This window comes from Pseudomonas sp. NPDC089392 (assembly GCF_044749595.1).
Taxonomy (GTDB): Bacteria; Pseudomonadota; Gammaproteobacteria; order Pseudomonadales; family Pseudomonadaceae; genus Aquipseudomonas.
Genome location: NZ_JBIVIF010000044.1, coordinates 1 through 54,890, shown reverse-complemented (window position 1 = coordinate 54,890; position 54,890 = coordinate 1). Strand labels below are relative to the sequence as shown.

Annotated in this window: 47 protein-coding genes; 21 read left to right on the top strand and 26 right to left on the bottom strand. The window is 63.9% G+C overall.

Annotation, left to right across the window (positions count from 1 at the left end):
• The first annotated feature begins 288 nt into the window (after positions 1 to 288).
• Together rhtA and ACIP1G_RS26525 are read left to right on the top strand one after the other, a co-directional pair.
• Positions 289 to 1,176 carry a threonine/homoserine exporter RhtA gene (rhtA, locus tag ACIP1G_RS26530; RefSeq protein WP_400742413.1) on the top strand — a complete coding sequence of 296 codons (888 nt, stop codon included), beginning with the start codon at positions 289 to 291 and terminating at the stop codon, positions 1,174 to 1,176.
• 190 nt (positions 1,177 to 1,366) lie between these two features.
• On the top strand, positions 1,367 to 1,648 hold the full coding sequence (locus tag ACIP1G_RS26525; RefSeq protein WP_400742411.1) for a hypothetical protein: 282 nt from the start codon (positions 1,367 to 1,369) through the stop codon (positions 1,646 to 1,648).
• Between the two features lie 38 nt (positions 1,649 to 1,686).
• Here ACIP1G_RS26525 and ACIP1G_RS26520 read toward each other — a convergent pair whose 3' ends face one another.
• A complete protein-coding gene (locus ACIP1G_RS26520) occupies positions 1,687 to 3,495 on the bottom strand; it encodes an aminopeptidase P family protein (protein WP_400742408.1) in 1,809 nt (602 codons plus the stop codon).
• Positions 3,496 to 3,681: 186 nt separating this feature from the next.
• Here ACIP1G_RS26520 and ACIP1G_RS26515 point away from each other — a divergent pair, with 186 nt between their 5' ends.
• On the top strand, positions 3,682 to 4,800 hold the full coding sequence (locus ACIP1G_RS26515; protein WP_400742406.1) for a DUF3182 family protein: 1,119 nt from the start codon (positions 3,682 to 3,684) through the stop codon (positions 4,798 to 4,800).
• Entirely contained in the window at positions 4,784 to 5,554 is a 771-nt protein-coding gene (locus ACIP1G_RS26510; RefSeq protein WP_400742403.1) for an alpha/beta hydrolase family protein, read from the top strand. Before ACIP1G_RS26515 ends, ACIP1G_RS26510 begins: the two co-directional genes overlap by 17 nt.
• Here ACIP1G_RS26510 and ACIP1G_RS26505 read toward each other — a convergent pair.
• Together ACIP1G_RS26505 and ACIP1G_RS26500 are read right to left on the bottom strand one after the other, a co-directional pair.
• Positions 5,533 to 5,913, bottom strand: a complete 381-nt coding sequence (locus ACIP1G_RS26505) for an antibiotic biosynthesis monooxygenase (RefSeq protein WP_400742401.1) — start codon at positions 5,911 to 5,913, stop codon at positions 5,533 to 5,535. The genes ACIP1G_RS26510 and ACIP1G_RS26505 overlap by 22 nt on opposite strands.
• 101 nt (positions 5,914 to 6,014) lie before the next feature.
• On the bottom strand, positions 6,015 to 6,998 hold the full coding sequence (locus ACIP1G_RS26500; protein WP_400742398.1) for a GlxA family transcriptional regulator: 984 nt from the start codon (positions 6,996 to 6,998) through the stop codon (positions 6,015 to 6,017).
• A gap of 82 nt (positions 6,999 to 7,080) precedes the next feature.
• On the opposite strand from ACIP1G_RS26500, the gene ACIP1G_RS26495 reads away from it, so the two are divergent.
• The gene (locus ACIP1G_RS26495) at positions 7,081 to 7,629 is read left to right on the top strand and encodes a cysteine hydrolase family protein (protein WP_400742395.1); all 549 of its coding nucleotides are present in this window, start codon (positions 7,081 to 7,083) and stop codon (positions 7,627 to 7,629) included.
• Between the two features lie 133 nt (positions 7,630 to 7,762).
• Here ACIP1G_RS26495 and ACIP1G_RS26490 read toward each other — a convergent pair whose 3' ends face one another.
• A complete protein-coding gene (locus tag ACIP1G_RS26490; RefSeq protein ID WP_400742392.1) occupies positions 7,763 to 8,326 on the bottom strand; it encodes a helix-turn-helix domain-containing protein in 564 nt (187 codons plus the stop codon).
• Between the two features lie 83 nt (positions 8,327 to 8,409).
• On the opposite strand from ACIP1G_RS26490, the gene ACIP1G_RS26485 reads away from it, so the two are divergent.
• The 7 genes from ACIP1G_RS26485 (at position 8,410) to ACIP1G_RS26455 (ending at position 15,568) form a co-directional block, all read left to right on the top strand.
• A complete protein-coding gene (locus tag ACIP1G_RS26485; RefSeq protein ID WP_400742389.1) occupies positions 8,410 to 9,360 on the top strand; it encodes a DMT family transporter in 951 nt (316 codons plus the stop codon).
• A 150-nt stretch (positions 9,361 to 9,510) separates the two neighbouring features.
• On the top strand, positions 9,511 to 12,426 hold the full coding sequence (locus ACIP1G_RS26480) for a monovalent cation/H+ antiporter subunit A (protein WP_400742386.1): 2,916 nt from the start codon (positions 9,511 to 9,513) through the stop codon (positions 12,424 to 12,426).
• Positions 12,426 to 12,770 carry a Na+/H+ antiporter subunit C gene (locus ACIP1G_RS26475; protein WP_012315281.1) on the top strand — a complete coding sequence of 115 codons (345 nt, stop codon included), beginning with the start codon at positions 12,426 to 12,428 and terminating at the stop codon, positions 12,768 to 12,770. The genes ACIP1G_RS26480 and ACIP1G_RS26475 overlap by 1 nt, the downstream gene beginning before the upstream one ends.
• Complete coding sequence (locus tag ACIP1G_RS26470; protein ID WP_400742383.1) at positions 12,767 to 14,446, top strand: monovalent cation/H+ antiporter subunit D; 1,680 nt, start codon at positions 12,767 to 12,769, stop codon at positions 14,444 to 14,446. Before ACIP1G_RS26475 ends, ACIP1G_RS26470 begins: the two co-directional genes overlap by 4 nt.
• Positions 14,443 to 14,931 carry a Na+/H+ antiporter subunit E gene (locus ACIP1G_RS26465; RefSeq protein ID WP_400742380.1) on the top strand — a complete coding sequence of 163 codons (489 nt, stop codon included), beginning with the start codon at positions 14,443 to 14,445 and terminating at the stop codon, positions 14,929 to 14,931. The genes ACIP1G_RS26470 and ACIP1G_RS26465 overlap by 4 nt, the downstream gene beginning before the upstream one ends.
• Positions 14,928 to 15,206, top strand: a complete 279-nt coding sequence (locus ACIP1G_RS26460) for a K+/H+ antiporter subunit F (RefSeq protein ID WP_003250109.1) — start codon at positions 14,928 to 14,930, stop codon at positions 15,204 to 15,206. Before ACIP1G_RS26465 ends, ACIP1G_RS26460 begins: the two co-directional genes overlap by 4 nt.
• A complete protein-coding gene (locus ACIP1G_RS26455; RefSeq protein ID WP_400742377.1) occupies positions 15,203 to 15,568 on the top strand; it encodes a Na+/H+ antiporter subunit G in 366 nt (121 codons plus the stop codon). The genes ACIP1G_RS26460 and ACIP1G_RS26455 overlap by 4 nt, the downstream gene beginning before the upstream one ends.
• A gap of 12 nt (positions 15,569 to 15,580) precedes the next feature.
• On the opposite strand, the gene ACIP1G_RS26450 is transcribed toward ACIP1G_RS26455, so the two are convergent.
• From ACIP1G_RS26450 to ACIP1G_RS26390, 13 genes are all read right to left on the bottom strand, one after another.
• Positions 15,581 to 15,793, bottom strand: a complete 213-nt coding sequence (locus ACIP1G_RS26450; protein WP_400742374.1) for a hypothetical protein — start codon at positions 15,791 to 15,793, stop codon at positions 15,581 to 15,583.
• Positions 15,790 to 16,260 (bottom strand): hypothetical protein, encoded by a 471-nt coding sequence (locus ACIP1G_RS26445; RefSeq protein ID WP_060500527.1) that lies wholly within the window; start codon positions 16,258 to 16,260, stop codon positions 15,790 to 15,792. The genes ACIP1G_RS26450 and ACIP1G_RS26445 overlap by 4 nt, the downstream gene beginning before the upstream one ends.
• Before the next feature lie 347 nt (positions 16,261 to 16,607).
• Complete coding sequence (locus ACIP1G_RS26440; RefSeq protein ID WP_400742372.1) at positions 16,608 to 16,802, bottom strand: hypothetical protein; 195 nt, start codon at positions 16,800 to 16,802, stop codon at positions 16,608 to 16,610.
• A 180-nt stretch (positions 16,803 to 16,982) separates the two neighbouring features.
• Positions 16,983 to 17,387 (bottom strand): TraR/DksA family transcriptional regulator, encoded by a 405-nt coding sequence (locus ACIP1G_RS26435; RefSeq protein ID WP_400742369.1) that lies wholly within the window; start codon positions 17,385 to 17,387, stop codon positions 16,983 to 16,985.
• A 525-nt stretch (positions 17,388 to 17,912) separates the two neighbouring features.
• Positions 17,913 to 18,686: an enoyl-CoA hydratase gene (locus tag ACIP1G_RS26430; protein ID WP_400742366.1), complete on the bottom strand. Its 774-nt coding sequence runs from the start codon at positions 18,684 to 18,686 to the stop codon at positions 17,913 to 17,915.
• Between the two features lie 13 nt (positions 18,687 to 18,699).
• On the bottom strand, positions 18,700 to 19,827 hold the full coding sequence (locus ACIP1G_RS26425) for an acyl-CoA dehydrogenase (protein WP_400742364.1): 1,128 nt from the start codon (positions 19,825 to 19,827) through the stop codon (positions 18,700 to 18,702).
• 8 nt (positions 19,828 to 19,835) lie between these two features.
• Entirely contained in the window at positions 19,836 to 21,029 is a 1,194-nt protein-coding gene (locus ACIP1G_RS26420) for an acetyl-CoA C-acyltransferase (RefSeq protein ID WP_400742361.1), read from the bottom strand.
• An 11-nt stretch (positions 21,030 to 21,040) separates the two neighbouring features.
• Positions 21,041 to 21,808: an SDR family NAD(P)-dependent oxidoreductase gene (locus ACIP1G_RS26415; protein WP_400742359.1), complete on the bottom strand. Its 768-nt coding sequence runs from the start codon at positions 21,806 to 21,808 to the stop codon at positions 21,041 to 21,043.
• A 13-nt stretch (positions 21,809 to 21,821) separates the two neighbouring features.
• Positions 21,822 to 23,471, bottom strand: a complete 1,650-nt coding sequence (locus ACIP1G_RS26410; RefSeq protein ID WP_400742356.1) for an acyl-CoA synthetase — start codon at positions 23,469 to 23,471, stop codon at positions 21,822 to 21,824.
• 123 nt (positions 23,472 to 23,594) lie between these two features.
• The gene (locus ACIP1G_RS26405; protein WP_400742353.1) at positions 23,595 to 28,025 is read right to left on the bottom strand and encodes an NEL-type E3 ubiquitin ligase domain-containing protein; all 4,431 of its coding nucleotides are present in this window, start codon (positions 28,023 to 28,025) and stop codon (positions 23,595 to 23,597) included.
• A gap of 52 nt (positions 28,026 to 28,077) precedes the next feature.
• A complete protein-coding gene (locus ACIP1G_RS26400) occupies positions 28,078 to 32,586 on the bottom strand; it encodes an NEL-type E3 ubiquitin ligase domain-containing protein (RefSeq protein ID WP_400742352.1) in 4,509 nt (1,502 codons plus the stop codon).
• A 78-nt stretch (positions 32,587 to 32,664) separates the two neighbouring features.
• Positions 32,665 to 33,687: an AraC family transcriptional regulator gene (locus tag ACIP1G_RS26395; protein ID WP_400742349.1), complete on the bottom strand. Its 1,023-nt coding sequence runs from the start codon at positions 33,685 to 33,687 to the stop codon at positions 32,665 to 32,667.
• A 57-nt stretch (positions 33,688 to 33,744) separates the two neighbouring features.
• Positions 33,745 to 34,608 (bottom strand): LysR substrate-binding domain-containing protein, encoded by an 864-nt coding sequence (locus ACIP1G_RS26390; RefSeq protein ID WP_400742346.1) that lies wholly within the window; start codon positions 34,606 to 34,608, stop codon positions 33,745 to 33,747.
• A 112-nt stretch (positions 34,609 to 34,720) separates the two neighbouring features.
• Here ACIP1G_RS26390 and ACIP1G_RS26385 point away from each other — a divergent pair, with 112 nt between their 5' ends.
• The gene (locus ACIP1G_RS26385; protein ID WP_400742343.1) at positions 34,721 to 35,827 is read left to right on the top strand and encodes a 2-aminoethylphosphonate--pyruvate transaminase; all 1,107 of its coding nucleotides are present in this window, start codon (positions 34,721 to 34,723) and stop codon (positions 35,825 to 35,827) included.
• A 34-nt stretch (positions 35,828 to 35,861) separates the two neighbouring features.
• Positions 35,862 to 36,689, top strand: a complete 828-nt coding sequence (gene phnX, locus ACIP1G_RS26380; protein ID WP_400742340.1) for a phosphonoacetaldehyde hydrolase — start codon at positions 35,862 to 35,864, stop codon at positions 36,687 to 36,689.
• Between the two features lie 162 nt (positions 36,690 to 36,851).
• Here phnX and ACIP1G_RS26375 read toward each other — a convergent pair whose 3' ends face one another.
• The gene (locus ACIP1G_RS26375; protein WP_400742337.1) at positions 36,852 to 37,916 is read right to left on the bottom strand and encodes an AI-2E family transporter; all 1,065 of its coding nucleotides are present in this window, start codon (positions 37,914 to 37,916) and stop codon (positions 36,852 to 36,854) included.
• A 135-nt stretch (positions 37,917 to 38,051) separates the two neighbouring features.
• Here ACIP1G_RS26375 and yegQ point away from each other — a divergent pair, with 135 nt between their 5' ends.
• The 6 genes from yegQ (at position 38,052) to ACIP1G_RS26345 (ending at position 43,990) form a co-directional block, all read left to right on the top strand.
• On the top strand, positions 38,052 to 39,386 hold the full coding sequence (yegQ, locus tag ACIP1G_RS26370) for a tRNA 5-hydroxyuridine modification protein YegQ (protein WP_400742334.1): 1,335 nt from the start codon (positions 38,052 to 38,054) through the stop codon (positions 39,384 to 39,386).
• 81 nt (positions 39,387 to 39,467) lie between these two features.
• Entirely contained in the window at positions 39,468 to 41,165 is a 1,698-nt protein-coding gene (locus tag ACIP1G_RS26365) for a copper resistance system multicopper oxidase (protein WP_400742418.1), read from the top strand.
• On the top strand, positions 41,158 to 42,036 hold the full coding sequence (locus ACIP1G_RS26360; protein ID WP_400742332.1) for a copper resistance protein B: 879 nt from the start codon (positions 41,158 to 41,160) through the stop codon (positions 42,034 to 42,036). The genes ACIP1G_RS26365 and ACIP1G_RS26360 overlap by 8 nt, the downstream gene beginning before the upstream one ends.
• A gap of 14 nt (positions 42,037 to 42,050) precedes the next feature.
• Positions 42,051 to 42,479, top strand: a complete 429-nt coding sequence (locus tag ACIP1G_RS26355) for a DUF411 domain-containing protein (protein WP_400742329.1) — start codon at positions 42,051 to 42,053, stop codon at positions 42,477 to 42,479.
• Positions 42,479 to 42,916, top strand: coding sequence for a YqaA family protein (locus tag ACIP1G_RS26350; RefSeq protein ID WP_346645225.1), 438 nt, complete (start codon positions 42,479 to 42,481; stop codon positions 42,914 to 42,916). Before ACIP1G_RS26355 ends, ACIP1G_RS26350 begins: the two co-directional genes overlap by 1 nt.
• A 75-nt stretch (positions 42,917 to 42,991) precedes the next feature.
• A complete protein-coding gene (locus tag ACIP1G_RS26345; protein WP_400742328.1) occupies positions 42,992 to 43,990 on the top strand; it encodes an alpha/beta fold hydrolase in 999 nt (332 codons plus the stop codon).
• A gap of 117 nt (positions 43,991 to 44,107) precedes the next feature.
• On the opposite strand, the gene ACIP1G_RS26340 is transcribed toward ACIP1G_RS26345, so the two are convergent.
• The 6 genes from ACIP1G_RS26340 to ACIP1G_RS26315 all read right to left on the bottom strand — a co-directional run bounded on the left by ACIP1G_RS26340 (position 44,108) and on the right by ACIP1G_RS26315 (position 49,801).
• Positions 44,108 to 44,689 carry a DinB family protein gene (locus tag ACIP1G_RS26340; protein ID WP_400742325.1) on the bottom strand — a complete coding sequence of 194 codons (582 nt, stop codon included), beginning with the start codon at positions 44,687 to 44,689 and terminating at the stop codon, positions 44,108 to 44,110.
• A gap of 15 nt (positions 44,690 to 44,704) precedes the next feature.
• On the bottom strand, positions 44,705 to 45,811 hold the full coding sequence (zapE, locus tag ACIP1G_RS26335) for a cell division protein ZapE (protein WP_400742323.1): 1,107 nt from the start codon (positions 45,809 to 45,811) through the stop codon (positions 44,705 to 44,707).
• Positions 45,812 to 45,964: 153 nt separating this feature from the next.
• Positions 45,965 to 47,116 carry a PQQ-dependent sugar dehydrogenase gene (locus tag ACIP1G_RS26330; protein WP_400742320.1) on the bottom strand — a complete coding sequence of 384 codons (1,152 nt, stop codon included), beginning with the start codon at positions 47,114 to 47,116 and terminating at the stop codon, positions 45,965 to 45,967.
• 22 nt (positions 47,117 to 47,138) lie between these two features.
• Positions 47,139 to 47,456, bottom strand: a complete 318-nt coding sequence (locus ACIP1G_RS26325; protein ID WP_400742318.1) for a hypothetical protein — start codon at positions 47,454 to 47,456, stop codon at positions 47,139 to 47,141.
• A 274-nt stretch (positions 47,457 to 47,730) separates the two neighbouring features.
• Positions 47,731 to 48,696 (bottom strand): agmatinase, encoded by a 966-nt coding sequence (gene speB, locus ACIP1G_RS26320; RefSeq protein ID WP_400742315.1) that lies wholly within the window; start codon positions 48,694 to 48,696, stop codon positions 47,731 to 47,733.
• A 25-nt stretch (positions 48,697 to 48,721) separates the two neighbouring features.
• Positions 48,722 to 49,801 carry an extracellular solute-binding protein gene (locus tag ACIP1G_RS26315; RefSeq protein WP_400742312.1) on the bottom strand — a complete coding sequence of 360 codons (1,080 nt, stop codon included), beginning with the start codon at positions 49,799 to 49,801 and terminating at the stop codon, positions 48,722 to 48,724.
• Positions 49,802 to 49,903: 102 nt separating this feature from the next.
• Here ACIP1G_RS26315 and ACIP1G_RS26310 point away from each other — a divergent pair, with 102 nt between their 5' ends.
• The gene (locus tag ACIP1G_RS26310) at positions 49,904 to 50,794 is read left to right on the top strand and encodes a LysR family transcriptional regulator (protein ID WP_400742310.1); all 891 of its coding nucleotides are present in this window, start codon (positions 49,904 to 49,906) and stop codon (positions 50,792 to 50,794) included.
• A 116-nt stretch (positions 50,795 to 50,910) separates the two neighbouring features.
• On the opposite strand, the gene ACIP1G_RS26305 is transcribed toward ACIP1G_RS26310, so the two are convergent.
• Together ACIP1G_RS26305 and ACIP1G_RS26300 are read right to left on the bottom strand one after the other, a co-directional pair.
• Complete coding sequence (locus ACIP1G_RS26305; RefSeq protein ID WP_400742416.1) at positions 50,911 to 53,337, bottom strand: TonB-dependent receptor; 2,427 nt, start codon at positions 53,335 to 53,337, stop codon at positions 50,911 to 50,913.
• A gap of 226 nt (positions 53,338 to 53,563) precedes the next feature.
• The gene (locus ACIP1G_RS26300; protein ID WP_400742307.1) at positions 53,564 to 54,688 is read right to left on the bottom strand and encodes a sigma-70 family RNA polymerase sigma factor; all 1,125 of its coding nucleotides are present in this window, start codon (positions 54,686 to 54,688) and stop codon (positions 53,564 to 53,566) included.
• Between the last annotated feature and the right edge of the window lie 202 nt (positions 54,689 to 54,890).

Genomic DNA, 54,890 nt, shown 5'->3' with positions numbered 1-54,890 from the left:
TGGCCCGAAACAAACGTAGGAGCGGCTTTAGCCGCGAAGCGCCGCGCGGGCGGCGCTCGATCTCACAGGCGCTGAAGGTGTTGTGGCGGACACTTGTCAAAGCCAACACCATCTATAGACAGGCCCATCGCCGCCCTGACGCCCAGCGAAGCAACAGCAACAGCAACAGCAACAACTAACTCCCAAAACTCCATAAACAAAACTCCAGCCAGGTACCTTGCCCCCCACCCCACAATTGCGCACTATATTGCGCACCACCCCACCCAGCCCAAGGATCGCCGCCCAGAAATGAACACCCAGCCCCGCAGCCTGGCCGCTACCCTCTTCCCGATCGGCCTGCTGCTAATCGCCATGGCATCGATCCAGTCCGGTGCCTCCTTGGCCAAAAGCATGTTTCCCATCATCGGCGCACAAGGCACCACCACCCTGCGCCTGATCTTCGCCAGCATCATCATGCTGCTGATCCTGCGCCCATGGCGGGTACGCATGACCGCCAACACCCTGCGCAACGTCGTCATCTATGGCATGGCGCTGGGCGGCATGAACTTCCTCTTCTATATGGCTCTGCAAACAGTGCCTATCGGCATCGCCGTGGCCCTGGAGTTCACCGGCCCGCTGGCCGTGGCGATTTTCTCCTCGCGCCGGCCGATCGACTTCCTGTGGATTGCCCTGGCCATCGTCGGCCTGCTGCTGTTGCTGCCTGCCGGCCACGGCGGGCAGGCACTTGACCCACTGGGCGCCGCCTATGCCCTGGGTGCCGGGGTGTGCTGGGCCCTGTACATCCTGTTCGGCCAGCGCGCCGGGGCCGAGCATGGCATCCAGAGTGCAGCGCTCGGCGTTGTGGTCGCCGCCCTGTTCGTCGCCCCCATCGGTATCGCCCACGCCGGTAGCGCACTGCTTACGCCCGCCTTGATCCCCATTGCCCTGGGCGTCGCAGTACTCTCCACTGCCCTGCCCTACAGCCTGGAAATGGTTGCCCTCACCCGCATCCCGGCGCGCACCTTCGGCACCCTGATGAGCATCGAACCGGCGTTCGGCGCAATGTCCGGCCTGCTGTTCCTTGGTGAGGTACTGACCACCACCCAATGGCTGGCGATTCTGGCGATCATTACCGCGTCGGTTGGCACCACCTTGTCCATGCGCAAGGAGGCCAGCCCGGTCGTCGCAGCGGACTGATATGAGAAATATTTTCATTTGAGACGGGATTAATGATTGTAGCGGCCCGTCTCGCTGATTAAGCTGTCACAGAATCATCATCATTACGCTATCTACTGGACCCGCACACGGACGCAGGGGAAAATTCAGGAAGAACAAAGCGATAACGACGGGGCCTGACAGCTGATTCGCCCTGCATTTAAGGACAGGAATGAAACGTATTTTGCTCATCCTGGCCATCTTGGCTATTGCTGGATGTGCCGCCACGGCCAAGACTGAGGTCAAAAGGGGAAAGAAAGGCCTGCATATCAATTGCTCCGGCCTTTCCTCCTCGTGGGAGAATTGCTACAGCAAGGCGCAGAGCTCATGCAGCACCCGCGGCTATCGGGTCATCGCACGCTCGGGCGATAAGGATGAAGAACCCGGTGATTACTTGTTCGGAATCAATCCGGCGGGCTACACCAGCCGTAGCATGATCATCATCTGCAAGTAGAAAAAGGGCAGCTCGCAAGCTGCCCTTTTCATTTGCCCTTACAGCGGCGCAGTGCGCGCCGCCAACCAGGCCAGCGCTTCGCCCTTGAGCAATGGTGCCAGGCGCTCGCGCACCGTGGCGTGATACGCGTTCAACCAGTCCTGCTCTTCCCTGGCCAGCAGCTCGGGCAGCAGGCAACGGGTATCGATAGGGCACAGCGTCAGGGTCTCGAAGTTCAGGAAGTCACCGAAGGCACTCTTGCCCGCCTCGCGGTTGACCACCAGATTCTCGATACGCACCCCCCACTGCCCCGGGCGGTACGTGCCCGGCTCGATCGAACTGATCATGCCCACCTGCATTGCAGTCTGCGGTGCGGGCACCGCCTGGTAGGCGATCACTTGCGGCCCCTCGTGCACGTTCATGAAGTAGCCCACCCCATGCCCGGTACCGTGACCATAGTCGACCTGATCAGCCCAGATCGGCGCCCGGGCAATGGCATCGAGCAGCGGCGACAGCACCCCACGCGGGAACGTGGTGCGCGACAGGGCGATCATGCCCTTGAGTACCCGGGTGCAGTCCTGCTTCTGCTGGAGGCTGGGGTTGCCCACTGGCACCATTCGGGTGATGTCCGTAGTGCCGCCCAGGTACTGCCCGCCCGAGTCGATCAGTAGCAACCCGTCACCTTCGATGAGCGCATGCGACTGTTCGGTGGCACGGTAATGCGGCATCGCCCCGTTGCCATTAAAGGCGGCGATGGTCGAGAAACTCAGCGACACGAAATCCGGGCGGCGGGCACGCGCGGCACTAAGCTGCTCGTCGACCGTCAACTCGGTTATTGGCGCCTTACCCAAAGTGGCCTCGAACCAGGCAAAGAACTCGCACAAAGCCGCACCGTCCTGCTCCATGACCTGTCGGATATGCACCAGGTCGTCGTCACCTTTGCACGACTTGCTCAGGGTAGTAGGGTTGAGCCCCTCGACCAGCACCACCTCTGCTGGCAGGTTACCCAGCAGGCCGCAGGTGACCCTGGCCGGATCCACCAGCAGCCGGCTCCCGGCCGGAACAGCACCCAGCGCTTTGCCTGCTTCGCTATAGTCGCGCACCTCGATGCCGTCGGCCGCCAGTACCTGGCGCAGGTGCGCGTCCACCTTGTCCTGGCCGACGAACAGGATGGCCTGCTGCTGACTGATCAAGGCAAAGGCCAGGAAAACCGGGTTGTAGGACACATCACTACCGCGCAGGTTGAACAGCCAGGCAATGTCATCGAGGGTAGCGATGAAGTGCCAATCGGCGCCCTTGCACTGCATATCCTGGCGCAGTGTGGCGAGCTTTTCTGCCCGGCTCACCGTGGCGTGTGGCGACAAGTGCTGGTACACCGGATTAGCGGGCAGCGCCGGGCGCTCGTCCCAGACTTGGCCCAGCAAGTCCTTGTCGGTGACCAGCCGCGCCCCACGCGCCTTCAGCCGCTCGCCCAGCTGGCGCGCCGAGGCCTGCGCCATGACCGCACCATCCACCGCGACGCTGCCGTCAGGCTCGACGTGTTCGCCCAGCCATTCCAGCGCACCGGGCTTGCCCGGCAATAGCTTCATCAGCTGGATACCGCTGCCGGCCAGCTCGTGATCCGCCTGCTCCCAGTAGCGGCTATCGACCCACAACCCGGCAAAGCCGGGGGTGAGCACCAGCGTACCGACCGAGCCGTGAAACCCTGACAGCCACTGGCGCCCCTGCCAGTAACCGGGCAGATATTCGGAAAGATGAGGGTCGGCTGAAGGCACCAGCAAGGCATCGATGCCCGCTGCAGCCATGGCCTGGCGCACGCGCGCCAGGCGCTGTGGCACGCTTTGCTCAGGGGTGGTCTGGACGTTCATGCGCTCTCCTGCGGCTACATCACGGTTGATCCAATGTGCCGATAATGGAACAGCCGTCAGAGCCCTGCAATCGTCAGTGCGCGAACAGGACGCTTCCTACAGCAAGGCCGGCACCACCGATCAAGTCCCGCTGAACTTCCGCAAGGTACCGGCTTCACACTCAGTACATTCATTGCACACAGGCAAATGACCATGCCCAGTGCCTGCGACCCGAAAACCGCCGTGGTGCTGCTCGACACCCGCGAGCACACGCCCGAGCACGAGCATGCCGTGCACCTCAAGCTTGCCGATGGCCTGGCCCGCCTGCTGGGCTGCCCGCATGTACAGGCCTGGCAGCTGCCCGGCGCCGCCGCTGGCTACTATTACCTGCCGACCGAAACCCTGATCGACCCCAAGCGCCATGCCGCATTGGGCATTCACAGCGAACAGGACCTGTTTGGCGGCCTGGTGTCGTACCCCTACATGGCCACCAAGGCAATCTCCCACCCGTTGCCGGCCGGTGGCAGCTTTCCGCCGGGCTGGACCGATGCTTTCGCCCAGCAGGCGAGCGACGCCCTGCTGCGCGGCTACACCGTGTTCAGCAAGGCCGATGCGCGCAGCGCCGCACAGCTGCTACTGCTGGAAGGCCCCCTGCGAATCAAGCCGGTACTGGCCTGCGCAGGCCGCGGGCAACAGGTGATCACTGCGGCGGATGAGCTGGAACCCCTGCTGGCGGACATGGATGACCAGCAGTTAGCCCTGTGGGGGTTGGTCCTGGAAGAAGACCTGAGTGACGTAGAAACCTTCAGCGTCGGCCAGGTCCGCGTCGCTGGCCTGACCTGCAGCTATCACGGCACCCAGCAACTGACCCACGACCATCAGGGCACCGAGGTATACGGCGGCTCCGACCTGGTGGTGGTACGTGGCGATTACCAGGCCCTGCTGCAACTGCCTATGGAAGACCACCTGCGCCTGGCCATCAACCAGGCCATGGCCTACGAGCAGGCGGCCGAGCAGCACTTCCCCGGATTCATCGCCTCGCGGCGCAACTATGACATCGCCCGCGGCCAGACCCCTCAGGGCCACCTGCGCAGCGGTGTGCTCGAACAATCCTGGCGTTTGGGCGGTGCCAGCAGTGCCGAGCTGCTGGCCTTGCAGGCTTTTGCCGACGACCCGGCACTGCAACGGGTGCGTGCCTCCACCCATGAGGTGTTCGGCACACCCGACCTGCCCACTGACGCCACCCTCTTCTACCAAGGAAACGACAGTGAACTCGGACAACTCAGCAAATTTGCGCGGATTCGCGAACATGGCCATTCAGAGTGAGACCGTTGAACTGCAGGTCGAGAACGACAGCATCGCCGGCACCTTGGTCAGCCCTGGCAGCAAGATGCCGGGCATCCTTTTCGTCCACGGCTGGGGCGGCAGCCAGCAGCGCGACCTGGCCCGTGCCCGGCTCATCACCGGGCTGGGCTGCGTGTGCATGACCTTCGACTTGCGCGGCCATGAAAAAACCGAAAGCCAACGCCTGACCGTCACCCGCCAACAGAACCTGCAGGACCTGCTGGTGGCCTACGACCGGCTGCTCAGTCATCCAGCGGTGGACAGCAGTGCCATTGCCATCATCGGCAGCAGTTATGGCGGTTACCTGGCCACCTTGCTGACCCGCGAGCGGCCGGTCAAATGGCTGGCCCTGCGGGTGCCCGCCATGTACTGGGACGATGAATGGGATACCCCCAAGCAAACCCTCGACCGGCAACGGCTGAACGCCTACCGCCAGCGCTCGCTCGGCCCGGCGGACAACCGCGCGCTGGCAGCCTGCGCCGAGTTCGGGGGCGATGTGCTGCTGGTGGAGTCGGAGCAGGACGACTACGTGCCGCACAGCACACTGATGAGCTACCGTTCGGCATTCATCAGCGCCCATTCACTTACCCATCGTATCGTCGACGGTGCCGACCACGCGTTATCCAGCGAAGAGAGCCAGAAGGCCTACAGTTCGATCCTGGCGGCATGGATCAGCGAAATGGTGGTCGGCGCCCGCCTGGACCGCTACCCGCACTATGCGCCGTGGTACGCCTGAGGTTCACCAACCTGGCAATGCAGGCCGCCATCGGCAACGCGCACCAGGCTGCGCAGGGTCTGGTAGGCGGCAAAGTTGACGCCACGCGCCTGATGCCGGGCAAGCAAGTCCAGGAACGGCTCCTCGACGAAATGCACGGCTGCCGCCGCCCAGGCCTGACGTGACTGCCATTGCAGGTACTGCAGCACCCGGCTGCCATCATCGCTGGCCTGGATGCTGACACCCTGCAGCCCTTCACAGCGCGTCGCCAGTTCCTCGCTGCGCGCTACCAGCGCCTGGGCCAATGCTTGCTGGCACATGCTGGGCACTTCATATTCGATCATCTGGGTGAACCACAGGGCATGAGGTAACGCCGTCATCAACGGTCTCCTGGCTACGGACGCATGCAGCGCGATGCCGAGCAGGGTAAAACCTCGAGTTAAGTCAAGGTCAAGTGGTTTTTCCACCCTGCATGCGCCCGCTAACCAGATACCGCGAAGCGCCGCCGATAATCACTGGGGGTCAGGCCGGTGATGCGCTGGAATACCTTGCGAAACGCGCCAGGGTCCTGGTAACCGACACCCCAGGCAATCTGCTCGACATTGCGCCGGGTGAATTCCAGCAAGCGGCACGCCCGCCCCACCCTCACTTGCTGGCAGTACTCGGTCGGGCGCAGCCCCGTGGCCGCACGAAAGCGCCGCAGGAAGGTGCGCGCTTCCAGCCCTGCGCACGCCGCCATGGCAGCAAGGTCGGCATCCTGCCCGCCATTGCCCTGCAACCAGTGCTGCACTTTCAGCACCGCCTCGTCGCCATGGTCCAGCCGCGGGTTGAACAAGGCCCCAGGCAAGGGTGCCGTGACCGGTTCGACCGCCAGGTAACGAGCGGTCTCCCGCGCCACCGTCGCCCCCAGAAAACGCTCCAGCAGGCGCAAGCCCAGGTCGGTCCAGGCCATCAACCCGGCCGAGGTCACGATGTCACCGTCGTCCAGCAATGGTTGCTGGGCCTCTACCCGTACATTGGGAAAGCGCTGGGCAAGCGAATGCACGTAGTTCCAGTGGGTGCAGGCCGGGCGCCCGTCCAGCAGGCCGCTGGCGGCAATGAAGAACACCCCGATGCACACCGATGCCAGCACCGTGCCGCTGCCGTGCAGCTGGCACAACGACGTGCGGTGGCGGTCAAGCAGTTCGGTTTGCGGGGCCGATTCCAGACTTGGCGGAATGATCAATACCCGCAGGGCAGCGTCGACCGCGGCAGGGCTATCAGGGGCAGGCTGCAATTGCCCTGCTTCATCTGCCTGCCAGAAACTGACGCGAACCTGCGGCAGCTCGACGGCCCCCAGCTCGGCAGCAACCCGGCTGGCCACAAGGAACAGGTCGGCCAGGCCATGCACGGCAGCGCGCTGCACGCCGGGGTACAGCAGCAGGCCGATGTCGAGGATGGCCGGGGTGTCAGTTTTTGCCCGCATAGTGTCGTTCGCGCCAATCCTCAGGTCAGTGCACACAGCCTATAACTAACGTCATCCAACGACTACTGCCACAGGAGGCAGCATGAACAAGCAGGCACTGATCATCATCGACATCCAGAACGACTACTTCCCGGGCGGCAAGTGGACCCTCGACGGCGCCGACCAGGCTGCCGACAACGCTGCCCGGCTGTTGGCGGCCGCACGCCAACGGGGCGACCTGGTGGTGCATGTGCGGCATGAGTTCGACAGCGCCGATGCGCCGTTCTTCGCCCCCGGCTCGCAGGGCGCGGCCATCCACAGCAAGGTCGAACCAGCGGCGGGCGAGCCGGTGGTACTCAAGCACAAGGTCAACGCCTTCCTCGGTACTGACCTTGAGCACACGCTGGACCGGCATGGCGTCGAAGCCCTGACCATCGTCGGCAGCATGAGCCACATGTGCATCGACGCCGCCACCCGTGCGGCGGCCGACCTGGGCTATGAGGTGACCGTGGCGCACGATGCCTGCGCGACCCTGCCACTGGAGTTCGACGGCAAGCAGGTGCCGGCGGCGCAGGTGCATGATTCGGCGATGGCAGCGTTGGCGTTTGCCTATGCCAAGGTGGTGAAGACTGATGAGTTGCTGGATCACTGATAGGGGTGGAGATTTTGGGGGCGCTTTGCGCCCCTTTCGCGACGCAAGGCCGCTCCTACAAGGGAACGCGTACCTCCTGTAGGAGCGGCCTTGCGTCGCGATGGGCTGCGCAGCAGCCCCAAAACCTGCAACCTCAAATCACCACATTACGCACGAAGCGCACCGCCACTAAGCCATCATTGCGATAGGCATACCGGCAATTGCTGGGAAACACATGAAACTGCCCCACCTGCAGGCGATGCTCAATATCTTCGATGATCAGCGTCAGTTGCCCTTCAGCCACATAGATCTGCTCACTCCAACCCTCGGCATCGGCCTCGCTGGAATAGCACTCGCCCGGTGCCAGGGTCCACTCCCACAACTCCACCTCGCGCCGCGCCGGGCTGGTGCCGAGCAACACTGCCCTGCTTTGCAGGTGTTCACCGGCCCAGGCCAGCTCTTCGATACGCCCGGGGTCGCGCTGGTCAGGTGCCTGGATCAGGGTACTGAAAGCCACGCCCAAGGCTTCGGCGATCAGGTCCAGGGTGGTCAGGCTGACATTCTTTTCACCCGCCTCGATCGCCACCAGCATGCGGCGGCTGACCCCGGAACGCTCGGCCAGCGCTGTCTGGCTCATGCCAGAAGCGTTGCGCAGGCTGCGTACATTGAGGCTGACATGTTGCAGCACCGATGCCCGGTGCGAAGAATCTTTGTGCACTATATTGCTCACTGGTCGTTGCTGCGCAGTATACTGCCCACTTTGCGGCGATTGTGCGCCGCCCCCTTCGAGTACGCAAGACCATGAACCAGCCCAGCAGCAAGCCGACCCCCGCCATTACCTTTCGCCTGAGCAAGGCCGAACTGGTGCTGGTGTTCATCACCATGTTGTGGGGCGGCACCTTCCTGCTGGTGCATAACGTGATGACAGTCAGCGGCCCGATGTTCTTTGTCGGCCTGCGCTTTGCCGCAGCCGCCCTGTTCGTGGGCGTGGTCTCGGCGCGGGCATTGCCCGGGCTGACCTTTACCGAACTGAAAGCCGGCATGCTGATCGGCGTGTCGATCATGCTTGGCTACGGCTTGCAGACCATGGGCCTGCAAACCATCAGCAGCAGCCAGTCGGCGTTCATCACCGCGCTGTACGTACCGTTCGTGCCGCTGCTGCAATGGCTGGTACTGGGGCGGCGGCCAGGCCTGATGCCCAGCCTCGGCATCTGCCTGGCGTTTGTCGGCCTGATGCTGCTGGCCGGGCCAGAAGGCGGCAGCCTGCACTTCAGCGAGGGCGAACTGGTCACCTTGGTCAGTGCCGTGGCCATTGCCGCCGAAATCATCCTGATCAGCCGCTACGCCGGCCAGGTCGATGTGCGCCGGGTCACCGTGGTGCAACTGGCGACCGCGTCGTTGCTGGCGTTCCTGATGATCGTGCCAACCCAGGAGCGCATTCCCGACTTTTCCTGGCTGCTGCTGGCCAGCGCCGTGGGCCTGGGCGCGATGAGCGCGGTGATCCAGGTGGCAATGAACTGGGCACAGAAGTCGGTCTCACCCACCCGCGCCACCCTCATTTATGCCGGCGAACCGGTGTGGGCCGGCATCGTCGGGCGCATCGCCGGCGAACGCCTGCCGGGCGTGGCACTGCTTGGCGGCCTGCTGATCGTGGTTGCGGTGGTGGTCAGCGAACTCAAGGTGCGGCGCTCGCGCGAAGCCGTCGAAGCGGGCGATGGGCAGGATCAAGGCGAACGCCAGGCCGGGCTGTAAAGCGGGTAACAGCGGCTATGCTTTGTAAAGAACTGTTATAAAAAAAACGCTTGTCACAGCCTGTTTGTAGGATTCTGCGACAGCTTGCGTGTTGGTGATCATCACCTCGGCACGTATGATTCTTTGCAAACTTCTCCAGAATAGGCCGCTATGTCATTGATAGTGCTATTGCTTCTGCCGTTCGTGGGCAGTTGCCTGGCAGCCGTGCTGCCGCACAACGCACGTAACGCCGAGTCCATTCTTGCCGGGCTCGTAGCCCTGGTCGGTACCGTCCAGGTAGCACTGCTGTACCCTCAGGTTGCCCACGGTGGGGTAATTCGCGAAGAGTTCCTGTGGCTGCCCAGCCTGGGCTTGAACCTGGTGCTACGCATGGATGGCTTCGCCTGGCTGTTCTCGCTGCTGGTACTGGGCATCGGCACACTGGTGTCGCTGTATGCGCGCTACTACATGTCGCCGCAAGACCCGGTACCGCGTTTCTTCGCCTTCTTCCTGGCCTTCATGGGCGCCATGCTGGGCCTGGTAATCTCCGGCAACCTGATCCAGCTGGTGTTCTTCTGGGAACTGACCAGCCTGTTCTCCTTCCTGCTTATCGGCTACTGGCACCACCGCGCCGACGCCCGCCGCGGCGCCTACATGGCGCTGATGGTGACCGGCGCAGGCGGCTTGTGCCTGCTGGTCGGGGCCTTGCTGCTCGGCCATGTGGTCGGCAGCTACGACCTGGACAAGGTCCTGGCTGCCGGCGACACCATCCGCCAGCATGCGCTGTACCCGGTGCTGCTGCCCCTTATCCTTGTTGGCGCCCTGAGCAAGAGCGCGCAGTTCCCTTTCCAGTTCTGGCTGCCACACGCCATGGCAGCGCCTACGCCGGTATCGGCCTACCTGCACTCCGCCACCATGGTCAAGGCTGGGGTATTCCTGCTGGCACGCCTGTGGCCGGTGCTGTCCGGTAGCGAAGAGTGGTTCTGGATTGTTGGCGGTGCTGGCGCCATCACCTTGCTGCTCGGCGCCTTTGCCGCGATGTTCCAGAATGACCTCAAGGGCCTGCTGGCCTATTCGACCATCAGCCACCTGGGTCTGATTACCCTGCTGCTGGGCCTGAACAGCCCGCTGGCTGCCGTCGCCGCGGTGTTCCACATTCTCAACCATGCCACCTTCAAGGCCTCGCTGTTCATGGCCGCCGGCATCATCGACCACGAAAGCGGTACCCGGGATATCCGCCGCCTCAGCGGCCTGATCCGCCTGGTACCGTACACCGCCACCCTGGCCATGGTGGCCAGCGCCTCGATGGCCGGCGTGCCGTTGATGAACGGCTTCCTGTCGAAGGAAATGTTCTTCGCTGAAACGGTATTCATCAGCTCCACCGCCTGGGTTGAAGCCACGCTGCCAGTGGTCGCCACCCTGGCCGGTACCTTTAGCGTGGCCTATGCCCTGCGCTTCACCGTCGATGTGTTCTTCGGGCCTACCGCCCAGGACTTGCCGCACACCCCGCACGAGCCGCCACGCTGGATGCGCGCCCCGGTCGAGCTGCTGGTGCTCACCTGCCTGGTGGTGGGCATCTTCCCCGCCCAGTCGGTCGGCCCGCTGTTGGCCGCCGCCGCCCTGCCGGTGGTGGGTGGCACCCTACCGGAATACAGCCTGGCCATCTGGCACGGCTGGAACGCGCCATTGATCATGAGCCTGGTGGCCATGAGCGGCGGTATCGTGCTGTACCTGTTGCTGCGCAAGCAGCTGCGCCTGGGCCGTTTCCCCTATCCGCCCGTGATCGAGCGCTTCAACGGCAAGCGCCTGTTCGAGCACGGCCAGGTTCAACTGATGCTGCTGGCACGGCGCATCGAGCGCCTGCTCACCACCCGCCGCCTGCAGTCGCAGCTGTTCATGCTGGTGGTGGCCGCATTCCTCGCCGGCCTCACACCCATGCTATACAGCGGCCTGAGCTGGGGTGACCGCCCGAAAATTCCAGGCTCGGGCGTATTCGTCGCACTGTGGCTGATCGCCATTGCCTGCGCCATCGGCGCTGCCTACCAGGCCAAGTACCACCGCCTGGCGGCACTGATCATGGTCAGTGTCTGCGGCCTGATGACGTGCATCACCTTCGTCTGGTTCTCTGCACCTGACCTGGCCTTGACCCAGCTGGTGGTGGAAGTGGTTACCACCGTGCTGATCCTGCTCGGCCTTCGCTGGCTGCCGCGGCGGATCGAAGGTGTGTCACCGCTGCCCGGCAGCCTGGAACGTGCACGCATGCGCCGCCTGCGCGACCTGCTGCTGGCGGTGTTGGTGGGTGGCGGCATGGCTGTGCTGTCCTATGCCATGCTGACCCGCCCGACACCCAACGACATCTCTTCGTTCTACCTGAGCCGGGCGCTGCCCCAGGGCGGCGGCACCAACGTGGTCAATGTCATGCTGGTCGACTTCCGCGGCTTCGATACCCTCGGTGAAATCACCGTGCTGGTAGCCGTGGCACTGACTGTGTTCGCCCTGCTGCGGCGCTTCCGCCCACCCAAAGAAAGCATGCAACTGCCAGCGCAGCAACGCCAGTTGGCGCCCGACGTGGTCACCGACCTGATCAACCCGCGGCACGCCACCGACACCGCCCTGGGCTTCATGATGGTGCCTGCGGTGCTGGTGCGGCTGCTGCTGCCGATCGCCCTGCTGGTGTCGATGTACCTGTTCATGCGTGGCCACAACCAACCAGGTGGCGGCTTCGTCGCCGGCCTGGTGATGTCGGTGGCGTTCATCCTGCAGTACATGGTGGCTGGCACCCAGTGGGTCGAGGCGCAGATGAGCCTGCGCCCGCTGCGCTGGATGGGCACCGGGCTGCTGTGCGCAACCCTGACCGGGGTCGGTGCCATGCTGCTGGGTTACCCGTTCCTGACCACTCATACCGCCCACCTGCACCTGCCACTGCTGGGTGATGTGCACGTGGCCAGCGCGCTGTTCTTCGATGTCGGCGTGTACACCGTGGTAGTCGGCTCGACCCTGCTGATCCTCACGGCCCTGGCGCACCAGTCGGTGCGCGCCTACCGCCCGGGCAACCCGGCGAAAACCAGCCAAGCAGGAGCCGCCTGATGGAAGAAGTGATTGCAGTCGCCATCGGCGTGCTGGCCGCCTCGGGGGTATGGTTGATCCTGCGCCCGCGTACCTACCAGGTGATCATGGGCCTGTGCCTGCTGTCGTACGGGGTCAACCTGTTCATCTTCAGCATGGGCAGCCTGTTCATCGGCAAGGAGCCGATCATCAAGGAGGGCGTCACCCAGGACCTGTTGCACTACACCGACCCGCTGCCACAGGCCCTGGTACTCACTGCCATCGTCATCAGCTTCGCCATGACCGCGCTGTTCCTGGTGGTGTTGCTGGCCTCGCGAGGCCTGACCGGTACCGACCACGTGGATGGCCGGGAGCGTGACGAATGAGTGGTATGAGTCAACTGATCATCGCGCCCATCCTGCTGCCGCTGATCACCGCGGCGGTGATGCTGCTGCTGGGCGAGAAACACCGGCGGATCAAGGCCCGGCTGAACCTGCTGTCGACCTTCGCCGGCCTGGCCATCGCGGTCTGCCTGCTGCTGTGGGTGCGTACCCAGGGCCAGGCAGAGTCGATCGGCGTGTACCTGCCGGGCAACTGGCCGGCACCGTTCGGCATCGTGCTGGTGGTGGACCACCTGTCCGCGCTGCTGCTGACCCTGACCGGGGTCATCGGTTTCAGCGCCCTGCTGTTTGCCCGCGCCCGCTGGGACGCTGCGGGGGCCAGCTTCCATGCGCTGTTCCAGATCCAGCTGATGGGCCTGTACGGTGCCTTCCTCACCGCCGACCTTTTCAACCTGTTCGTGTTCTTCGAAGTGCTGCTGGCCGCCTCCTATGGCCTGCTGCTGCATGGCTCGGGCCGCGCCCGGGTGCGCGCCGGCCTGCATTACATCGCCATCAACCTGTTCGCCTCATCACTGTTCCTGGTTGGCGCGGCGATGCTGTACGGGGTAACCGGCACCCTGAACATGGCCGACCTGGCCCTGAAGATTCCGCTGGTGCCAGAGGCTGATCGTGGCCTGCTGCACGCCGGGGCAGCCATTCTGGCCATGGCCTTCCTGGTCAAGGCGGGTATCTGGCCGCTGAACTTCTGGCTGGTGCCGGCCTATGCCTCGGCCAGCGCGCCAGTGGCGGCGCTGTTCGCCATCATGACCAAGGTCGGCCTGTATGCCGTGCTACGCCTGTGGACGCTGCTGTTCTCCGGGCAGGCCGGGGCCTCGGCGCACTTCGGTGGCCAATGGCTGGTGTACGGTGGCCTGGTCACCCTGGCGGTGGCGGCAGTGTCGATCCTGGCCGCGCAGCGCCTGGAGCGCATGGCGGCGCTCAGCATCCTGGTTTCGGCAGGCACCCTGCTGGGCGCGGTCGGTTTCGCCCAGCCGGCGCTGACCGGCGCAGCGTTGTTCTACCTGGTGAACTCGACCCTGGCGCTGTGCGCGCTGTTCCTGCTCGCCGAACTGGTCGAGCGGTCGCGCTCGGCCAACGAAGCGCCGCTGGACGATGAAGAAGACATCATGCCGCCACCGCTGGAGTCGCTGCACCCGCCCAAGGGCATCAACCTCGACGACGAGCAAAAGGCGGTAATCGGGCAGATCATCCCGTGGACCATGGCCTTCCTCGGCCTCAGCTTTATCGCCTGCGCCCTGTTGATCATCGGCATGCCGCCGCTGTCGGGCTTTGTCGGCAAGCTCAACCTGATCAGTGCGCTGTTCAACCCGCTGGGCCTGGGCGTGCCCCCCGAGCAACCGCTGGGCGCTGCTGGCTGGGGCCTGGTAGCCCTGCTGATCCTGTCTGGCATGGCCTCGCTGATCGCCTTCGGCCGCGTTGGTATCCAGCGTTTCTGGAAGCCCGAAGAGCGCCCGTCGCCGGTGCTGCGCCGCTATGAGTGCCTGCCCATCGTCATCCTGCTCGGCCTGTGCATGGTCCTTAGCCTCAAGGCCGAGCCGCTGCTGCGCTACACCCAGGACACTGCCGCCAGCCTGCAGGCCCCAGACGCCTATATCGAAGCCGTGATGGCCGCCCGGCCGATTCCTGGCCCCACCTCGCTCGACGTACAGGTGCAGCCATGAACCGACTGTTTCCCGCCCCGCTGCTTTCGGTTTCGCTGTTCGCGCTATGGCTGTTGCTGAACCTTTCGGTCAGCCCCGGCAACGTGCTGCTGGGCGCCGCGCTTGGCGTGCTGGCGCCACTGCTGCTGGCGCCGCTGCGCCCGCAACACGCGCACGTGCGGCGGCCACTGGTCGTTGCCCGGCTGATAGGCCGGGTTGGCCTCGATGTGATCCTGTCCAACCTGCTGGTGGCCCGCGGCGTGCTGCGCGCCGGCAAGCAACCGCCACGCTCGGCGTTCGTCCACATACCGCTGGCCCTGCGCGATCCGCATGGCCTGGCGGCGTTGTCGATGATCACCACGGTGGTGCCTGGCACAGTCTGGTCCGAGCTGGCGCTGGACCGCAGCGTGTTGCTGCTGCATGTGTTCGACCTGGACGATGAAGCAGCCTTCATCACGCACTTCAAAGACACCTACGAACGCCCGCTGATGGAGATTTTCCAATGACAGGCCTGCTCGCCAACGCTGTCCTCGCCAGCCTGTTCATCTTCGCCCTGGCCATGGGCCTGGCGCTGATCCGGCTGTTCCGCGGCCCGTCCGCCCAGGACCGGGTACTGGCGCTGGACTACCTATACATCCTGGCCATGCTGACCATGCTTGTGCTGGGTATCCGTTATGCCAGTGACACCTACTTCGAAGGTGCCCTGCTGATTGCGCTGTTCGGCTTCGTCGGCTCGTTTGCCCTGGCCAAATTCCTGCTGCGCGGTGAGGTGATCGAATGACTGAAACCCTGCAACTGCCTTTCTGGCTGGAGCTAGTCACCGCCGTGCTACTGCTGACTGGCAGCCTGTTCGCCCTGATCGGCGCCTTGGGCCTGTTGCGCCTGAAGGACTACTTCCAGCGCATGCACCCGCCGGCACTGGCCTCGACCATCGGTGCCTGGTGCGTGGCACTGGCCTCGATCATTTACTTCTCGTGGCTAAAGGACGCGCCGGTGCTGCACGCCTGGCTGATTCCGATACTGCTGTCGATCACCGTGCCAGTCACCACGCTGTTGCTGGCGCGGGCGGCACTGTTTCGCAAACGCATGTCGAAAGAACCGGTGCCTGAAGAAGTCAGCAGCGGCCGCGATCGCGGCAATTGAAAGCTTGCCGCCTCACCCTTGGCTGAGGCGCTGCAACTCCCGCCGGACCATGGCGGCATAAGGCGGCGGGCCGAGGCGGTACAATTCGCCCGCCACCCAGGCCAGCCAGGCGCCTTGCAGTTCCTCACGCCTGGCCAGCAAGCGCTCAGCCTCAGCCACGGCATCTGCCTGGTGCTGCCGATGAAACTCGGCACGCGTGGCAGGTGCGCCGTCACTCTCGGTCATTCACTGGCCTTGAAGGTGGTCAGCTCACCCTTGCGCCATTTGGCAACCTTGCCGGTCACCGCCTTCAGCAACTTGCCCAGGCCTTCCTGTACTTGCTGCTGCGCGGCGAATACCAGCATCACGCCCTGGCCTTCACGGAACACGATGCCCTCGCCTTCGGGCACCGAAACGAAGGCGTAATCGCCCACGCCGTAAACGTTCAGTTTGATTTCGCGAAAGCGCATTTCCAGTTTGCCGCCTTCCCGGCTGGGCAGTACGGCGGCTCGGAAGTGGTCGCCGACTTTCAGTTCCAAACGCTGCTTGTCATCGACCACCAATGCGCTTTCGGTGTCGATCTCGGCCATGTACAGGCCTTCGGGATTCTGTTCGGTTACATAGATAAAGCGGCCCTGGAACAGCTGGGCCAATTTACCGCGCAAGTCGCCCAAGGCGAACAACGCATGGGTATCAAGAGTGCTGACTGCCAATGAAGTAATCCTCAACCGGTTACAACCCGCCCTCACCCAAGCTCGGGGAGGCGCGGCCATTTCTTATCGATAGGCGAAAAGAGTAATAAAGCGATATGCGAAATGTCTGTGCTCGCTGGCGATGCAGCGTGCAGGAATCTTTACTCTGGCTTGCCAGATTCGCCCTCAACCGAAGGCGTTTGGCTCATTCCCGGCTTGGGAAGCGTGATGCCTGAGATCACTCGCCAGAAAAACGCAAACACGGGGGAGAACTTGCAAGAAGACAAGCCCTGGCATCCATGTGCGTATTACTGTAGGACAAATATGCCCGAAAACACCGAAACCCGTCGAGAGGCAAAAAGCATTTATCAGGCGGCCAGCCCATTCTTCAACTGCTGCAACCAGGCAGCCTGGCACTCCAACGCTTCTTCACGCGTTGCGAATGCAGTGCCTCGGCGCTCGCCATTGACCAGCACCACCCAGCAGATGCGTTTGCCCAGCGCCTGCAGGGCGGTTGGCACACCCGAACCAATCATCACGGCTACATCGACCCGGCTATTCATCATTCCCTCCGGAATTTAATTAGCACCCTAACTATAATGCCATGATACGCCTGCTTATGGAGAGGAAACAGCGCGTCCCGGTACAGCAGTGTTACGCACTGGGCAACAAAAACCGGTCACCGACAAGAAACACAAAAAGCCCCAGGGATCGCTCCATGGGGCTTGGCACCGCGCGCGGGGTTATACCTGGCGCTGGTGGCGGTCGAGCTGCTCGTGGCGCTCTTGGGCTTCGATGCAGTACTTGGTGGTCGGGCTGATCAGCAGACGCTTCAGGCCGATCGGCTCACCACTGTCATCGCACCAGCCGAAGCTCTCGTCGGAGATACGGTCCAGGGCCATTTCCAGCTGTGGCAGCAGGCGCTGGTCGCGGTCGATGGCATTTACCAGCCAGCTACGCTCTTCCTCGACCGAAGCCACGTCGGCAGGGTCCGACGGGGTGTCCAGGCCTTCGATGGTGGTGCGGCTGAGCTCGATGCGTTCATGGGTTTCGACTTTCATCGCCTTCAGCAGCTCAGTGAAGAAGGCCAGCTGGTCGGCGTTCATGTAGTCATCGGCCGACATGGCCAGCAACTGTTCCTTGGTCATCGATTTCTCTATGAAAAAATGTGCATTTGGGCGATTCATGTGCCGCCGACGCCTTGGCATCGGCAGCGGAATTCTTCAAGCGCCAACCGGCACTCTTTTACAGGGGGCGGCAGTCTAAGGCGCCACGTCGCGTGGAGCAACTGCAAATGGGTGCGAATTTGCTTCCAATGCTTACAATCCGCTGGTCGGTGCCGGGATGGCTGGTCTTGGGGAGCTCGCCACAACATTTTCAGCGCCTATGAGATCGAGCGCCGCCCGCGCGGCGCTTCGCAGCACAAGGCTGCTCCTACATCCGTTTCGGGCCAATTATTCCTGAGGCAGCGACGCGCGGCCCCTTGGCGTCCACCTCGATATCGTGTCGGACAAACAAGGCGGTCGCGCGCATTGGTACAGGCGTTACTGGCCAGAAACAGATGTAGGAGCAGCCTTGTGCTGCGAAGCGCCGCGCGGGCGGCGCTCGATCTCACAGCCACCAGACCTCTCAAGACATGCACCTGGAGGCCCAGCCCAAATCCCCATCCAGAATCAGCGATCCTTGAACTGCGCCTCGCGCTTGGCGATGAAGGCGGCCATGCCTTCTTTCTGGTCTTCGGTAGAGAACGCCGCATGGAACACCCGGCGCTCGAAACGCACACCCTCGCTAAGGGTAACTTCGAACGCGCGGTTGACGCTCTCCTTGATCATCATGCTAATCGGGATCGACTTGCTGGCAATGGTCGCCGCCACCTTCAGCGCCTCTTCCACCAGCTCCGCTTGCGGCACAATCCGCGCCACCAACCCGGCACGCTCAGCCTCTTCGGCGCCCATCAGGCGGCCAGTCAGGCACAGTTCCATGGCCTTGGCCTTGCCCACCGCACGGGTCAGGCGCTGGGTACCACCCATGCCCGGCAACACGCCAAGGTTGATTTCCGGCTGGCCAAACTTGGCGTTATCGGCGGCAAGGATAAAGTCGCACATCATCGCCAACTCGCAGCCACCGCCAAGGGCGAAACCGGACACGGCGGCAATGATCGGCTTGCGCCGATTGGCAATGCGGTCCGAGTCGCTGAACAGGTCGTCGACGTAGATCTGCGGGTATTGCAGCTCGGCCATTTCCTTGATGTCGGCACCAGCGGCAAACGCCTTGGCCGAACCGGTCAGCACCACGCAGCCGATGTTCGGGTCACGCTCGAGCTGGTCCAGGGCCTGGTTGATCTCGCCAACAATCTGCGCGTTCAGCGCGTTCAGCGCCTGCGGGCGGTTGAGGGTGATCAAGCCGACCTTGCCGTGGATGTCCAACAGGATGGTTTCGAATGCCATGCAGTCTGCTCCTTCAAAGATTGCGCGCAATAACCATGCGCTGAATGTCGCTGGTGCCTTCGTAGATCTGGCAGACCCGAACGTCGCGGTAGATCCGCTCCAGCGGGAAGTCGCTCAGATAGCCATAACCGCCCAGGGTCTGCAAGGCATCCGAACAGACCTTTTCGGCCATTTCCGAGGCAAACAGCTTGGCCATCGACGCCTCCACCAGTGCCGGGCGCCCGGCATCACGCAGCGCAGCGGCATGCAGCACCATCTGCCGGGCCACGGCAATCTTGGTCGCCATGTCGGCCAAGCGGAAGGCCACGGCCTGGTGTTCGATCAACGTTTTGCCAAAACTCTGCCGTTCGTTGGCATAGTCGCGCGCCACCTCAAACGCCGCGCGGGCCATGCCCACTGCCTGCGAGGCGATGCCTATGCGCCCACCTTCAAGGTTGGCCAGGGCAATCTTGTAACCCTCCCCTTCAGCACCCAGGCGGTTGGCCACCGGCACGCGCACATCATCGAAAACAATCTGGCAGGTGTCTGAGGCATGCTGCCCAAGTTTGTCCTCGACCCGCGCCACCTGGTAGCCGGGCGAATCGGTGGGCACGATGAACGCGCTGATGCCGCGCTTGCCGGCGTCAGGGTCGGTCACCGCAAACACAATCACCACCCCGGCGTTCTGCCCAGAGGTAATGAACTGTTTGCTGCCATTGAGCACGTAGTGGTCGCCATCCAGGCGTGCGCGAGTTTTCAGGCTGCTGGCATCAGAGCCGGCTTGTGGTTCGGTCAGGGCGAAAGCACCGAGCATTGCGCCGCTGGCCAGCGGGGTAAGGAACTGCTCTTTCTGCTGCTCGCTACCAAAGCGCAGGATCGGCACGCAGCCCACCGAGTTGTGCACGCTCATGATGGTCGAGCAGGCACCATCACCCGCGGCGATTTCCTCCAGGGCCATGGCATAGGCCACATAACCGGTGTCGCTGCCGCCCCACTGCTCCGGTACCAGCATGCCGAACAGGCCCAGTTCGGCCATCTCCTCGATGGCCTCCTTGGGGAAGCGATGCTCCTTGTCCCATTGCTCGGCAAACGGCTTCAGGCGCTCCTGGGCGAAGGTGCGTACCGCGTCGGCGATCTGTTGTTGCTCGTCAGTTACCAGCATGGTTCACCTCAGTACAGGCATTCGACAGCCATGGCTGTGGCTTCACCACCGCCGATGCAGATGGCCGCCACACCCCGGCGCAGGTTGTTCTGGCGCAGAGCCGACAGCAGGGTTACCAGAATACGTGCGCCGGAAGCACCGATCGGGTGGCCGAGGGCGCAGGCGCCGCCGTGGATATTGACCTTGTCATGCGGCAGGTCGAGGTGCTTCATGGCCGCCAGGGTGACCACGGCGAAGGCTTCGTTGATCTCGAACAGGTCGACCTCGGCCAGGTTCCAGCCGGTGCGCTTCATCAGCTTGTCGATGGCACCGATCGGTGCGGTGGGGAACAGCGCGGGCGTGTCGGCGAAGGCAGCATGGCCGTGGATCACCGCCAGTGGCTTGAGGCCACGCTTGTCAGCTTCGGAGCGGCGCATCAGCACCAGCGCCGCAGCACCGTCGGAAATCGAGCTGGAGTTGGCCGCAGTCACCGTGCCGCCTTCGCGGAACGCCGGCTTTAGTTGCGGGATCTTGTCCAGGCGCGCCTTGGGCGGCTGCTCGTCGTCCTTGACCACGCGTTTTTCCTTACCCTCGGTGACTTCCACCGGCACGATCTCGGCAACAAAACGGCCGCTGCTGATCGCTTCCTGGGCACGGGTCAACGAGGCAATGGCGAACTGGTCCTGGGCTTCGCGGCTGAAGGCATTGGCCTGTGCGCAGTCTTCGGCAAAGGTGCCCATCAGGCGGCCTTTGTCGTAGGCGTCTTCCAGGCCGTCCATGAACATGTGGTCGATGATCCTGCCGTGGCCCATTCGGTAACCGCCACGGGCCTTGTCCAGCAGGTACGGGGCGTTGGTCATGCTTTCCATGCCACCGGCCACCACTACATCGGCCGTACCGGCCAGCAGCAGGTCGTGGGCCATGATCGCCGCCTGCATGCCCGAACCGCACATCTTGTTCAGGGTGGTGCAGGTGGTGTGCTTGTCCAGCCCGGCGCCCAGCGCCGCCTGGCGCGCCGGGGCCTGGCCCTGGCCGGCCGGCAGCACGCAACCAAACAGCACCTGCTCGACACTGGCGGCGTCGATGCCGGCACGCTCGACGGCGCCACGGATGGCGGCGCTGCCCAGTTGCGGCGCGGTCAGGCTCTTGAGGTCGCCCTGCAGGCCGCCCATGGGCGTGCGCACGGCGCTGACGATAACGATCGGGTCATTGGCGAGGGTCATGTTCGCTCTCCTTACTTGGCAGCCATGCGCAGTGCACCGTCGAGGCGGATCACCTCGCCGTTGAGCATGCTGTTCTCGATAATGTGGCGGGCCAGCGCGGCGTATTCCTGCGGGCGGCCCAGGCGCGGCGGGAACGGTACGCCCGCGGCCAGCGAAGCACGCACTTCCTCGGTCATGCCGGCCATCATCGGTGTTTCGAAGATGCCTGGGGCGATGGTCATCACGCGGATGCCGAAGCGCGCCAGCTCGCGGGCGGCCGGCAAGGTCAGGCTGGCGATGGCGCCCTTGGAGGCAGCGTACGCGGCCTGGCCGATCTGGCCGTCATAAGCGGCGATGGAAGCGGTATTGATGATCACCCCGCGCTCGCCGCCCTCACCGGCGGCACCTTCTGCCATGGCCGCAGCGGCCAGGCGCAGCAGGTTGAAGCTGCCGATCAGGTTGACGTTGATGACCTTGGCGAAGCTGGCCAGGCCATGCGGGCCCTGTTTGCCCAGCACCTTTTCGGCGCCGACGATGCCGGCGCAGTTGACCAGCCCGTGCAGGCTGCCAAAGGCACTGACAGCCGCATCGACCGCTGCCTGGGCGGCCTGTTCGTCGCTGATGTCGGCCACCGCGAAGCGGGCGTTGTCACCCAGCTCGCGGGCCTTGGCTTCCACGGCCTGGGCATTGAGGTCGACCAGCATGACCTTGGCGCCGGCCTCGACCAGCATCTGCGCGGTGGCAGCACCCAGCCCGGAGGCGGCGCCGCTGACGATGAAGTGTTTGTGGGCTATCTGCATGATCGGTTTCCTTTCAGGCGCTGGCAGGGGTGGCCTGTTGCGCTTGTTGTTTGGCGACTTCCTGGTTACGCAGGATGAAGCGTTGCAGCTTGCCGCTCGGGGTCTTGGGCAGCTCGCTGACGAATTCGATTTCTCTTGGGTAGGCATGCGCGTACAGGCGCTGGCGCACATGCTGGCGCAGGGTTTCCTCCAGCTCGGCGCTGCCTTGGTAACCGATGGCCAATACCACGAAAGCCTTGATCAGCTCGGTGCGCTCCAGGTCCGGCTTGCCGATTACCGCCGCCTCGATTACCGCCGGGTGCTCGATCAACGCGCTTTCCACGTCGAACGGGCCGACCCGGTAACCGGAGGTGGTGATCACGTCGTCGCTGCGCCCGACGAAGCTGATGCTGCCATCCTGGTTCAGCTCCACAGTGTCGCCGCTAAGGTAATACTTGCCGACAAAAGCTTTGGTCGGCAGGCCGTGGTAGCCGGCGAACCAGCACAGCGGCGACTGCTCGCGGTCGACGGCGAGGATGCCCGGCTGGCCGGCGGGCAGTTCGTTACCCTGCTCGTCCAGTACCACGATGCGGTGACCGGGGATGGCAAAGCCGGCCGAGCCCAGGTGTACCGGGTGCTGCAGGCCATGGTGGTTGCACAGCACCATGCCCAGCTCGGTTTGCCCGTAGTGGTCGTGGATGGTCACGCCCAGTTCGTCGGCGAACCAGCGGATCACTTCCGGGTTGAGCGGCTCGCCGGCACTGCTGACCACCCGCAGGAGGCCCTTGATCGGCGCCGAGAAGGCCTCGCCGGCGGCAATCAGCATGCGGTACGCCGTGGGTGAGCCAGCCAGGTTGGTGATGCCCAACTTGTCGATCACCCGGGCGCAGCTATCAACACTGAACGGGCCATCGTAGAAGGTGGTGGCATGGCCCAGCGACAACGGGCCGGTGACCGCGTAGTACAGGCCATAGGCCCAACCCGGATCGGCCAGGTTCCAGAAGTTGTCCTCGGGGCGCAGGTCGATGGCATCGCGCATGTAGCCCTGGAACGCGACGATGGCGCGCAGCGGCACTTCCAGCGGTTTGGCCGGGCCGGTGGTACCCGAGGTGAACATCAGCAGGAACGGGTCGTTGCCCGAACGCATCACGGGCTCACAGACGTCTGCGGCGCTGTCCAGGCATTGCTGGAAGTCCAGTTCGCCACTGCGGGCCTTGACCGTGATGATGGTCGGGCAAGGGTGTACATCGTCCAGCTTGCTGCGGTTGTGGCTGTCGGTAACGACCACGCGGGCGTGCGACTGTTCCAGGCGATGCTCGATGGCCTTGGGGCCGAAGGCAGTGAACAGCGGCTGGTAAACAGCCCCGAGACGCCAGGTGGCGAGGATGGTGACCAGCAGCTCGGGGGTGCGCGGCATCAGGCCGGCGACCCGGTCCCCGGCCCCCACACCCTGCGCCTTGAGCACATTGGCAAAACGGGCAGCCTGCGCCCTGAGCTGGTCGAAGCTGTACTGCGCGCTGTTGCCATCGCGGTCTTCGTGGATCAGCGCCAGCTTGCCGGCACCGGTGGCATGGCGGTCGCAGCATTCGACACAGGCATTGAGGGCATCAAGGTCGCCATGCAGCACCGCAGCGGCGGCCTGGGCATGGTCGAACGCACGAGCGGCCTCGGCGTAATCGCGCATCGTCGGACTCCTGGTTTCTTGTTTTTGGAGTGGAACCATCGGTCCAACGATGTTCGCGCCGCCCGGACGTGGCGGCAATGGCCAAAGCTGTCAATCTGGATGACCGGTTTGGCCGCCTCGGGCTCAGCCGTCGCCGCGCTCGGCAGCCCGCACATAGGACTGGGTCAAGCCGCTGATCAGGCGCTCGATGTCGGCGGTTTCCCGGTCTCGCAAGAGGCTCAGCTGATCCTCGTACTCCACCTGCGACAAAGCGGGCCGCCCCGCCTGAAGCTGAATCGAGCGCTGGTTGTAGTCTGCGACAATCACATCGAACATTTGGCCATGTTGTTGACGCAGGTAACGGCGCCAGAATTCGCGTTGGCTCAGGCTCTCGGTCAGGGCACCAGTCGTTTGAGCGTGGGTGACCTGGCTGAAAGCATCCTCGATCACAGCCTCCGTCAGTTCGGTTGCATCGGGATAGCGCATGGCATGGGGCTGGCAGGGCAGGCCCAGGCGAGTGCGCAGTCGCACTCTGTAGGCCAGATGCAATGCCAGCTCATCATAATGCTGCCCTGTGGAGAGACGCTGCCGGCCATCCCGATAGGCTACGCCTTCAAGCCGTTCCAGGCGGAACAGCTGTCGGCCCAGTTCCATCAACCGCCCCCGGTTTTCAGGGTTTAGCGCTTCGGTTTCAGCCTGGGCCTGCCTGACCAGTAATTGAAGTTCACTGAAGCGGCTGGCAACCGCGTCTGAACAGGACAAGGGCAGCCCGGCATGCTCGAAAACCCGTCCGCACAGAACGGGGTCAGCGTCCAAGGCTCCCAACAAGCCCCAAACGCCATCGACCAGTGCTGTTCGCCCTTCGCCTGCACCGCTGTAGTCTGCGGTGAACTCCAGACGAGCCAGCAGCCTGAACAAACCGCTGCTCGCAGGTTGCTGCAGCATCCGCTGCCATAAGCCCTGCCGCACTTCCTGGCCTGCTGCGTCTGCACTACCGGCCAAAAGCGCAAGGGTCCGTGGTAAATCAACAGGTCCTGAGGCTTCCGGCAAGTGCCCATGCTCATCAATGACGTCAAGTGAGTACAACCGCTGCAACTGCATGGTCGACAACGGATTGCGATCGACCAAAATGGTTCGCCGGAACGCGTAAGGCATTTGCTGGATATCCTCCGGCACCGTGCGCAACTGGTTGTCACGCAGGTCGGCACGCTCAAGCAAGCCGCACAGTTCCAGGCGCTGTGGCCACGCGCCCAGCCGGCAATGGCGCAGGTTCAGGCTGGTCAGCCGGGATAGATGGTGAAACCTCAAGTCAAGCGTCTCGAGTCGGTTGTAGCTCAGGTCAAGATGGGAAAGGCTGGGCAGCCCGTGGAGAACTTCCAGCGCCTGGGCATCAAACCGGATCTGGTTGTGCGCCAGGCGCAACACTTGAACATCGGGTAGATAAGCGATGCCTATTGGCAGACGCAGCAACTGATTGTGGGCGAGGTTCAGCTCCGTCACAGCAGTGAATGGGCGCAGGAAGTCATCCGGTACATCACTGACCAATGAGTCGTTCAGGCTAAGCACCGTAATGCGATGAAACTCGATCTGGGTCGGTAACGACGGCAGTGTACGCAAATGGCTACCTCTCAATGACAAACGCTGGCCCTGCCCCCGCCCTTCGTTGGCGGGAACAATTTCGCCTTGCAGCCGCCAGGCCCTCAGGATGCTGTCTGCCGTCAACCTGCGTGCCGCCTGCCGGCTTTCCTGCAACTCGGCATTGACCCAGCGGTTGAGGTGGCGCACCAGCTGATCATGATCGTCCTGCAACTCCACGAGGCGTTCAAGCACCGGGCGCTCCCCCTGCTGCAAACGCGCCAGTTCCTCATCAAGCGCCTGTTCGTCCAACCCTGGATACAGCGCACGCAATTGATCGCGAATGATCGCTTGCCCATGCCTGGGGCTGGCGGAAGGGTGATCACTGAGGGGGTAACCCACTCGCCCATCGTCCAGGCGACGGCCTGGATTGAACCAGGCGCGTTGCTTGGGCCAGCGAAGCATGCGGGTGATTCCCCCATGTGAAGCAGGCAGCTGTGCCAGCAGTTGATCCCGCAACTGCTCCGGCGAGGTAATACCCGGCCGCTGCGCAGGGGTCAGCGCTGCAAAGATCGCTTCGAAGATGCAGCCGGGGTCAGCCAACGCAACGGTTTGCTGCTCTCCCAGACCATTGAAGAGTTGAAACATGCCATTGCTGCGCACCAGTACCCTGTCTGCCTGACCTTGCCCCCCGCTACCCAGAAGTTTGATTGAGCGACCATCCACGGCGTCTTCACGCAAGTCGATATCGATATTTTCGAGTCCCAGGCTATCGAGTAAAGCGAGGACCAGTTCACCCGTCTCGTCGCTGTAGCCAGTGCTCAGGTAGAGCCCTGTAATCGCCCGGTTCAGTCGCGCCAGGCGCAATAGCGAGCGCGCGCTTTGCGCACAGGGCAAAGGCAAGCGTTGCTCGACCCGGGCCATGTCACGCTCAAGGTCACCTGCCTGACCGACCACTTCGCGCACATAGGCCGAAGGCAAGCCAGGGAAATCACGCTTTACCAACTGCGTCAGTGGGTCCTGGGCAAAGGGTTGACGTGTCAGGTAAGCAAACAACTGTGGCCGCAATTCGGCCTCACGCGAAAGCACCTCCGCCAGCCCCTTGCCGGCTTCCAGCCGCCCCTCACTCCAGGCCAACAGTTCACTGTCGGGTGGCATCAAGGTATTCAGGCGGGCGCGCGTGAAGAACGTTTCGATGCGTGCATGAGCCTTGAAAGCACGCAGGGTTTGCCCAAGGTTTACCGGCGCTGGGCGGTTCTCCACCAGCACCCCACGCAGCTCTTCAAGGTCGACACCCGCCACCCGCAACACCTGCTCCGCTTGGCCCGGTTCGATCATGGGATGTTGCGGCCAGAGCACATCAAGCATGCGCGCAGGCTCCTGCCAGGTCAGTGGCTGTTCGTGCATCAAGCGCCAGCCACGCTCTGCGTTGTGCAGCATGACCGGCCCATAGCCGTCATCGCCTGACGCATGGCGCAAGCGGTAGGGCCCATCGGCAACTGGCTGATGCACCTCGTGATAATGTCCTTCAATGCAGACCCAGCGGCGCTCGGCCACGCCATAGCGCCCTTCCTCAAGCAACTCGATGGTGTCTGGCATCGATTGATAATGGGCGGAGTCGTAGCGCCACAGACGGCTTTTTCCGTTACCCAGGCTTACCGGCTCAAGGCCACCGACGAACGCGCTGCGCAGGAAACTGACTCCGGCCACGGTAGCCGCCGTGGCCGCCAGGGTTTCTGCGACCCCCAGCAAATGCTCCAGTGCTTCGTGCTGGTGCCCGCGGTACCAATCCGTCACACCTTCAAACACTTCCGAGCAGGTCTGCACAACCAGCTGCCCCATCAACAAGGCGCCCACGACAGGGATAAAGAACCCCGCCAGGTTGGCCAGGTCGAGCCCCACCGCTTTCCACTCTGCGTGCCGGACATGTACAGCCAGGTTGTCGGCATCGGCGCTCGGTACCAGCAACAACCGGGCATCATCCTTGACCCGTTGTACTAGCAGGGTGGCCAGTTGGGTAAAGACGTTCCCATGCTGCGGGGCACTTTCGATCTGCAGGTCTGGTTGCTTGTCCCTGAGGCGCATGCCCAGGGTCGTGACGAAACCTGCCCGGTGCTCAAGGCTGATCAGTTGCGTGAAATACTGCCTGTAAGCCTCCTGCTGCAAGCATTGCGTCACAGCAGCATTCATCGCCGCTGCATTGGCGAAGTAGCGCAAGGCCTGCTGAGGGTCGCTGGAAAGATAAAGCACGAAGCCCCGTTCTTCTCCGGCGTTATCGCGCAAAGCAATTAGCAAGCCATCCGCCACCGCCTGCCCCAAAGCTGTCAGCAGCCTTGCGTCACCTTTGAGCCCTTGAGAACGATGCACTTGGCCGTCACTGGCCACCTCACGCAAGGCGATCTGTACGTCGGCGCTGATGACTCCCTGCAATGCGGCCACTTCGATCGCAAGCTTCAGCCCTGAGCGCTTGTCCTCGGACATGACTGCCTGGGTAGCCGGGGTGAAGACCCGCAGCAGCTCATCCTGGTAACGCTGGCCAACATCCAGCGTGCGACATGCCTCGATAAAGGTGTTCAGCGACGCGATCAATGGCTGGTCCCGGCCAGGCATTACCAGCCCTGTGCCATTGAAATAAGTGGTGCCTGTAGCAAAGTTGCGCATTAGCCGCAGCAAGCCGTTTTCGCGGGTTTCACTGTACTCATAGACCTGCTGCAAACTGCCCGGCAGCCTGCCTACCCGTGGCGCAACCAGCAGCCATTCAAGCTGGGCAAACGTCTGCCCTGCAGGCAAGGGCGAATCCAGCAACGCCGCCAGGTGCTGTTCGGCAAACTGCGGCAGCGGCAGCAAATCTACCATCAAGCCACGCAGGCGCGCCTGGCTCGCGTGGTGGGCGTTCAGGCTGTTGCTCAGGGTGTTGATCTGGCTTCTTGAGGCACGTTTGAGCCACGCGGGTAACCTGGCCCCAATGAAATGATCGGTGCCAGTCGAAGGTACGGGCATGATTGACTCCTGAGATGTCGGGCAGAGCCAACCATGCTGGGCAAGTAATGGATCACGGCACAGGGGGAAGTGATCCATGTAATGGCGCGCTCAGTTCGTCCTGGGTACGGCGCAACGCCAGCGCCTCGAAGGCAAGTTCGGTATCCCGGCGCAGCTGTTCGCAGCGCTGTACATAAAGGCCACTGCCCAAGGTTTCCTTTTCTTCGTCCAGCATATCCATCTGCCGGTTAAACGTTTCGGAAACCTGTGCGAACTCCTGTGCAAACCTGGCTCGCAGGTAAGGCGTCCAGAAGTCCCGCTGGCTGATGTAGCGCGTGCGCTCCCCACTGGCTTCCGCCGTAAGGACTGCACGGTAAGCCCGTTCGAGCTGCGCTTCGGTTACCCCAGCTATCTGGCGGAACTGCATGGTACGAGGTTGCCCAAGCAGGTCCAGGCGGCTGGCCAGCCCTGTACGGTAGGCCAGGCTGACTTCGACCTCGTCCACTGCTCGCCCCTCGTCAGCCCGGGCAAGGTAGTCGGCGCTGGCAAGGCGCTCTACCTGGTCAAGGCGGAACAGGCGCTGAGCCAACAGCAACCGTGCATCACGGGTGGCGAGCGGATCGCCGCCAAATGTCACCTGCAGCACCCGCATGCGCACCTCCAGCTGGCTAAAGCAATGCGCCACACTGTCGACACAGGTTCGTGGGTCAGTAGCCCGCTCGAAAAGCTCCTCACGAATCTGGGCAGAGTCGTTGGCCGCATCGATCATCGCCCACACCCGCCGCGCCAGGTCCTCACGCACCAGGCGAAAATCGGCACCACCGGTCAGCTCTGCCAATAGCAGGAAGAACTGGACATGGCCAGGCTCGCGCCTCAAGGCATCCCATCGTTCACCTGCCAATGCCTGCTCTGCTGCGGCCAATGTACCCAGCCATGCCCCCCTGGCTTGCTGGATAGACGCGTCGTCCTCTTGAAGATGGGCATGGGCCGGAGGCGCTGCGTACAACCGCTCGCGGTCGGCTACCGACAGCGCATTGCCTTCCATCTGGAGCACTTGACGCAGGGCCAGCGGCGCATCAAGCAAGGCTTGTGGCAAGCTGGCAATCTGGTTATTGCGCAAGTCGGCATACTCTAGCAACCCGCACCACTCGAGACCGGCCGGCACTACCTGCAAGCCGGAACGATACAGGTAGAGCTCGCGCATGCGGGACAACTGATTGAAGTACAAACTGATCGACCCCAATGGATTGTTACTCAGGTCCAGCAGATGCAGGTGGGTCAGGCCGGCAAGCGCTTGCACGCTTGCTGCCGTCATGCGAATCCGGTTGCGGGCAAGGCGCAGATGATGCAGCCGTGGTAGCCACTGAATGCCATCTGGAAGTGCACGCAGCGTGTTGTTGCTCACGTCCAGGCGCCTTAACTCGGGAAAACTTCTGAGAAAGTTCCCAGGCAGGGCTTCCAGCCGCAAACCGACAATCGCCAGGTCGGTGACATGATTGAAATCCGTCCCCAGCGGTATGTCCGGCAGGCCGCCAGCAGGTATGCCAACAATACTCAGCCGCAGGCCGCCAGGTTCGCCGTTGCTGTAGACCACCTCCTCACCCTCCAGCCGCCACGCTCGTCGAAACGCATCGGCAACCCCCCGCCTGTGCCCACGCCCCTCACCGGCAACAGCGTGTGTCCAGCGCCCCAGGCTTTCGTCAAGCCGGCGATATTCCTGCTCCTGGCGTAGCAGACTGGCATAGGCCGAATTCGAATGTTCCACCAACACGTGCAGGAACCGTTCGACAGCCTCCCCGTCGAATGACGGGTACAGGCTGCGAATCCGTCGTCGCAGTATCTGCCCATGGCCACCCGCCGAAGCACCTCTACCACTGAGTGGATAACCTATCCGTCCATCAGGCAAACGCTGCAGTACGGACGCTACAGGCCTTGCTTCGCGCCAACCGAGCAGGTGTATCAGTTGCAGGCGGCCCCTGGGTAGCCAACCTTGCATGGCCGAACGCATTCGCTCTGCGGCGCCTTCGCCAACCCACCCTTGTTGTTGCAGGAATGCCGATGGCAGGCAGGCTTCCAGGACCTGGAACAAACCCTGTGGCTGGGCAAGCTCAATCTCACGGGAACGGCCCATATCGTCGAACAGCTGGAATCCGCCCTGGTTCCACACCATCACTGTAACCTGCTCTGCCCCACCTTGTTCCGGGAACAACCGCACCAGCACCGCCCCGGTACTGGAGTGCTCGCGCAGCACCAGGTTAGCCCTGCCAGGCGCCAGGCCACGGCGGCGCAGCAATGAAAATGCCAAGTCGACCGCATCGGCATGGTAACTGTCGGGCAGAAAGAGCGATTCGCGAACCCGGGTCAGACGGGCTTGCTGCAGCATCTCGCGAGCCTGTTCCGCCAGTCCCAGCGGCACCCGCATTCCTGTAGCCATACGCTGGCGTATATCCACACTGGCATTCTTCAGCAGATCCAGCGCGTAAGCATCCGGCAGGCCGGTAAAGCTGCCCTTCAATACGCCCAGCAGCGCATCTGCGGGCAGGTAGGCTTGGGCAAAATGCTCCAGCATCGGCCCTCGTAGCCACTGCGCAGAAGCCTGGATCGACCGAACCTGCTCCGACAAGGTTTCCCCTTGCAGGCCGAGCGTGTCGATACACCACTGCAAGGCTTCGCTGTCAGCGTCGGTCACACCAATTTGTGCAAAGAAACCCCTGACCCTGGCGTCGGCGGCAAAGCGTTCCAGCGTATCGCGAAGCCTGACAGGCAGGGGCCGGCCTTCTACCAACAGGCCGCGCAACTGCGCCTCGTCGATATCGGCAACCGTCAGGATCTGCAGTATTCGCTCTTGCTCAAGCCCAGCTGCATCAGGCCACAGGCGCTTGAGCAACAGGTCCGCGCCCTGCCACTCCAATGGCCGCCCGAAAGTGAGCCGCCAGGCACGCTCTCCATTGTTTTCCAGCGTGGGTCCAAAAGCGCCTGGCCCGTCACGATGCAACAAGCGCCAAGTGCCCGCCGCATCGCGCTGCACCCGGTAAAGCACACCGTCGCAGCGCCACCAATGGGCTTGGCCATCACTGAGCAACCCATTGTCAAGTCCCGTCAGGGCGGGGCTTGCGCCATGCTGCTCATAGGGCTGCAGGTCGCCGTGCCACAGGCGTTGCTCACCGGCCTCGGTGACTATCGGCTCCAGTTGCTCGACAAATGCACTGCGCAGCATCAGCGTGCCCCCGGCAATCGCGGCACCTGTGACCACTGTGGAGGCAACCTGAAGCATGTGCTCCAGCGCTTCGTGCTGATGCCCCTGAGCCCAGTCGCTGGCACCCTCGAACACTTGGCCTAGCACCTGTCGGGCCAGATCAGCCAGCAGCAATGCCCCCACAGCCGGTACGAATAGCCCGGCCAGGTTCAGCAACACCAAACCGGCGCTCTCAAGCATGCGCATGCGTTGCGCCGCAGCTTTGGCATCTGCCTGCGCCGTCGGCACGGCGATGAACGCAGCATCGGCTTTGATGCGTTGTACATGCCCGGCCGCCAAACCTTCAAACAGCTCAGCGCTTTCGGCCACCCGCGCGGGTTCCAGATCAGGCTTGCTGTCCTGCAGGCGTTTGCCCAACGTCACCTGATAATCCGCCTGGCCGCCCAGTGCGATACGACGGCCAATCGCCTGGCGGAACCGGGTGTCCGCCATGGCAACAGCCAAGGCGCGGTTAGCAGATGGCCAGTCGCTGAAACTACGCAGTGGCTGCCTTGAATCATCTGGCAAGTACAACATGACCCTCAGCAGACGCTTCGGGGTGTAGACCAGGCCAGAAGAGCCACTTGGCGTTCCCACCTGTTCAAACGCGATTGCGCCGTCGACCCGATGCCCAAGCAGTTCAAGGGCCCCCATGAACAGCTCTTGATGCATGGGCAAGTCTGGGCGCTTTGCCTGGGCGACCCGACGCAGAATCTGCAGGTCATTGTGTGCCAGCTGTCGCTTCATGGCCGCGATCTCGACCGCGACAGCAAGCTGCAGTCGCTTGTCTGTGGCCAACAGACGCCGAAAGTCGGGTGACAGGATCTGCCGCAGATGGTCCTGGTAGGCCCTGCCGACATCGGTGCGCCGGCAAAGCCTGACAATATCGTCAATACGTTGGGTGATGACCCGCTGCGGCTCGCCTGGCAGCGTTGTGGCGTCGGTGAGTGCCGTGCCGTCAAAGAACGACTCACCCTCCTTGAAGTTCTGCATCAGTTTCTGCAAGGCTGGCACCGTGCTGAACCAGGACTCGAACTCACTCACCTGGCCCTGCACCACTGACAAGCGGCGGCGCTCTTCATGCCAGAGAGCCCTGGACAGGTCGATCTCCAGCGCAATCTGCTCTTTCATGGCCTGTTCAAGCCGCTGGGCGGCAAACCGGTCGAGCGCCAGCAATTGCCGGGAAGCCGCCGCCATGCGTTTCTGGCTTTGCAAATGCGCGGTCATGCAAGCACGCAATGACTTCAGTTGCTCCGGGGAAGCGTTTTTCAGCCAGCCGGGCAACTGCTCCACAATGAAGTCATCCGCTGGTTGCTGCAGTTTCGGGTGCACCTTCGCTTCAGGCATGGTCGAAATCCTCTGGGTAATTCGACCTGCCACCCTGCACCTGCGCGTTGCCGCCCGGCAGCCGGAACTGCTCGCCCCTCAGCGCCCCGGGCCGCGCGCCTGGATCAGTGCGCGGTAATGCCCCGGGTTGCAACCGAACCACTTGCGAAACGCCTTGTAGAACGAGCTGCTGTCGGCAAAGCCCAGGCGTTCGGCGACCTCGCCCAGGGCTGCATCCTCCCGGCTCAGCCAGGCAATGGCCAGTTCGCGCCGTACGCTGTCCTTGAGGCCCTGATAGGTCTGCCCTTCTTCGGCCAGGCGCCGTCTTAGCGTCGACGGCGACAGGCACAGCTGCCGGGCCAGGCTGTCGCCATCAGGCCACTGCCCGGGGGCCTGATGCAGCAGACCGTGGCGAACACGCCGGGCGAAACTGGCCGGGTCGCGGTACTTGACCAGAATGTTGCCGGGCGCTTCGGCCAGAAAACGCTGCAGCTCCTCCGGTGTGCGCTTCAATGGCACTTCGAGGCTGTCAGCGGCAATGATCATGCGCGTGCGCGGGCGCTCGAACTGCAGGTTCTCGGAAAACATCACCCGATAGTCCTCGCAAAACGGCGGCTCGGCGCAACGCAGGTCGATGGCCAGGATCGGGATGCGCCGCCCAGCCAGCCAGCAGGCCACGCCGTGCACGATCATCCAGAAGGTGAAATAGGTGAACGCGCGGCGGGGTGCATCACGCGGCTCGTTGATGACAATCTCGGCAAGGCCCTGCTGGCGTACCAGACTCGGCTGCAGGTCTTCGAGCATCAGCGACAGGAACGCCAGCGCGGTTTCCAGGCCGGCGGCCAGGGTCGGCTGGCCCATGCTGGCACGGCACATGAACGCCATCGACCCGCTGCGCAGGCCGCGTGGGTCCATGGCAAAGAATTCATCGTTGCAGCGCCGCGCCAGCAAGCGCCAGAGCCGGGCATAGGATTCGGCGCTGACCCGCGCTTCTGGCAGGTGCAATTGTTCAACGGCGATGCCGGCCCGAGCCAGCAAGCCGTTGTCGGGCTCACCGGCGGGGCACGTCTGCAACAGCGCTTCGCGCACCAGCTGCATGGAAATGGTGTCTTTCTCGCTCATCGGCGATCCCGTCAATTCAATGCCGGCCATCTTAGGCCGCCCTGCGCAAAACAGCCATCAAAGCCCCGCCGCCAGGCCCAGGAACGCCTGAATCAGACGTAACTCGCGGCGGCGCTCCAGGCAGCCGACCATGTGCTGGTTGAGCAACCCCTGGCCAGCCAGCGGCCGCGCCACTACTCGCGGGTCATTGGCCACTTCGGTGGATGACACCACGCCGATCCCGAGCTCCGAGGCCACCGCTTCGGTCACTGCCTCGCGGCTGTCCAGCTCCAGCAATACCCGTGGCTGTACGCCCGCCTTCGCACAGGCCTTGTCGAAGGTACGACGAGTTGTCGAACTGGGCTCGCGCAACACCATGATCTGCTGATGCAGCTCGGCCAATGGCAAGTCGCCCTCGCCACCGGCCCAGACATGCCCCGCTGGCAGCAAGGCACACAGGCGCGACTCACAGAGGTTCTGCAGGTGCAGGCCGTTGCGCGGTTCGATCTCGGTCAGTACCGCCACGTCAGCGTGCTCACTGAGCAGCGCGGCCAGGGTTTCCTGGGCGTTGCCCAAGCGCAGGTTCACGGTAATGCCCGGGTAGCGCTCGCGCAGCTGCGCCAGCATCGGCATGACCCGGTGCGGGCCATCGGCGGCCACTTCCAGGCGCCCGGTCAGCAACTGGCGGTTGGCTTCGAGCATGGCCTGGGCCTCTTCGGCCAGGCCGAACATGGCGCGGGTGATCGCTGCCAGGCGCGTGCCCTCTTCGGTCAGCTCCACTCGCCGCGCGGTACGCCGCAGCAGGGTGATCTGGTAGTGCTCCTCCAGCGCCTTTACGTGCCCGGTCACCGCCGGCTGGCTGATGAACAGGCGTGCAGCGGCACGGGTAAAGCTGCCTTCACGGGCGACGGCATCGAAAGCACGCAACTGGAACAGGTTCATATGTATCGGCCTTACTTATAGCTCGGATAACAACAAACAATTTGATTGATGGCAGCGCGAATTGCAACCTAGGCCCCGTAGTTTCAGCCCACCGCTTGTGAGGAATAACGGAATGAGCAACGCCCCGATTCTGCTGACCCCAGGTCCCCTGACCACATCAATCCGCACCCGCCAAGCCATGCTGGTGGACTGGGGCTCCTGGGACCGCGACTTCAACCAGCTGACCGCCAGCGTCTGCGAGCAACTGCTGGCAATCATCGACGGCAGCGCCAGCCACCACTGCGTGCCCCTGCAAGGCAGCGGCACCTTCGCCGTGGAAGCCGCCATCGGCACCCTGGTGCCACGTGACGGCAAGGTCCTGGTGTTGATCAACGGCGCCTATGGCCAGCGCCTGGCAAAGATCTGCAAGGTACTGGGCCGCGCCTACAGCACCTTCGAAACCGCTGAAGACCAGCCAACCACCGCCGCCGACGTCGACCGCCTGCTGGCCGCCGACCCGAGCGTTACCCACGTAGCGCTGATCCACTGCGAAACCAGCACCGGCATCCTCAACCCGCTGCCAGAGATCGCCCAGGTGATCAAACAGCACGGCAAACGCCTGATCATCGACGCCATGAGCTCGTTCGGCGCACTGCCGATCGACGCCCGCGAAATCCCCTTCGAAGCACTGATCGCCGCCTCCGGCAAGTGCCTGGAAGGCGTACCCGGCATGGGCTTCGTCTTCGCCGAAAAAACCGCCCTGGCCGCCGCCGAGGGCAATGCCCACTCGCTGGCCATGGACCTGCACGACCAGCACGCCTACATGGCCAAGACCGGCCAGTGGCGCTTCACCCCGCCAACCCATGTAGTCGCTGCCCTGCACGAAGCGCTGCAGCAGTACAACGAGGAAGGCGGCCTGCCAGCCCGCCACCAGCGCTACGCCGACAACTGCAAGACCCTGCTCGATGGCATGGCCGCCATCGGCCTGCGCAGCTTCCTGCCGGCCGAGATCCAGGCGCCGATCATCGTTACCTTCCATGCACCGAACGATGCCCGCTACCAGTTCAAGGACTTCTACGAGCGGGTCAAGGCCAAAGGCTTCATCCTCTACCCGGGCAAGCTGACCCAGGTCGAAACCTTCCGCGTCGGCTGCATCGGCGTGGTCGGGGCGGACGGCATGCAGGCCGCCGTGAATGCCGTGGCCGAAGTGCTGCGGGAAATGGAAGTGCTGGACATCTGACCCTCTGCCCACCCAATTTCAGGAATTAGCGCACATGAACTACAGCAACCCTACCCAGCTGCAAGCCGCCATCCTCGACTGGGCCGGTACCGTGGTCGACTTCGGCTCCTTTGCCCCAACCCAGATCTTTGTCGAAGCCTTTGCCGAGTTCGACGTACAGGTGTCCATCGAAGAAGCCCGTGGCCCGATGGGCATGGGCAAGTGGGACCACATTCGTACCCTGTGCGACGTGCCGGAAATTGCCGAGCGCTACCGCAAGGTGTTCGGCCGCACCCCGACCGACGATGACGTCACCGCCATCTACAACCGTTTCATGCCGCTGCAGATCGAGAAAATCGCCGTGCACTCGGCGCTGATCCCCGGCGCCCTGGACACCCTCACCGGGTTGCGCCAGGGCGGCCTGAAGCTTGGCTCGTGCTCGGGCTACCCGAAGGTAGTGATGGACAAGGTGGTGGAGCTGGCCGCGCAGAACGGCTACGTGGCCGACCACGTGGTGGCCACCGACGAAACCCCGAACGGCCGCCCATGGCCGGCCCAGGCCCTGGCCAACGTGATTGCCCTGGGGATTGATGATGTGGCGGCCTGTGTGAAGGTCGACGACACCGTGCCGGGTATTCTCGAAGGCCGCCGTGCCGGCATGTGGACCGTGGCCCTGGTGTGCTCGGGCAATGCCCTGGGGCTGACCTGGGAAGGCTACCGCGCGCTGAGCGCCGAGAAGCTGGAAAGCGAGCGCAAGCGCATTCATACCCTGTTTGCCGGCTCGCGCCCGCACTACCTGATCGACACCATCAACGAGCTGCCTGAGGTGATCGCCGACATCAACCGCCGCCTGGCCAAGGGCGAGATGCCGCAATCTTCCTGAAGGCTTGCACCGCCCCTGTAGGAGCGGCCTTGTGTCGCGATCGGGCTGCGCAGCAGCCCCAGGATTTCTGCGCCGATGCAAATATTGCTGGGGCTGCTGCGCAGCCCGATCGCGACACAAGGCCGCTCCTACAGGGACCGCGGCAACCTCGAGAGCAACGCCCTACTCCGGCAACTGCACCTGCGGCTTGGTCGCCGCAAATATCGCCCAGCTCGACACGAACAACGCCGCGATCAACGGCCCGATCACAAAGCCATTGAGCCCGAACACCGCCAGCCCGCCCAGCGTCGACACCAGGATCAGGTAGTCCGGCATCCGCGTATCCTTGCCCACCAGCATCGGCCGCAACAGGTTGTCCACCAGGCCAATCACCAGCACCCCGAACGCGGTCAGGATCACCCCCGGCAATATCGCCCCGCTCAGCAGGAAGTACGCCGCCACTGGCGCCCAGACGATGCCCGCACCCACCGCCGGCAACAACGACAGAAACGCCATCAGCACCGCCCACACCAGCGCACTGGGAATACCCAGCACCCAGAAAATGAACCCGCCCAGCGCCCCTTGGGTAATGGCCACCAACACGTTGCCTTTCACAGTCGCCCGCACCACACGGTTGAACTTCAGCTGCAAACGGCGCTTCTGCTGTTCGGGCAACGGCACCGCCAGGCGTACCCGGCGGGCGAGCTCCGCGCCTTCACGCAAGAAGAAGAACAACAGGTACATCATGATGCCGAAGCTGATCAATAACTCGAACGTGCCCTGGCCAAAGCTGAACGCCTGGCTCGCCAGCACCTGGCTGCCTTGGGTGGCCCACTTGGTGATCTTGTCGCGCAGCCCATCCAGGTTACCCATGCCCATGCTGTCCAGGCCATGCTGGGCAAAGGGCGGGAGCATGTCCTTGCCACGCTCGACATAGCCAGCGATGTCCAGTTGCCCGCTCTCGATGCGCTGGTACAACATGGCGCCCTCCTGCACCAGCAGCGCGCTGGTGATGATCACTGGCAGGATCGCCACTAGCAGGCACACCAGCGTGGTCGCGGCAGCAGCCAGGTTGCGGCGGCGGCCAAAACGGATCAGCAAGTGCCGCTGCAGCGGCGCGAACAGGATGCCGAGGATCACCGCCCAGAAGATGGCGCCGTAGTACGGCAGCAGGATCCACACAAAGGCGATGGTCACCAGCGCCAGGAGCACTGCCAGGGCTTTGTTCTGTAGAGCGGCTTCGTTCATCGCATGTCCCCCGGGTGGCTTCTGGAGTATTAGTACGCGCCGCTTGTCCAAAAGTGCCGCTACTCCCTTGATGTAAATCAATACGTGTACTGGCCGAGGGTTTTAGCATCCGCGCCCTTTGCCCCGGTGCGCACCATGACCTCTCTCGCCAAGCCCGAACTGCTGGCCCCCGCCGGCACCCTGAAGACCATGCGCTACGCCTTTGCCTATGGTGCCGACGCGGTCTATGCCGGCCAGCCGCGCTACAGCTTGCGGGTGCGCAACAACGAGTTCGACCACGCCAACCTGGCGCTGGGCATCGAGGAGGCGCATGCGCTGGGCAAGCGCTTCTACGTGGTGGTCAACATCGCCCCGCACAATGCCAAGCTCAAGACCTTCCTCAAGGACCTGGCGCCAGTGGTAGCGATGGCGCCGGATGCGCTGATCATGTCCGACCCCGGCCTGATCATGCTGGTGCGCCAGCACTTCCCGCAGATGCCGGTGCACCTGTCGGTACAGGCCAACACGGTCAACTGGGCCAGCGTGCAATTCTGGCAGCAGCTGGGGCTGAGCCGGGTAATCCTGTCACGCGAGCTGTCGCTTGAAGAAATCGAGGAAATTCGCCAGCAGGTGCCGGGCATGGAGCTGGAGGTGTTCGTCCACGGCGCCCTGTGCATGGCCTACTCCGGCCGTTGCCTGCTGTCGGGCTACCTCAACAAGCGTGACGCCAACCAGGGCACCTGCACCAACGCCTGTCGCTGGAAGTACGACGCCACACCTGCCACCGAGAACGCCACTGGCGATATCGTTCGCGAAGTGCAGCCCACGCTCGGCCTGGGCGCGCCCACCGAGCAGGTGTTCCTGCTGCAGGAAAGCAACCGCCCCGGCACTGAAATGCCGGCGTTCGAGGACGAGCACGGCACCTACATCATGAACGCCAAGGACCTGCGCGCCATCCAGCACGTCGAGCGCCTGGCCGGCATGGGTGTGCATTCGCTGAAGATCGAAGGCCGCACCAAGTCGCACTTCTACTGCGCCCGCGCGGTGCAGTCGTACCGCCAGGCAATCGACGACGCGGTGGCCGGGCGGCCGTTCGACCGCGCCCTGATGGACAACCTTGAGTCGTTGGCCCAGCGCGGCTACACCGAAGGCTTCCTGCGCCGCCACGTGCATGACGAATACCAGAACTACCAGCGCGGCAACTCGGTTTCCGAGCGCCAGCAGTTCGTGGGTGAACTGACCGGCGTACGCGTCGATGGCCTGGCCGAGGTCAAGGTGAAGAATCGCTTTGCCGTGGGTGACCACCTGGAGCTGATGACCCCGCGCGGCAACTACCATTTCGACTTGCACCGCCTGTGCAACCGCCAGCAGCAGGCCATCGAGGTGGCGCCGGGTGACGGCCATGTGGTGTACCTGCCGATCCCTGAACAGGTAGGGCTCGAATACGCCCTGCTGATGCGCGACCTCGGCGCCGACGAGGCCGCCAGCTGACAACGCTGTAATGTTCGCCTCAGCTACCTGACAGGCTATGGGGGCGAACATCGTGGCTCTCCCGCATGAGGCCACGCCATGTTGCGCAACCCCTCCCGCCGTACCTTCGTCAAAGGCCTGGGCGCCGCCACCACACTGGCGGGCCTGGGGCTGTGGCGCCCGCTGGCCCAGGCGGCCGAAGGCCGTGACCTGGCCGGCCAGCACTTCGAGCTGTTCATCGGCCAGACCCCGATGAACATCACCGGCCGCCCACGCACCGCACTGACCATCAACAACAGCCTGCCCGGCCCACTGCTACGCTGGCGCGAAGGCGATACCGTAACCCTGCGCGTGCACAACCGCCTGGCACAGGACACCTCGATCCACTGGCACGGCATCATCCTGCCGGCCAACATGGACGGCGTGCCGGGGCTGAGCTTCGCCGGCATCGAACCTGGCGGCGACTACCTGTACCAGTTCACCCTGCGCCAGAGCGGCACCTACTGGTACCACAGCCATTCGGGGCTGCAGGAGCAGGCCGGGGTCTACGGGGCAATTGTCATCGAGCCACGCCAGCCCGAGCCGCACCGCTACGAGCGCGACCATGTGCTGCTGTTCAGCGACTGGTCGGACCAGGCGCCGGAACAGCTGATGGCCACGCTGAAGAAGCAGTCCGACGCCTACAACTACCACAAGCGCACAGTCGGCGATTTTATCGACGACGTGGCCGAAAAGGGCTGGAGCCCGACCGTCGCCGAGCGCACGGCCTGGGCACGCATGCGCATGAGCCCCACCGACCTGGCCGATATCAGCGCCGCCACTTACAGCTACCTGCTCAATGGCCAGCCGCCGGATGGCAACTTCACTTGCCTGTTCCAGCCCGGCGAAACCGTGCGCCTGCGGCTGATCAATGCCTCGGCCATGACCTACTTCGACTTCCGTATCCCCGGGCTGAAGCTGACGGTAATTGCCGCCGACGGCTTGCCGGTAACACCCGTGAGCGTGGACGAACTGCGCATTGCCGTGGCCGAGACCTACGACGTGCTGGTGACCGTGGGCGATCTGCCCGCCTACACCCTGTTCGCCCAGAGCATGGACCGCACCGGCTTCGCCCGCGGCACCCTGGCCCGCGCCGCCGGGCTGCAGGCACCGGTGCCTGAACCCGACCCGCGTCCGGTATTGACCATGGACGACATGGGCCACGGCGGCATGGGCGCCATGGGGGGCATGGACCACAGCAACATGGGCGGCATGGACCACGCCGCCATGACGGCGATGCAGCAACACCCGGCCAGCGAAACCGACAACCCGCTGGTGGACATGCAAACCATGGCCCCGCGCGCCAACCTGGCCGACCCTGGCATCGGCCTGCGCAACAATGGCCGCCGCGTGCTGACCTACGCCGACCTGCGTAGCCCCTACCCCGACCCGGATGGCCGTGCGCCCTCGCGCGACATCGAGCTGCACCTGACCGGCCACATGGAGCGTTTTGCCTGGTCGTTCGACGGCATCAAGTTCAGCGATGCCGAGCCGCTGCGCCTGACCTATGGCGAGCGGGTGCGCATCACCCTGGTCAACGACACCATGATGACCCACCCCATCCACCTGCACGGCATGTGGAGCGACCTGGAGGACGAGCACGGCCAGTTCCTGGTGCGCAAGCACACCGTCGACATCCCGCCTGGCAGCCGCCGTTCCTACCGGGTGACCGCCGATGCCCTGGGCCGCTGGGCCTATCACTGCCACCTGCTCTACCACATGGAGACCGGCATGTTCCGCGAGGTACGCGTCGATGAATGACACCCGCAACCGCAGCATCGTGGCCGGCGTGACCCTGCTGAGCCTGCTCGCCAGCGAACGGGCGATGGCCGCTGGCATGGAGCACATGAACCATGGCCAGATGAACCACGACAGCATGAACCACGAAAGCATGGGCCATGGCCCGGCCACCCCCAGCCAGCCGCGCACGCCCCTGCCCGCCATCAGCGACGCCGACCGCCGCGCCGCCTTCCCGCCATTGCCCGGGCACCAGGTGCACGACCGGGCAATGAACTGGGCAGTGATCATCGACAAGCTCGAATACCAGAACTTCGAGAGCAGCAGTGCCCTGAACTGGAACGCCACCGCTTGGGTCGGCGGCGATATCGACCGCCTGTGGTTGCGCACGGAAGGCGAACGCGAGCAAGGCAAGACCCACAAGGCCGAACTGCAGGCGCTGTTGGGCCATGCCGTTAGCCCATGGTGGGAGCTGGTGGCCGGTGTGCGCCAGGACTTCAAACCCGCCTCAGGCCAAACCTGGGCCGCCTTCGGCATCCAGGGCACGCCGCTGTACGGCCTGGAACTGCAAGCCACCGCCTACGCCGGCGAGCGCCAACAAACCGCGCTGCGCCTGGAAGCCGCTTACGCTATGCTGCTGACCAACCGCTGGATACTGGAACCGACCCTGGAAGCCAACCTCTACGGCCGCAACGATGCCGGGCGCGAGCAAGGTGCGGGGCTGGCCGACAGCGAGGTGGGCCTGCGCCTGCGCTACGAGATCTCACGCAGTTTCGCGCCCTATGTGGGGATCAGTTTCAACCGCCTGCACGGCAAGCGTGCCGACCAGGCCCGCGAAGACGGCGAAGACCAGGGGCAAACTCGCCTGGTCGCCGGTATCCGCCTGCGTTTTTAAAGGAGTGCTTCACCATGCTGCGCAAACACCTGCTGACCCTGGGCCTGCTGGCCATCACCGGCTTGGCCCAGGCCGCCGAGACCATTGACGTCTACCGCGACCCCAACTGCGGTTGCTGCAAGGCCTGGATCAGCCACCTGCGCGACAACGGTTTCACCGTCAACGACCACGTCGAGCCGAACATGAGCGCGGTCAAGCAACGCCTGGGCGTGGCACCGCGCCTGGCGTCGTGCCACACCGGGGTAATCAACGGCAAGTTCGTCGAAGGCCATGTGCCGGCCGAGCAAGTGCACCTGCTGGCCAAGCGCAGCGACCTCAAGGGCCTGGCCGTACCGGGCATGCCCATGGGCTCGCCCGGCATGGAGATGGGTGACCACAAGGATGCCTACCAGGTCATCGGCGTGACCCAGGATGGCCAGGACACCGTGGTCGCCAATTACTGATGCTCAGCCTGTGGGCGCTGTTTTTCAGCGCCTTTGGTGCCGCCACCCTGCTACCGCTGCAATCGGAGGCTGTGCTGGTCGGCCTGTTGCTGCGCCAGCCCGAGGCCTGGGCGACCCTACTACTGGTGGCCACCCTGGGCAATGTGCTCGGTTCAGTGGTCAATTGGCTGCTGGGCCGTGCCATCGAGCACCTGCGCGACAAGCGCTGGTTCCCGTTCAGCGCGGCGCAGCTGGAGCGCGCGCAGCAGCGCTACCAGCGCTGGGGACAATGGTCGCTGCTGCTCAGCTGGATGCCGGTGATCGGCGACCCACTGACACTGATCGCCGGGATCATGCGCGAACCGTTCTGGCGCTTCCTGCTGCTGGTAACCCTGGCCAAGGCCGGCCGCTATGCGGTGCTGGCGATGATCACCCTGGGCTGGTTTCACGCCTGGTAACACCTTTCACGTTCCGCGTGGTCCATGGGCTGTTACATTCCTTTTTTCCTACATGGTCCTACATGGAGTGCCCCCATGCTGCGCGCAACCGCCCTGGCCCTGGCCTGCCTGGCCAGCGGTTCGGCCTTCGCTGCCGAATCGCCCACCTATGGCCCTCAGCTCGAAGGCTTCAGCTACCCGCACCCGCTCAAGCACTTTGATTTCAAGTCCCAGGGCCAGGCCCTGCAGATGGGCTACATGGACGTACCCGCCCAAGGCCAGGCCAACGGCCACAGCGTGGTGCTGATGCACGGCAAGAACTTCTGCGCCGCCACCTGGGAAACCACCATCGACGCCCTGAGCAAGGCTGGCTACCGGGTCATCGCCCCCGACCAGGTCGGCTTCTGCAGCTCCAGCAAACCGGCGCATTACCAGTACAGCTTCCAGCAACTGGCGGACAACACCCATGCCTTGCTCGAACAGCTGGGTGTGAAGCAAACCATCGTACTCGGCCACTCCACCGGCGGCATGCTCGCCACCCGCTACGCGCTGATGTACCCGCAGCAGGTGGAGCGGCTGGCGATGGTCAACCCGATCGGCCTGGAAGACTGGAAAGCCCTCGGCGTGCCCTACCGCACCGTGGACCAGTGGCATGCTCGCGAGCTGAAGCTGGATGCCGAGGGCGTGCGCGAGTATGAGCGCAAAACCTATTACGCCGGGCGCTGGAAGCCCGAGTACGAACGCTGGGTGCAAATGCTGGTGGGCCTGAACAAAGGGCCTGGGCATGAAGCGGTGGCGTGGAACTCGGCGCTGATCTACGACATGATCTTCACCCAGCCGGTGTACCACGAGTTCAAGGACCTGCAGATGCCGACCTTGCTACTGATTGGCGACAAGGACACCACGGCGATTGGCAGCGATATTGCGCCGCCGGAGGTGAAGGCAAAGCTGGGCAAGTATGCCGAGCTGGGGCCGCAGGTGGCCAAGCTGATCCCCAAGGGTGAGCTGATTACCTTCGAAGGCATGGGGCATGCGCCGCAGATCGAAGAGCCGGTGCGATTCAACCGCACGCTGGTGGAGTGGCTGAGCAAATAGACCCCCTGTGGGAGCGGGTTTACCCGCGAACACCGGCATAGCCGGTGCCATACACCGCGTCGCATTCTTCGCGGGTGAACCCGCTCCCACAGGGATCGCGCAGGCTTTTGGACTTTCCTACAACTTCCAGACCTGCGCCTCGGTCCAGCCCAGTTCGGCAAAATCGTCCGCCCGCAACCCGGCCTCCTCCTCGCAGAAAAACTCATCCAGCTGCGGCGGCCTGACCGCCGTGTCACTGAGCATCGCATGCACCTGCCCACGGTGATGCACCTGGTGCTCGAACAGGTGCGCCAGCAGGCGCAACCGCTGCTCGTGCTGCACCCGGTCGGGCCTTACGATGCTCACATAGCGGCCCAGTTCGTCATCACTCAGCCCCCGGCAATAGGCGATCAGCCGGTGGTCGGCCTGGGCCTGCTCGGCGTGTAGATCGGAACACAACGCAAACGGCTGCTCCGGGTCGAAAAAGCGCTCGCCGTCGGCATCGGGCTGCTCGCCTCGCTGCTCGCACTCAAGCATGTGCAGGTAGAACCAGTCCACCGTCAGCAGGTGGTTGAGGGTGGCCTTGATCGACGGGAAGAAGCTGCAGCGCGGGGCGACGAACTCGTCCTGGGTCAGTTGCAGGCAGGCCTTGTAGAGGCGGTGGTTGGCCCAGCCATTGTTGTAGGCCTGGGTCAGCAGATGATGCGACAACGGCTGCATGGTTCGGCTCCTTGTTCAGGCGAAGCGTTGCAGTTGCATCTCCCGTAGCCGGCTTAACGTCCGTTGGTACGGGAACGCCAGATACCCTTGAGTGTAGAGGGCATCGAGCGGTACCTGTGCCTCCAGGTACAATGCCACCCTACGGTCGTAGCATTCGTCGACCAGGGCAATGAAGCGGCGCACCGCATCGTCCTTGGGTGACAGCGCTGGCAGTTCGCGATCGCCCGCCACCACCCGCGCCGCAGCGTCCTCGGTGCCGCGGGCAATGCGCCCGGCCCGCTGTTCACCGCCCAGCGCCGGGATACCCGACACCAGGATGGCCGGAAAACGGTCGCACAAGGCCATGAACTCCATGGCCGCCAGCGGTTGTTCGCACAGGTCGGTGAAACGGCACCAGACGGCCTGTTCGCTGCGCCGTACGACCTGCACCTGCCTGGAGCCGATAGCCAACGGCTGGTCAGTGCCGGCGTCTTCAGCGCTAAGCTGGCGGAACACCTCGTGCAACTGGCTGGCCTGCCCCACTTGCGCCACCCAGTAGCGCTGGCGTTCGGCGCCGGGGTGCAGGCGATGGTCCTGATCGCCGGCCACCGGCAATGTCTGCATATGCCGCTGGATGGCGGTGATGGCGGGCAGAAAGCGTTCGCGGTTGAAGCCGTCGCGGTAGAGCTGTTCGGGTGGCTGGTTGGAGGTGGCGACGATCACCACGCCCTGGTCGAACAGCACCTGGAACAGGCGGCCGAGGATGATCGCGTCGCCGATGTCGTTGACAAACAGCTCATCGAAGCACAGCACGCGGATCTGCCCGGCCAGCTCCCGGGCCAGGGCCAGCAGCGGGTCGGCTGTGCCATTGAGCTGGAACAGCCGTTGGTGCACCCAGGCCATGAAGTGGTGAAAGTGCTGGCGCCGGCTGGGTATGCGCAGGCAGCGATGGAACTGGTCCATCAGCCAGGTCTTGCCACGGCCGACCGGGCCCCAGAGGTAGATGCCCAGGGTTGGATGGCCTTGTTCGACGGCCTGGAAGCAAGCTTGCAAGGCCGCGACGGCGCGGGCCTGAGCGGGGTCGGCAACGTAGCCCTGGGTAGTCAGGGCTTGCTGGTAGAGATGTTCGGGGGAGATGGCCATGCGGCATTCTACACAGCCACGCGATCCCTGTAGGAGCGGCCTTGTGTCGCGACTGGGCAGCAACGCGGCCCCAGCAATCTATGCAGCACTGCTGAAATCCTGGGGCCGCTGCGCGGCCCATCGCGACACAAGGCCGCACCTACAGGGACCGCTTCAGGTGCCGTTCCCCAATCCTACTTTCAATAGAGCACCATCCTTGTCATCGGTCAGCACATACAGGTAACCATCCGGCCCTACCCGCACATCGCGAATACGCGCTTTCAGGTCACCCAACAAGCGCTCTTCATGCACCACCTTGTCGCCATCCAGCTGCAAGCGAATCAGCTCCTGGGTGGCCAGCGCGCCGATGAACAGGTTGTGGTCCCAGGCCTTGAACGTGGGGCTGTCGTAGAACGCCATGCCGCTGATGCCCGGCGACTTTTCCCATACATGGTGCGGGTCGACCATGCCGTCCACGTGCTTGCCCTTGGCCTCGGGGATCGGCAGCAGCGAGTAGTTGATGCCGTGGGTCGCAATCGGCCAGCCGTAGTTCTTGCCGGGCGCGGGGACGTTGATTTCGTCACCGCCACGCGGGCCGTGTTCGTGGGTCCAGAGCTTGCCGGTCCACGGGTTGAGCGCGGCGCCCTGCTGGTTGCGGTGGCCGAACGACCAGATCTCCGGCCGCACGTTATCCCTGCCAACGAAGGGGTTGTCCTTGGGTACTTCGCCGTCCGGCAGAATGCGCACGATCTTGCCTTGCAGCTTGTCCAGGTCCTGGGCAGTGGGGCGCTGGTTGTTCTCGCCCAGGGCAATGAACAGGTAGCCGTCGCGGTCGAACACCAGGCGCGAACCGAAGTGGTTGCCCACCGACAGCTTGGGCTGCTGGCGGAAGATCACGCTGAAGTTCTCCAGCCGGGCGCGGTCTTCGGACAGTTGGCCACGGCCCACCGCAGTACCCGCCTTGCCGTCACTGCCCTCCTCGGCGTAGGACAGGTACACGGTGCGGTCCTTGCCGAATTCCGGCGACAACACCACGTCCAGCAGGCCGCCCTGGCCCTCGACCCAGACCTTGGGCACGCCGCTGATCGGCGGGCCGACCTTGCCTTCGGCATTGACCACCCGCAGGTTGCCGGCGCGCTCGGTCACCAGCATGTCCTTGCCGCCCGGCAGGAAGGCCAAAGCCCAGGGGTTGCGCAGGCCATCGGCGAGGGTGCTGACGGTCAAGGTGCCTTCTTCACTGCGAAACTGCTGTTCATCCGCAGCCTGCACCAGCAGAGGCAACAGTGCTGCGGCGGTCAGGGTGGCTAGCCAGGGTGCTCGAAACATGCAGGATTCCTTTCAGTGGGGCTCACGGCGCGCGCGTGCTGTCGCGCGGGGGCCGGGTGGGTTCCAGGTTCGGGGTTTGCTGCTGGCGGCGCAGGTTGTCGCCGTTGCCGATGCCGCGATTGTCCAGGGTGGGGGGGCGCTGATACGGGTCGGTGGACGGGCCGCGCACAGGCGGCGTGGCCGGCATGCTGCCCTGGCGGCTGTTGGGGTTGGCGCGCTGGATCGGGCTGTTGTAGGGGTTGTTGTTGCCAGCGGCAAGCTGCAACGGTGGCTGCGGGGCAGCGTGCGCGGGCAGGCACAAGGCCAGGCCGAGGGCCAGGATGGGCAATGCCGGGGTCATGCTTCACCTCCTGTACGAAAATGCCGCGCCTGGTGGGTTTGATAGCCTAAGGCGCGAGGGGTTCGCGGCAAAAGTGTGAATATGGGTGGAGTTGATTCGTGATGTTTCAGTATGCGCCTCGGGGGCTGCTTTGCAGCCCATCGCGACGCAAGGCCGCTACACAGTTCCTGTGGGAGCGGCTTTAGCCGCGAACACCGGCAACGCCGGTGCCATGCACCGCGTCGCCTGATTCGCGGGTAAACCCGCTCCCACAGGGGTGCAACGCGGCCCCTGATTACTGGCCTTTATCCACTTTGTGCCGCGCCGCATACAAGCACAGCATCTCCATCGCCAGGGTCGCCCCGGCCAAAGCGGTGATATCGGCATGGTCGTAGGCTGGCGCCACTTCCACCAAGTCCATGCCCACCAGGTTGATGCCACGCAGCCCGCCGAGAATTTCCAGCGCCTGCACCGTGCTCAACCCGCCGCACACCGGCGTACCGGTACCGGGCGCATAGGCCGGGTCGAGGCAGTCGATATCGAAGGTCAGGTACACCGGCCGCTCGCCCACCCGCTGGCGAATCGCCGCAATCACCGCCTCGGTGCCCTGGCGGTGCACCTGCCGGGCGTCGAGGATGGCAAAGCCCTGGCTATCGTCATTGGTGGTGCGCAGGCCGATCTGTACCGAGTGGGCCGGGTCCACCAGGCCTTCGCGGGCGGCATGCCAGAACATGGTGCCGTGGTCGATGCGCTTGCCCTCCTCGTCCGGCCAGGTGTCGCTGTGCGCATCGAAATGGATCAGCGCCAGCGGGCCGTGCCGGCGGGCGTGGGCCTTGAGCAACGGATAGCTGATGAAGTGGTCGCCGCCCAGGGTGAGCATGGCGCAGCCGGCCTGCAAGATATGCTCGGCATGCGCCTGGATGCTGTCCGGCACCGACTGCGGCGTGCCGCTGTCGAAAGCGCAGTCGCCATAGTCGATCACCGCCAGGTGGTCGAACGGGTCGAACGCCCACGGCCAGTGCCGGGCCCAGGCCTGCTGCACCGAGGCGGCGCGGATTGCCCGCGGGCCAAAGCGCGCACCGGGGCGGTTGCTGGTGGCGGTGTCGAACGGCACGCCGCTGACCACCACATCGACGCCACGCAGGTCGCGGCTGTAGCGGCGGCGGGAGAAACTGGTAATGCCGGCGTAGGTACTTTCTGCGGCGGTGCCATACAGGCTGTCACGGGTCATGGCCTGGTCGTTGCTTGCGGCTTGCTCCACGGTCGGGCTCCTTTGTGGTTATGAGTTATTGGCGGCTGCGGAAAGCGGTCCACAGGCGGTTGCGCTGGCGCAGGTCAGCCAGGGCCATGCTGCGGTCGGCGTACAGGCGCTGGCGCACATCAGCAGGCGGGTAGATGTCCGGGTCATTGCGCACCGCTTCGTCCACCAACGGCGTGGCGGCCTGGTTGGCATTGGCGAAGAACAGCGTATTGGTCAGCGCAGCCACCGACTCGGGCTTGAGCATGAAGGCGATGAATGCCCGCGCGGCTTCCGGGTGTGGGGCGTCCTTGGGGATGACCAGGTTGTCCTGCCATACCAGCGTGCCTTCACGAGGGATGCGGTAGATCAGCTCGAACGGCTTGCCGGCACGCCGCGCCTGGTCGGCAGCCATCGCCGCATCGCCGTTGTAGGTCAATGCCAGGCACACGCTGCCGTTGGCCAGGTCGCTGATTTGCCGGCCATTGGCGACGTAGCTGATCGACGGCTGCAACTGGCCCAGCAGGTTCTGCGCGGCGGCCAGGTCGGCCTTGTCCTGGCTGTAAGGGTCCTTGCCCAAGTAGTTCAGGGCCACGCCGATCACCTCCTGCGGCGAGTCGGGCATGGCGATGCCGCAATCCTTCAGGCGGCTGGCGTACTCGGGCTTGAACAACAGGTCGAGGCTGTCCAGCGGCACATCACCCAGGCGCTGGCGCACTGCCTCCACATTCACCCCCAGCCCCAGGGTGCCCCAGGTGTAGGGCACGGCATGGCGGTTGCCGGGGTCGGCTTCGGCGAGCTTGGCCAGCAGGTCCTTGTCGAGGTTGGCATAGCCGGGCATGGCCTGGGCGTCCAGCGGCTGCAGGGCATTTGCCTTCAGCGCCCGCGCCAGCACGGTTGACGACGGCACTACCACGTCGTAGCCACTGCCACCGGTCAGCAGCTTGGTTTCCAGCACTTCGGTGGTGTCGAAGGTGTCGTAGCGTACTTTGTAGCCGGTTTCCCGTTCAAAGCGCTGGAGGGTTTGCGGGGCGACGTAGTCGGCCCAGCTGTAGAGGTTGAGGACCTTTTCTTCGGCCTGCAGCGGCAAGGCCAGGACCAGGGACAACAGGCACAACGATCGACGCATGACGGACACCTCGGCAAATGGGTGGATGCCGCGAGCATGCCAGCCGGGTTACATTGCAGGAATGGCAAGTTTGCAAAGCTGACATTCATCAGGAGCAATGTAATGCTCGGACAAGTGCACGACCCCGACCTGCACCTGCTGCGGCTGTTCGTCACTGTAGTCGAGGCCGGTGGCTTCAGCGCCGCGCAGGGCGTGCTGGGCCTGAGCCAGCCCACCATCAGCCAGCGCATGGCGCAGCTGGAAGCACGCCTGGGTTACCGCCTGTGCAGCCGCGGCAAGGGCGGTTTTCGCCTGACCGAAAAAGGCGTGTTGATGCTGGACGCGGCACGTGGGCTGCTGCTGAACATCGAACAGTTCCGCCAGCAGGCCAATGGGGTGACCGGGCGCTTGCTGGGGACCGTGCGCATCGGCATGGCGGAGAACCAGGACAAGGCGGTGAGCCTGAAACTGGCGGCGGCCATTGCGGCCTTTCGCAGGCGAGAAGAGTCGGTGCAGCTGGAGCTGATCAGTGCACCGCCGGCGGAGCTGGAACGGCTGTTGCTGGAGCAGCGGCTGGATTACGCCATCAGCTACTTTTCCGGTAATCAGGCGGCGTTTGATTACCAGCCGTTGTTCGAGGAGCGGCAACGGCTGTATTGCGGCCAGGGGCATGTGCTGTTCGGTAAGGCTGAAGTAGGGTTTGAGCGCTTGCTGGAGATGGACCAGGTGCGCCATCCGTACCGGTTTCTCAAGGGCGGTGAGCCGTTCCAGAGCCGGCGCAGCATGGCGGTGGCGGAGCAGATCGAGAGCGTGCTGACGTTCATTTTGTCGGGGCGGCATATTGGTTATCTGCCGTGTCATTGCGCGCAGGGCTGGGAGGCTGAGGGGATGCTCTGGGCGCTGGACCCGGGGCTGGATTTTGTCGTGCCGTTTACCCTGGCCCGGCATCGGGCACAGGTGGTGGGTGAGGCGGCAAATGTATTCGCGCAGGATTTGCTGACGGTGTTTGTCTGAACCGGCCTCTTCGCGGGTAAACCCGCTCCTACACAGGTACGGCGCCGGCCTCAGGCACTCTGAGATCCCTGTAGGAGCGGGTTTACCCGCGAAGAGGCCAGTACAGGCAACCTAAATCAGTAAGCCATGCTCCAGGTCAGGGTGTAAGTGCGCCCGCGCCCCTGGTAGTCATACAAGTACGCCGGCCCGTAGGTCGGCGAATAGAACAGCGTCGCGCGCTGCCCCCAGACCGTGCTGTACTGCTTGTCCAGCAGGTTCTGGATGCCGGCGCTGAAGGTGCCGAAGCCAGTGTCCTGGCTGGCCAGCAGGTCGAAGGTGGTGTAACCGTCGATCTCGTGGTCGGCATCGTCCTTCAGGCTGAAGGCATGGTTGGCCTGCAACCGCGCGCTGCGGCCATCGCCCTTCCAGCCAACGAACCCGGTGGCCTTGGACAGCGAGGCATAGCGGGCATCACGCTTGATCCAGCCGCCATCCACATCCTCTTCCTCGGAGCGGGTCAGGTGCAGCGTGCCGCCAGCTTCCCAGCCGCTCTGGAGGTGCCGGGTCAACGCACCTTCAAAGCCGAAGTCACGGCTCTTCTGCTCTTCCACGTTGATGGTCAGCGTTTGCGAGTCAACGTTGATGATCTTGTCCGACCAGATGTAGTACAGCGCCGCCTGGGCATCCCAGTCCAGGTCGGCATAGCGCCAACCCAGTTCCACCTGGCGGCTCTTGATGCCGGCCAGCGGGTTGTCAGCCACGCTCAGGCCCGGCTTGCCGTAGTACTTGGCCGGGTCTGGCAGGTCGAAGCCTTCGCCGTAGTTGGTCCACACCTGGTGGCCGTTCTTGAAATCGTAGATGGCCCCGACGTTGAACAGGTTGACCTGGTAGTCGTTGCTGCCGCCCGGCACGCCTTTGAAGTCGCTGACATCCACGTCCATCTGCTGGCGCCGCGCGCCGCCGGAGAAGGTCAGGTTGTCGGTGGCATGCCAGTCCAGCTGGGCGTACACCGACACACCATCGACCCGGTAGCTGGGGTAACGCGCGGCCTTGCTGTCTTTTTCCAGCTCCAGGCCACCCGACTCGGACGAGGCCTGGGCGTTGAAAGTGGTCTTCTCTGCATTGAAGCGCTCACGGTCCAGGTCGACGCCGTAGGTCAGTTTCAGCGTGTCCCACTGCTTGGCGAACAGCCCCTTGAGGCTGGTGACCTCGAAGTTCTGCTGCGAGGCGGCGAAGTACACCCCGCGCGAGCCGATGGGCGTGGCGCGGTTGTAGTACGGGAACGGGTAGAAGTTGTCGTCTTCCTTGCGGTACGAGGCCTGCAGGTAGAAATCCTGGCCCAGCACGTCGCTGTGGTGGTAATTGGCGTTCAGCAGCAGGCGCCGGGTACGCGGCTCCAGGTCCGACGAGTAACCACTGCGCAGCTCGGCGTCTTCCAGGTCGGACGGCGCATTGTAGTTCAGGTTGGGAAAGTAGATACCCGTGCTGCCATGGTTGCCCGAGTCGTAATACTGGGCCAGCAAGTCGAGGCTCTGCTGGTCGTTCAGTTGCAGGCCCAGGGTGCCGAGTACGTCGATGGTGCGGTTGTACTGCAGGTCGGTCTGGGTGTTGTCGATGAAGATCTGGTCGCCGGCACCGTCGTAAAAGGCCTCGTTCTGCTCGCCAGAAATACCCAGCCGCGCTTTCACCCGCTCATTGCCGCCACTGATCGACTGGGCGAAACGGGTGGCCAGGTCGTCGCTATTGTTGAAGCCGCTGCTGGCGCCGAGTTGGGTCTCGAAGCGCGCCGGGCCGGGCTCGCCCTTCTTGGTGACGATGTTGATGATGCCGCCGGTGGCGCCGCCGCCGTAGATGGCGCTTGCGCCAGACAGCACCTCTACGCGCTCGACGTTGAACGGCGAAATGCTGTCGAACTGGCGCGACAGGCCACGCGAGCTGTTCTGGCTGACGCCGTCGATCATCACCAGCACGTTGCGCCCGCGCATGTTCTGGCCGTAGTTGGTACGCCCTTCCGGCGCCAGGTCAAGGCCTGGCACCAGCTTGCCGATGGCTTCCTTCAGGCTGACGCCGCTGTCGATCTGCTCGCGCAATTGCTGCTGGTCGACCACCCAGACGGTGCCGGGGATTTCGCTGATGGCAGTGCTGGTACGCGAGGCGACGCTGACTTCGATCGGTTTGAGGTTGACTGCCTGCGGCGCTGCCTCGGCCTTGCGCAGGGTCACCGTGCGGGCATCGCTGAAGTGCCAGCTCATGCCGCTGCCGGCCAGCAACTGCTGCAGGGCCTGCTCGGCGCTGTAGCGGCCCTGCAAGGCCGGGCTGGCCTGGCCGGCGACATCGCCAGTGGTGTACAGCAGGTGCAGGCCGGCCTGGTCGGCGAAGGCGGTCAGGGCCTGGTCCAATGGCTGGGCCGGCAGGTCCAGTTGGGCCTGGCGGGACTGGACCTGGGCCTGCTCGGCGGCGGTCGAGGCCACGGCGTGCAGCGGGCCGACCAGCATGGCCAGGGCGCTGCAGGAGATCAGGGCATGTTGAAGCGAACCGCGGCGGCGGTGCAAAGGCTTGAGCATCAGAGGCACGAATGAGCTTCCAGACAAATCGTAAATGAGAATGGGTTGCTGATCAGTCCCACTACGACGATCTGGCTTGCAGGAACTTGCAGTGCGGCTTGGAAAATATTTTTTCCTGTGGCGGCCTCTTCGCGGCTAAAGCCGCTCCTACATCGACCGCGTGATCTTCGAGGCACGCGGTCGATGTAGGAGCGGCTTTAGCCGCGAAGAGGCCGCCACAGGCTGATCAATGCACCACAGCCAACCAAGGCAGATAAGTCACCTTCAGCCCATAACGCTGCTCCAGGGTACGCAACAGGGCCTCTGGCTCATCCAGGTCAAACACCCCGCTCACCTCCATGGCCGCCAGCTTGCTATCGGACAGCACAATGCGCCCATGCCGGTAACGCTCAAGCTCTGCCAACACCTGCCCCAACGGCTTGCCGTTGAAGATGAGCTTGCCGCGCTGCCAGGCCATTTGTGTACCGGCATCGGCCGCTACCGCCAGGTGGTGCTCGCCGAGTTTGGCTTCACCGCGCGCCAGCACCACACGGCCATCACGGCGCACGCTGAAGGTAGCGGCCCGGCCTTGCACCCGCTCACCACCCGTGTCGACCACAAACGGCCGTGCATCGTCCGCCGTCTCGAACAACGCCTCGCCAGCATCCAGCACCACCCGCCGCTCATGCTCGCTGAACACCACGCTCAGGGCACTGGCGCTGTTCAGCGTTACCCGCGAGCCATCAGCCAGGGTAATCACCTGCCGCTCTCCCACTGCCGTGTGGTAGTCCGCCAGCAGCATGGGTGCCCGCTGCCAGGCCACCGCAGCAGTGACCAGTACCACCACGCAGGCCGCCACACCCGCCTGTTTCAGCCAGCTACGGCAATGGCGCAGGGCCTGGCCAATGTACTTGGCCACCATGCTCTCGGAAACGCCCAGGCGTTGCGCCACCTGCTTCTGGGTCAGGCCTTCGACACGGTTGAGCAACAGCGCCTGGCGGGCATTGTCGGGCAGTTGCAACAGCGCTTGGTCAAGGATCTGCAGGCGTTCCTGGGCCAGCAATGCCGCCTCGGGCGCGGGCGCCGGGCAAGCCAGCTCGCCTGCCCCGTCGCTGTCACCGTGGCTGGCCGCGATGCGCTGCTCGCGGCGCAAAGCGTCGATTGCCAGGTTACCGGCCACGCGGAAGATGAAACTGCGCGCGTGCAGCACCGGCAGCGCCTGCTCGTCGATGTTCACCAGCTTCAGGTAGGTTTCCTGCGCCACGTCGGCGGCGCGCTGGCGGTCGCTCATGCGCCGGGTCAGGAATTGCAGCAGGTCGTCGTAGTGCTCCTGGAAACTCGCCAGCAGGCCCGACACGGGTGAAGTCAGCATGGGATGGGGAACGGCCATTAGGAGGAATTATCGGGCGTTAATGAGAAACAGTATCTTTCATCTGGGCCGATATTATCAACGTGTTCGCCGTGCGTTTAGCGTCGCAGGTGAGATCGAGCGCCGCCCGCGCGGCGCTTCGCGGCTAAAGCCGCTCCTACGTTTGTTTCGGGCCAATTATTCCTGTGGGATTCGCGCGCGAACG

What these genes read in the sequence shown, in the direction of transcription:
- rhtA (WP_400742413.1), top strand. Translation starts at nt 289, where the DNA reads ATGAACACCCAGCCCCGCAGCCTGGCCGCTACCCTCTTCCCGATCGGC.
- ACIP1G_RS26525 (WP_400742411.1), top strand. Translation starts at nt 1,367, where the DNA reads ATGAAACGTATTTTGCTCATCCTGGCCATCTTGGCTATTGCTGGATGT.
- ACIP1G_RS26520 (WP_400742408.1), bottom strand. Translation starts at nt 3,495, where the DNA reads ATGAACGTCCAGACCACCCCTGAGCAAAGCGTGCCACAGCGCCTGGCG.
- ACIP1G_RS26515 (WP_400742406.1), top strand. Translation starts at nt 3,682, where the DNA reads ATGACCATGCCCAGTGCCTGCGACCCGAAAACCGCCGTGGTGCTGCTC.
- ACIP1G_RS26510 (WP_400742403.1), top strand. Translation starts at nt 4,784, where the DNA reads ATGGCCATTCAGAGTGAGACCGTTGAACTGCAGGTCGAGAACGACAGC.
- ACIP1G_RS26505 (WP_400742401.1), bottom strand. Translation starts at nt 5,913, where the DNA reads ATGACGGCGTTACCTCATGCCCTGTGGTTCACCCAGATGATCGAATAT.
- ACIP1G_RS26500 (WP_400742398.1), bottom strand. Translation starts at nt 6,998, where the DNA reads ATGCGGGCAAAAACTGACACCCCGGCCATCCTCGACATCGGCCTGCTG.
- ACIP1G_RS26495 (WP_400742395.1), top strand. Translation starts at nt 7,081, where the DNA reads ATGAACAAGCAGGCACTGATCATCATCGACATCCAGAACGACTACTTC.
- ACIP1G_RS26485 (WP_400742389.1), top strand. Translation starts at nt 8,410, where the DNA reads ATGAACCAGCCCAGCAGCAAGCCGACCCCCGCCATTACCTTTCGCCTG.
- ACIP1G_RS26480 (WP_400742386.1), top strand. Translation starts at nt 9,511, where the DNA reads ATGTCATTGATAGTGCTATTGCTTCTGCCGTTCGTGGGCAGTTGCCTG.
- ACIP1G_RS26475 (WP_012315281.1), top strand. Translation starts at nt 12,426, where the DNA reads ATGGAAGAAGTGATTGCAGTCGCCATCGGCGTGCTGGCCGCCTCGGGG.
- ACIP1G_RS26470 (WP_400742383.1), top strand. Translation starts at nt 12,767, where the DNA reads ATGAGTGGTATGAGTCAACTGATCATCGCGCCCATCCTGCTGCCGCTG.
- ACIP1G_RS26465 (WP_400742380.1), top strand. Translation starts at nt 14,443, where the DNA reads ATGAACCGACTGTTTCCCGCCCCGCTGCTTTCGGTTTCGCTGTTCGCG.
- ACIP1G_RS26460 (WP_003250109.1), top strand. Translation starts at nt 14,928, where the DNA reads ATGACAGGCCTGCTCGCCAACGCTGTCCTCGCCAGCCTGTTCATCTTC.
- ACIP1G_RS26455 (WP_400742377.1), top strand. Translation starts at nt 15,203, where the DNA reads ATGACTGAAACCCTGCAACTGCCTTTCTGGCTGGAGCTAGTCACCGCC.
- ACIP1G_RS26450 (WP_400742374.1), bottom strand. Translation starts at nt 15,793, where the DNA reads ATGACCGAGAGTGACGGCGCACCTGCCACGCGTGCCGAGTTTCATCGG.
- ACIP1G_RS26440 (WP_400742372.1), bottom strand. Translation starts at nt 16,802, where the DNA reads ATGAATAGCCGGGTCGATGTAGCCGTGATGATTGGTTCGGGTGTGCCA.
- ACIP1G_RS26435 (WP_400742369.1), bottom strand. Translation starts at nt 17,387, where the DNA reads ATGACCAAGGAACAGTTGCTGGCCATGTCGGCCGATGACTACATGAAC.
- ACIP1G_RS26430 (WP_400742366.1), bottom strand. Translation starts at nt 18,686, where the DNA reads ATGGCATTCGAAACCATCCTGTTGGACATCCACGGCAAGGTCGGCTTG.
- ACIP1G_RS26425 (WP_400742364.1), bottom strand. Translation starts at nt 19,827, where the DNA reads ATGCTGGTAACTGACGAGCAACAACAGATCGCCGACGCGGTACGCACC.
- ACIP1G_RS26420 (WP_400742361.1), bottom strand. Translation starts at nt 21,029, where the DNA reads ATGACCCTCGCCAATGACCCGATCGTTATCGTCAGCGCCGTGCGCACG.
- ACIP1G_RS26415 (WP_400742359.1), bottom strand. Translation starts at nt 21,808, where the DNA reads ATGCAGATAGCCCACAAACACTTCATCGTCAGCGGCGCCGCCTCCGGG.
- ACIP1G_RS26410 (WP_400742356.1), bottom strand. Translation starts at nt 23,471, where the DNA reads ATGCGCGATTACGCCGAGGCCGCTCGTGCGTTCGACCATGCCCAGGCC.
- ACIP1G_RS26405 (WP_400742353.1), bottom strand. Translation starts at nt 28,025, where the DNA reads ATGCCCGTACCTTCGACTGGCACCGATCATTTCATTGGGGCCAGGTTA.
- ACIP1G_RS26400 (WP_400742352.1), bottom strand. Translation starts at nt 32,586, where the DNA reads ATGCCTGAAGCGAAGGTGCACCCGAAACTGCAGCAACCAGCGGATGAC.
- ACIP1G_RS26395 (WP_400742349.1), bottom strand. Translation starts at nt 33,687, where the DNA reads ATGAGCGAGAAAGACACCATTTCCATGCAGCTGGTGCGCGAAGCGCTG.
- ACIP1G_RS26390 (WP_400742346.1), bottom strand. Translation starts at nt 34,608, where the DNA reads ATGAACCTGTTCCAGTTGCGTGCTTTCGATGCCGTCGCCCGTGAAGGC.
- ACIP1G_RS26385 (WP_400742343.1), top strand. Translation starts at nt 34,721, where the DNA reads ATGAGCAACGCCCCGATTCTGCTGACCCCAGGTCCCCTGACCACATCA.
- phnX (WP_400742340.1), top strand. Translation starts at nt 35,862, where the DNA reads ATGAACTACAGCAACCCTACCCAGCTGCAAGCCGCCATCCTCGACTGG.
- ACIP1G_RS26375 (WP_400742337.1), bottom strand. Translation starts at nt 37,916, where the DNA reads ATGAACGAAGCCGCTCTACAGAACAAAGCCCTGGCAGTGCTCCTGGCG.
- yegQ (WP_400742334.1), top strand. Translation starts at nt 38,052, where the DNA reads ATGACCTCTCTCGCCAAGCCCGAACTGCTGGCCCCCGCCGGCACCCTG.
- ACIP1G_RS26360 (WP_400742332.1), top strand. Translation starts at nt 41,158, where the DNA reads ATGAATGACACCCGCAACCGCAGCATCGTGGCCGGCGTGACCCTGCTG.
- ACIP1G_RS26355 (WP_400742329.1), top strand. Translation starts at nt 42,051, where the DNA reads ATGCTGCGCAAACACCTGCTGACCCTGGGCCTGCTGGCCATCACCGGC.
- ACIP1G_RS26350 (WP_346645225.1), top strand. Translation starts at nt 42,479, where the DNA reads ATGCTCAGCCTGTGGGCGCTGTTTTTCAGCGCCTTTGGTGCCGCCACC.
- ACIP1G_RS26345 (WP_400742328.1), top strand. Translation starts at nt 42,992, where the DNA reads ATGCTGCGCGCAACCGCCCTGGCCCTGGCCTGCCTGGCCAGCGGTTCG.
- ACIP1G_RS26340 (WP_400742325.1), bottom strand. Translation starts at nt 44,689, where the DNA reads ATGCAGCCGTTGTCGCATCATCTGCTGACCCAGGCCTACAACAATGGC.
- zapE (WP_400742323.1), bottom strand. Translation starts at nt 45,811, where the DNA reads ATGGCCATCTCCCCCGAACATCTCTACCAGCAAGCCCTGACTACCCAG.
- ACIP1G_RS26330 (WP_400742320.1), bottom strand. Translation starts at nt 47,116, where the DNA reads ATGTTTCGAGCACCCTGGCTAGCCACCCTGACCGCCGCAGCACTGTTG.
- ACIP1G_RS26325 (WP_400742318.1), bottom strand. Translation starts at nt 47,456, where the DNA reads ATGACCCCGGCATTGCCCATCCTGGCCCTCGGCCTGGCCTTGTGCCTG.
- ACIP1G_RS26315 (WP_400742312.1), bottom strand. Translation starts at nt 49,801, where the DNA reads ATGCGTCGATCGTTGTGCCTGTTGTCCCTGGTCCTGGCCTTGCCGCTG.
- ACIP1G_RS26310 (WP_400742310.1), top strand. Translation starts at nt 49,904, where the DNA reads ATGCTCGGACAAGTGCACGACCCCGACCTGCACCTGCTGCGGCTGTTC.
- ACIP1G_RS26305 (WP_400742416.1), bottom strand. Translation starts at nt 53,337, where the DNA reads ATGCTCAAGCCTTTGCACCGCCGCCGCGGTTCGCTTCAACATGCCCTG.
- ACIP1G_RS26300 (WP_400742307.1), bottom strand. Translation starts at nt 54,688, where the DNA reads ATGCTGACTTCACCCGTGTCGGGCCTGCTGGCGAGTTTCCAGGAGCAC.